Origin of the sequence: uncultured Microbulbifer sp., from assembly GCF_913055755.1 — a bacterium.
In the GTDB taxonomy this organism is placed as follows: Bacteria; Pseudomonadota; Gammaproteobacteria; order Pseudomonadales; family Cellvibrionaceae; genus Microbulbifer.
The window spans coordinates 1-53,165 of the sequence record NZ_CAJXKH010000010.1; the positions used below are offsets into that span (position 1 = coordinate 1).

The following is a 53,165-nucleotide window of genomic DNA, read 5'->3' on the forward strand; positions in this document are numbered from 1 at the left end:
GGCGATGAACGGCCTCAAGCTGGGGCTGGACTTTACCGGCGGTACCCAGATTGAGGTCGGCTACCAGCAGGGGCCGGCCCTGGAAGATGTGCGCTCGCAGCTGGATGCCGCGGGCTTCGAGGGTGCCTCGGTGGTGCGCTTCGGCTCCGACAACGAGTTGCTAATCAAGCTGCCGCCGGAAGTAGCCAAAGCCATGAGCGAGCGCAGTGCGGGGGATGAAGAGGCTTCCCAGTCGATTGGCGACAATGTTGTCGGTGTGCTGCGGGAGCACGCCAATGGCAGCGTGGATCTGCGCCGGGTAGAGATGGTCGGTCCGCAGGTGGGTGAAGAGCTGCGCGACGACGGTGGTCTCGGCATGCTGTTCGCGCTGGCGGTGGTGATGGCCTACGTAGCCCTGCGCTTCCAGTGGAAGTTCTCGCTGGGTGCGGTGGTGGCCCTGATCCACGACGTGATCATCGTGCTGGGCTTCTTTGCCATCTTCCAGTTGGACTTCGATCTGACGGTGCTCGCCGCGGTACTGGCGGTGATCGGTTACTCGATCAACGACACCATCGTGGTATACGACCGGGTGCGGGAGAATTTCCGCCGGGTGCGCAAGGCGGAGCCGGAGGAGGTCATGAATATTTCCCTGAGCCAGACTCTCGGCCGGACCTTCATGACCTCGTTCACCACCTTGCTGGTGTTGTGGGCGCTGCAGTTCTTCGGTGGCGAGCTGATCCACAACTTCTCCCTGGCGTTGATCGTCGGTGTGGTCGTGGGTACCTATTCTTCGGTGTATGTGGCGGTCAACGCGCTGATGATGCTGAAGGTGACCAAAGAGGACCTGATGCCGCCGGTGAAGGAAGGGGCGGAATTGGACGATATGCCCTGACCGGTAGCGGTCGACGGTACAAAAAAGGCGGGTGTTACCCGCCTTTTTTTATGTCGGCGGAAACCGGGCAGAAGGCTGCTATTGGATTACGGGTACGGATAGGTGTGAAGCGACAGGGGAGGATACGCGGCAATACCGGATTGCCCGCAACACGGGCTGGTGCGGTGCGTGCGGCACAACATTGCGCCGGGGGCTGGAGCTGTGGTCTGGATATGGGAGCTTGCTTTCAGTACCGACAGGGCAAGCCCGCAAACTCAGCTGCGGGGTTTTTTGCCCAGGGTAATATGGCGGGGGCCGGAGGTGTTGGTCTGGCCGCTGACACCCTTGGGTACCTGCTCGATCTTGCCACCATTGGCGAGGAAGGCCTGCACCTGAGCCTCGATGGATTCGCGGGATTCCGGAGCGGCGGTATCCTTGGCGCGCTTGGAAGCGCTGGAAGCTTTCTTAGCCACAATAATGTCCAATATTTAGCGTGAATTGCGCATTCTACAACAATCTGTGCAAAAAATCACCCGCTGTTTTGCCGGGGCTATTGCGCTGCAGTATGTGATTGCCTGATCCGCGGGGTGCGGACAATAAAAAAGCCGGATCGAGAGGATCGATCCGGCTCGCATCGGACACCCGTCTTTCAGATCAGGGGCAGGTGCCTTGCTGGTAGTAATTGGTTCCGGTCTCCGCCAGGGTAGTGGTGACAAAGATGTTGTACAGGCCCAGGTTGTCGCCGGAGCCCAGCGCATAGGCGTAACCGCCGCTGGTGGTTGCGCGCCCCGCGCTCACATGGCTGTAGTTGCTCGCGGTGTACTCGGAACAGGTCACTTCGCCGTCCGGGGTACTGTCACAGGCGTTGCCGATGCCATCGCCGTCATTGTCTTGCTGGCCGGCGTTGGCGACGTTTGGACAGTTGTCCACTGCGTCTTCGACGCCGTCACTATCGCTGTCTGTCGGATCTTCCCTGTCATCGTTTGCACAAGCCTGCACCGGGCCGGCGCAGCTGCTGTCGCCGTCAGCCACCCACTGGCACTGTCCTCCCGCTGCAGTTTCGCGCATGGTGAAATCGGCGGTGCCGAACGCGAGGTAGCAGGCGGAGTAACCCTCACCCCAGGTGATATGTCCCCGGTTGATGTGGAAGTTGTAATCCCCGGTCTGGCCGGCATCGATATTGAAGCTCACGCTGTCCTGGCTCGACAGTTCTGTGGTGTCGGTGGCGGTGACGGTGACCGTGTTTTTATCACCCGGCAGATCGCAGCCCTCTGCGGAGTAACTGTTGCCGGTGACCGTTGCGGTGACATCGCCGCTGGCAAATGCCACCACCACGCTATCCAGGTTCTGGTTCGCATCCATCACGGTACCGCTCACCGTGGCGCACTGGCCGCTGACACTGGCTGCCGTATCACTCAGCACCGGCGCGACCGCCGGCGGCTCCGGGCCAACGCGACTGGTAACGCTGACCGGATCCCCTGGCACACCTTCGTTGTCGGTGGCAATCGCCTCTACCTGATACAGGCCATCGGCAAGAGAGGATGTGTTGGCACTGAAGTAGCCATCCGCAGGCGAGGCCTGCACGCTCAGGGTTTCCACCAATTGCGGCGTGCTCGTGTCGATGTTGCTCACGGTGATGTCGACGCTGGCCACACTGCCTTCGGCATCCAGCGCCGTACCGCTGATCGCCAGCAGGCCTGTGGCTTCGGCAGCTGAAAGATTGCTGATCTCGGGTCCGCTGTTGCGGTCGACACGCTGGTTGTTGTCGAGAAAATACTGGCCCAGATAGCGGGCGTAGTTGATTCCGTTGCCACTGATATAGCCACCGCTGGCCCCTTCGCCACCGGACCAGGAGTGGTCCACGTTGTTCAGCCACAGCATCGACACGCGGCCGTCCTGCCACAGGTGCTCGTCTGCGGTGCGGCTGCCTTCGGCAATCGGATTGGTGCCGGAAAGCGGGCTTACCCCGTACACGCCCGCCATACCGTTGGCATTCTGCTCGTTGTAACAAAGGTTCACTGTGGTGTCGTCGCGCCCGTGGGCGATGGAGGCGATCTGGGTATCGAAGTGGCTGGCATAACTCCCTGCATAGGTGTTGCAGCGGCTGGTGACATCGGCCTGTTCACAGGGGCCGAGGGCGCCGTTGGAGCTGGTGCCGATACTCGGACCCGCGCTGATGCCCATGCCTGCGAAGACATCGGGGGCGAGGCAGGCGGTGGTATTGGCAAAGCTGGCACCGGAGGACAGCCCGGCGATATACACCTGGTCGGGGTCAATACCGCGGCCGCTGTCGGCGGACAGGGTATTGGCCAGGCTGATCAGGTTTTTGTAGTCGCCGGCGCTGCGGGACTTGGTGCCCTGCCAGTAGGACCAGCAGCTGAAGCCGGCCTTGTTTGTGGCATCGGGTACCGCCACCACCATGCCGTACTCTTCCGCTGCATCCTCCAGATTTGCGGTGAGGTAGTTGTTGATGGGTTGCGAGCAGCCGTGCAACACGATCAGCAGGGCCTTGCCATCGCCGATGGCAGATACGGTGTCGGGGGTGTAGATATTGACGTTACTGAAGCCGCCGGCGGATACGCCCTGTTGCCAGCTGCCGGCCTGGGCGGCTGCGGAGAGGCTGACGCCTACGGCGAGAGACAGGCAGCGGGCAGCGCCGCGCCAGAGATTACGGTTGATCATCGCTTTCACCAATTATTTTTATGTGGCTGCCACTCTTTGCTGCGGTGGCATCATCCAGATTAGGAGCCGCATGTCGGGTGGTGAATCAGACCAAGGTCGGAAGCCGGTGGGAAACGATGCCGAAATGTGAAGAAGTGCCGGGGTAGGGCGCCGGATGGCTCCTGATCGGCACCGGGCACCTGTCGGTGCCTGGTGCCGGAGGATCGGATGTCGTGGATCAGGTGTCGTGGTTGGCCGTGGTGCGGCGATTGTGTTGCCGGAAGAATTGCGCCAGCTGGCGGGCCAGGTTGACGCCGGCATCGTCGATATGCTGCCCGGTGGCGCCGGTTCCGCCGGACCAGCTGTGGCCGACTCCATTGAGTGTCAGCATGCCGACACGGCCCTGTTGCCAGGTGACCAGTTCGGCACTGGCGTCGCCTTCCCGCAGGGTATCGCTGCCGGGGAGGCGCGCAACACCGTAGAGCTCCGCCATGCCTTCGGCATTTTGCTCCAGGTAACACGGGTCTACCACGGTATCTTCACTGCCGTGGGCCACCGCGAAGACCTGGGTGCTGAAGTGCTCCTTGTAGCTGCCCGCGTAGTCGGCGCAGCGGCGCGCGACGTCGGCGACTTCGCAGTTGCCGAGGGCGCCAGCGGGGCTGGTGCCGATACTGGGCCCGGCACTCACTGCGACCCCGGCGAATACATCCGGTGCAAGACAGCCGGCGGTGTGCGCAAAGGTGGCCCCGGAAGAGAGGCCGGCAATATAGATCTGGGCCGGGTCGATGTCCCGCGCCTCTTCGGCCGCCAGCGCCTGTGCGAGCTGGATCAGCAGGCGGTAGTCGCCATTTTCCCGGTCGCGGTTGTCTTCCCAGTAGGCCCAGCAGTTGTAGCCGGCCTTGTGTTCAGCGTCGGGTACCGCAATGACCATGCCGAATTCATTAGCCGCGGCTTCAAGATTGGCGTTGAGGTAGTTGTCGATAGGTTGCACACAACCGTGCAGCAGGATAAGTAGCGCGCGACCGTCGCCAATGGCGGAGCGGCTGTCCGGGGTGTAAATGTGGACCTTGCTGAAGCCGCCGCTGGCGACATTTTCTTGCCAGCTGCCGGCCTCGGCGCTGGCGCAAAGGCTTGTGCTGATCAGGGCTGCGCCGAGCAACCCGTTGAGGAGGGGGCGGAAGATGCTTGCGATCCGGTGTGGGCTTGTCATCGCGTATACAACCAAACTTTTGTTATTGGGAATTCTGCAGACTAGAAGCCCCGACCGGCGCATGGAATCAGACTTTGGTCGTAGAAAATTGCACCGCTGGCGTCAGGCGTTTATGTCTGCATCTGTGTCTGTGTCTGTATCAACGGCGGGCAGCGGCCAGCCGCCAAGTTCGCGCCAGCGGTTGACGATGCCGCAGAACAGCTCCGCGGTTTTCTCCGCGTCGTACTCGGCGGAGTGGGCGGCGCTGTTATCAAACGGGATGCCGGCCACCTGGCAGGCCTTGGCGAGCACCGTCTGTCCGTAGGCGAGACCGGCCAGGGTTGCGGTGTCGAAGCAGGAGAACGGGTGGAATGGGTTGCGCTTGATGCCGCAGCGTTCTACCGCCGCATTGACGAAGCCGAGGTCGAAGTGGGCGTTGTGAGCGACCATCACCGCGCGGGTACAGCTGTGGGCCTTGATGGCCTTGCGGATCTTGCGGAACATCTCCGGCAGGGCGATTTCTTCCGGCCAGGCGTCCCGCTCGGGGGACTCCAGGTCGATGCCGATAAAGTCCAGCGCAGACTGTTCGACGTTGGCCCCTTCGAACGGTTCAATATGGAAACTGTGGGTTTCTTGCGGGTACAGGACCCCGTTGTCATCCATGTCCAGGATAACCGCAGACACTTCCAGTAGCGCGTCGGTGCGGGCGTTGAAGCCGCCGCTCTCGAGGTCGAGGACAACCGGCAGGAAGCCGCGAAAGCGCTGCGCCAGTAAACTCTTCGGGCCTGTGGGTTCTTCTGCGGGCGTCACGTAATATCCTTGGTCGAATTCAACTGCTTAATGTTCGATGCCGGTTATCCCGGTTTGGGTCTCGGCTCAGGCCGTCTGCAGGCGCCACTTCAGGGGTTCGCCGGCGGCCAGCGGGATCAGGGATTCCTTGCCCATGGGCAGACCGGAGGGCAGGGTCCAGGGTTCGCGCACCAGGGTTATCTGGTCGCTGTTGCGCGGCAGGCCGTAGAAGTCCGGGCCAAATTCGCTGGCGAAGCCTTCCAGGCGCTCCAGTTTGCCGGCCCGTTCAAAAGCCTCGGCATAGAGTTCGATGGCACTGTAGGCGGTATAGCAGCCAGCGCAACCGCAGGCGGCTTCCTTCTTGCCCTGGGCATGGGGTGCAGAATCTGTGCCGAGGAAAAACCGGGGGCTGCCGCTGGTGGCCGCTTCAATCAGCGCGGTTTGGTGGTCGCCGCGCTTGAGGATGGGCAGGCAGTAGTAGTGCGGCCGGATCCCGCCCACCAGCATGTGGTTGCGGTTATACAGCAGGTGGTGTGCGGTGATGGTGGCGGCGACGCCTTCCCGCGCGTTGGCAACGAATTCGGCGGCGTGTGCGGTGGTGATATGTTCCAGCACCACTTTCAGGTTCGGGAAGTCTCCCACCACCCGGCCGAGAATATTGTCGATGAAGGCCTTCTCGCGGTCGAAAATGTCGATATCGGCGCTGGTCACTTCACCGTGCAGCAACAGTTTCATGCCGCATTCCTGCATGGCTTCCAGTGCCGGATAGATGTTGGCGATATCGGTAACGCCTGATGCCGAGTTGGTCGTGGCGCCGGCGGGGTAGAGCTTGGCCGCGACGACACCGGCTGCATGGGCCTGGCGCACGATTTCCGGAGAGGTCTTGTCCGTCAGGTAAATCACCATCAGCGGGGTAAAATCGGCGCTGGCGGGGACCTGTCCTTCGATGCGCCCTTTATAGGCTAGCGCGTCTTCGGCGTTGACCACCGGCGGCACCAGATTCGGCATCACGATGGCGCGGCGGAACTGTCGCGCGGCGTCACCAACGGTGCGCGCGAGGGCCTCGCCGTCACGCAGGTGGATATGCCAGTCGTCGGGGGCGCGGAGAGTGATTTGCTGCATAGGGATTACCAACTATCGTCAGGCGGCTTGATCGCGGCGCCGATGCTACCCGAAGCGCCAATAAATTGCGAAAACTGCGGTGAATGCCTCATTGGTCAACAGTTTGAATATAAAGTAACCAGGTGTGCCGATTACTTTTTAGACTGACACGGTGGTGCTAGTCGTACGCGTTTCGAGGCGCTACAATCGCGCCCCGAAAAAGGCGGGGTAGCCGCCTTCGTGGGTACTCTTCCAATAATAATCTCCCCCGCATCGAGCCTCGATGGTAGCGCCACCGGCGCGAAAACCCTGTGTTTTCCGCGGTATGTTGCTGCCCGGGTAACGGCTTACTCCCTATATACAGAGGACGGCAATGAGCAAGATCGAAAAGGTGGTACTGGCGTATTCCGGTGGACTGGACACATCCGTGATTGTGCGCTGGCTGCAGGATACCTACAACTGCGAGGTGGTGACTTTTACTGCCGATATCGGTCAGGGTGAGGAAGTCGAGCCGGCCCGCGCCAAGGCGGAAGCACTGGGGGTGAAGGAAATTTATATCGACGATCTGCGCGAAGAATTCGTGCGCGACTTCGTCTTCCCCATGTTCCGCGCCAACACTATCTACGAGGGCGAGTACCTGCTGGGTACCTCCATTGCCCGCCCGCTGATTGCCAAGCGCCTGATCGAGATTGCGAATGAGACCGGCGCCGATGCCATTTCCCACGGCGCGACCGGCAAGGGCAATGACCAGGTGCGCTTCGAGCTCGGCGCTTACGCGCTGAAGCCGGGTATCCAGGTGATCGCACCCTGGCGCGAGTGGGACCTCAATTCCCGCGAAAAGCTGATGCAGTACTGTGAACAGCACAAGATTCCGGTGGACTTTTCCAACAAGAAGAAAAAGTCCCCTTACTCCATGGACGCCAACCTGCTGCACATCTCCTACGAGGGCGGCATCCTGGAAGAGCCGTGGGCGGAAGCGGAAGAGGATATGTGGCGCTGGAGTGTCAGCCCGGAAGCTGCACCCGACAAGCCCACCTATATCACCCTGCAGTTTGAGAAGGGCGACCCGGTCGCCATCGACGGCGAGCGCATGAGCCCGGCGACCTTGCTGGAAAAACTGAACAAGCTGGGGGGCGCCAACGGCATCGGCCGCCTGGACATCGTCGAGAACCGCTACGTGGGCATGAAGTCCCGCGGCTGCTACGAGACTCCCGGCGGCACCATCCTGTTGAAGGCCCACCGCGCCATCGAGTCCATTACTCTCGACCGCGAAGTGGCACACCTGAAAGACGAGCTGATGCCGCGCTACGCGAAGCTGATTTACAACGGTTACTGGTGGGCTCCGGAGCGCCAGATGCTGCAGGCGGCAATCGACGAATCCCAATCCGTGGTCAACGGTGAAGTGCGCCTGAAGCTCTATAAGGGCAGCGTGACCGCGGTTGGTCGCCGCTCTGATGACAGCCTGTTCGACGAGCGCATCGCCACATTTGAGGATGACGCGGGTGCGTACGACCAGAAAGATGCCGAGGGCTTCATCAAATTGAACGCCTTGCGCCTGCGTATTGCGGCAGGTAAAGGTCGCGACTTGATCTAAATCAGTTTCGAACGGCGATTGGTGCGTTTAAATCGTCGCTTCGAGACCCATCCCGTCTACGGTGAAGGGGATAACCGCTATTTTATTGGCGGGTTCTTGCGTGTGTGACGGAAACGAATCTTAAAAAGCAACGGAAGTAACACAATGACGACAACGGTGGCAGAGACCGGCAAGTTGCCGGACTATGACTACAACATCGTGCGCCAGTTCACCATCATGTCGGTGGTCTGGGGCATTGTTGGCATGGGTGTCGGCGTGCTGATCGCCGCGCAGCTGGCATGGCCGGCGCTGAACGACATCTGGCAGCCCTTTACGCACTTTGGTCGTCTGCGACCCCTGCACACCAACGCGGTGATTTTTGCGTTTGGCGGCAGCGTGCTGTTTGCGACTTCCTACTACGTGGTGCAGCGTACCTGTCAGACGCGCCTGTTCGGCGGCTGGCTGATACCCTTCACCTTCTGGGGCTGGCAGCTGGTCATTGTCGGCGCCGCTATTACCCTGCCGATGGGGCTGACTTCCACCAAGGAATACGCCGAGCTCGAGTGGCCGCTGGATATCCTGATCGCGCTGATCTGGGTTGCCTATGCGATCGTGTTCTTTGGCACCATCGTCAAGCGCCGCACTTCACATATCTATGTAGCCAACTGGTTCTTTGGTGCTTACATCATCACCATTGCCTTTTTGCACATTATCAACAACCTGGAAGTGCCGGTCAGTGCCTGGAAGTCCTACTCACTGTTCTCCGGCACCACCGACGCGATGATCCAGTGGTGGTACGGCCATAACGCGGTGGGCTTCTTCCTGACCGCGGCGTTCCTCGGCATCATGTACTACTTCGTGCCGAAGCAGGCCGGTCGCCCGGTGTACTCCTACCAGCTGTCCATCGTGCACTTCTGGGCGCTGATCTCCATCTACGTATGGGCCGGCGGTCACCACCTGCATTATTCCGCGCTGCCTGACTGGACCCAGAGCCTGGCGATGATCATGTCCGTGATTCTGCTGGCACCTTCCTGGGGCGGCATGATCAACGGCATCATGACCCTGTCCGGTGCCTGGCACAAACTGCGCACCGACCCGACCCTGCGCTTCCTGGTGGTGTCCCTGTCCTTCTATGGCATGTCCACCTTCGAAGGTCCGATGATGTCCATCAAGACCGTCAATGCGCTGTCACACAATACCGACTGGACCGTCGGCCACGTGCACTCCGGTGCTCTCGGCTGGGTGGCGATGATTTCCATTGGTGCCCTGTATCACCTGGTGCCGGTGCTGTGGCAGCGCAAGCAGATGTTCAGCGTCAAGCTGATCAATGCACACTTCTGGCTCGCCACCGTGGGTACCGTGCTGTACATCGCTTCCATGTGGGTGAACGGTATTACCCAGGGCCTGATGTGGCGCGCGTTCAACGCCGACGGCACCCTGACCTACAGCTTCGTGGAAAGCGTGATTGCGAGCCACCCGGGTTACGTGGTGCGCTGGCTGGGCGGGGCAATGTTCCTGACCGGTATGTTGCTGATGGCATACAACGTATTCCGCACCATCACTGACGAGCCTGAGGAAGATGAGGTGCGTCACGACGAACATCTGCCCGCAGCGAAGTCGGCATAAGGGGAACGAATCGTGAAGAATCATGACATCGTAGAGAAGAACATCGGTTTGATGATGGTGTTCATTGTGATCGCCATCAGCTTTGGTGCCCTGGTGGAAATCGTTCCCCAGTTTTTTACCAAAGACAACAATGTGCCCATTGCCGGGCTTAAGCCCTTCAGCCCGATCGTGCTGGAAGGGCGCGACATCTACATCCGCGAAGGCTGCCATGTGTGCCACACGCAGATGGTTCGCCCCCTGCGCGCGGAAGTGGAGCGCTATGGCCACTACTCCATGGCTCAGGAATTCGTGTACGAGCACCCCTTCCTGTGGGGCTCCAAGCGCACCGGTCCGGACCTGGCCCGCGTGGGTGGACGCTATTCCGACGAATGGCATCGCGCGCACCTGTACAACCCGCGGGTCGTGGTGCCGGAATCCATCATGCCGTCTTACCCGTGGCTGTTCGACAATGTGGTCACCGGCGAGCACACCGCCGCCAAGATGCGGGCGATGCGAATCGCGGGCGTGCCCTATACCGATGAAGATATCGCCAATGCCAGCAAGCCGTTTGTCGGTGGTCGGGTAACCGAAATCGACGCACTGGTGGCCTACCTGCAGCAGCTGGGCACCCTGGTGCAGCAGAAGCGTTAATCGCGGGGTATCGAGTGGATATCAATATATTGCGGCAGATTGGCGTGGTGCTGGGCGCATTGGCGTTCCTAGCCATTTGCTGGTGGGCTTTCTCACCCAAGCGCAAAAAGCGCTTTGAAGAAGACGCCAAGCTGCCATTTGCCGACGAACCGGAATCAATCGAAGAGGACGCCGAAAAAGGCGACTCCCGCTCCGGAGATAAAGACGGAGCCAAACAGGAACAGGGGCACGAAAAATGAGTACATTCTGGAGTGTTTGGGTAATTGTGCTCACCCTCACGAATCTCGTACTGGTGACCTGGGTGCTTTTCGCCAACCGCAAGGTGGCGGTAGACGACCAGGAAGATCCGGAAAACCGCACTACCGGCCACATCTATGATGGCATCGAGGAGTACGACAACCCGCTGCCCAAGTGGTGGTTCCTGTTATTCGTCCTCACGCTGGTATTCTCTGCTGCCTACCTGGTGATCTACCCGGGTATGGGCAACTTCAAGGGTATTGCTGGCTGGACCTCTGTCGGTGCGCTGAAGTCGGATCAGGCCAAGGCGCAGGCGGAGTTCAAGGAAACCTTCGGCCAGTACGTAGACATGCCGATCGAACAAGTGGCCGAGAGTCGTGAGGCGCTGAAAATGGGCCAGCGGATTTTTGCCAACAACTGTGCGGTGTGCCACGGCGCTGACGGCGGCGGCAACTACGGTTTCCCGAACCTGACCGACAGCGACTGGCTGTACGGCGGTACCCCGGAAAAAATCCTCGAAACCCTGCACCAGGGGCGTCAGGGCCTGATGCCACCACAGGGTCCGGTGATCGGTGAAGAAGGGGTCAAGAACGCGGCCGAATATGTTCTGAGCATGAATGGGCTCGAGCACGATGCCGCTATGGCTGCCGAAGGCAAGAAGGTGTTCGGTACCGTATGCATGGCCTGTCACGGAATGGACGGCAAGGGCAACCAGGCCCTGGGTGCCCCCAACCTGACCGACAACATCTGGCTCTATGGCGGCAGCCGCGAAGAAATCCGCCACACCATCCGTGGTGGTCGCAGTAACCAGATGCCTGCGCAGAAGGAAAAGCTGCGGGAAGACAAGATTCGCCTGGTTGCGGCCTATGTCTACAGTCTGTCCCGCCAGGAAGAAGTTCAGCAGTAAGCTGGCTGATAAAAGGATGAGTGGCGGCCTGGCCGTCACTCATTTCGCCGGGAAGGGCACCGCAGGGAAGAATAACAAGCCTCATTGCAACGACTGCAGTTACCGTCCCGATCATTATTTCGGGTAAGTGAGGTTTTGTGAGCGATAGAATTCCAACTCGGGAAGAGCAGGATGGTGATGGCGAAGTCCGCTATCGCATGCTCTATGAGTCCGACGACAAGGTCTACATCCGTCATATCCGCGGCGTCTACACCCGCATCCGCAAGTACACGGGCCTGCCCCTGTTGCTGGCGTTCTTTTTCATCCCCTGGCTGAACATCGATGGCCACCAGGCGGTGCATTTCGATTTGCCGGCGCGCAAATTCCATATCTTGTGGGCTACCTTCGGCCCCCAGGACGGCTTCCTGCTCGCCTGGCTCCTGATTATTGCCGCTTTTGCCCTGTTTGCCATTACCACCTGGCTGGGACGGGTGTGGTGCGGTTTTACCTGCCCGCAGACGGTGTGGACCCTGATGTTCATCTGGGCGGAGCGGGTGTGTGAGGGCGATCGCGCCAAGCGCATGAAGCTGGATGCGGCGCCGTGGAGCGCGGAGAAGGTCCTGCGCAAGGGGGGCACTCACTCAATCTGGCTGTTCATCGCGTTGGCGACGGCACTGGCATTTGTGGGGTATTTCTACGGTATTCGCGACCTGGTGGTGGATCTGGCCTCTTTCAATGCCCATCCGCAGGCGGTCTTCTGGGTAGGGTTCTTCACCTTCGCTACCTATATAAATGCCGGTTTCCTGCGCGAGCAGGTGTGCAAGTACATGTGCCCCTACGCGCGCTTCCAGTCGGTGATGTACGACAAGGATACCCTTGCGGTGTACTATGACGCCCGCCGCGGCGAGGCCCGCGGCCCGCGCAAGAAGGGTGCGGATTACAAGGCCCAGGGCATGGGCGACTGTATCGACTGCTACTGGTGTGTGCAGGTGTGCCCGGTGGATATCGATATCCGCGATGGCATGCAGTACGAGTGCATCAACTGCGGTCTGTGCGTGGATGCGTGCAACAGCGTCATGGACAAGATGCAGTATCCCCGCGGCCTGATCCGGTTTACTTCGGAAGACGAGCTGGAAACCGGCAAGACCCAGTATGTGCGTCCGCGCCTGTTCGGCTATGCGCTCGTGCTGCTGCTGATGACCGGCCTGCTGGTGCAGCAGGTGGTGAGCCGCTCGCCGGTGCAGGCCGAAGTGCTGCGGGACCGCGGCACGCGCATGTACCGCCTGTCCCAGGGTCTGGTGCAGAACGTGTACACGGTCAAGATCAACAATATGGACCAGAAGCCCCACGAGTTCGAGGTGCGGATCGAAGGCAAAGAGGGGTACGATTACTCCCTGCGAATGCAGCGCGGCGTGCGCGTCATCCCGGGAGAGGTTTACTCGGTGCCGATCCGGGTCAGCGTGCCCAAGGCGCAGCTGCAGGAAGCGAAGCACGATATTGATATCGTCATTCGCGCCAAGGATGCACCGGAGCTCGAAGACCGGCACCGCACCGTATTTATCGGGCCCAAGTAAGCAGTATCAGGTGGTTAACAGAACATGGTGAATGTGCAGGTGAGTCAGCAGCCGGACAACAATCAAGCCCCGCGCCCCTGGTACCGGGAGATCTGGTTCTGGCTGGTGATGGCGCCGCTGGTACTGGTGGTGATCATGTCCGCCATCATGGTATCCGTCGCCGTGCGGTACGGTGACGATACCGTGAGTGACACCTACTACAAAGACAGCCGCATGTACCACTATATGGCGCACCAGGACCAGCGTGCGGCGGAGCTGGACATGGCCGGGTTGTTGCAGTTCGACCCCGGCGAGCGCACGGTTTCCCTGCAGCTGAAAGGGAATATCGATTATCCCGAGCAATTGCTACTTACCCTGAGTCACCCGGTGGAGGCAGATCTGGACGCCCATATCGTGCTCGATATGCTGGCGCCCGGCCGCTACCGCGGCACCCTGGAGCAGGCGCTGCAGCACCGCTGGTACCTGCAGCTGTCTCCGGAACTCGACCCCGCCCAGCACGAGAAAGCCGAGTGGCGCCTTAAGGGTGAAATCAACTTCAATCTCGGCAATGGAGCGCCGCTGAACCCCGCCGTCCAATGAGCGACTTTCCGGGAAACCCTCCGCAGGCGGAGACCTCTGCCTGCGACTGCTTTCACTGCGGCCTGCCGGTTGCCGAAGGCAGCCGCTATTCCGTCCGCATCAACGGCGTCGATCGCCCCATGTGCTGCCCCGGTTGTGAGGCAGTGGCGGGAGCCATCGTCGCCGGTGGCCTGGATAACTTCTACCGCTACCGCGAACGCAGCAACGAAAGGCCCGATAGCGACAGCGCGGACGGGCGCTGGGCGGCTTACGACCTGGCAGATGTCCAGAGCGGCTTTGTGCGCGACGCGGAAACCCCGGGCGAGTCTGGTCAGCGCCGAATTGCCAGCCTGCTGGTGGGCGGCATTACCTGCGCTGCCTGTGTGTGGCTGATCGAAAAGCACCTGGGGCAGATCCCCGGGGTGGAAAAGGTTTCGGTCAATGCCAGCACCCAGCGCGCGCAGATCCTGTTCGCGGCCGATCGGGTGCCGGTGAGCCGGCTGTTTGCCGCACTGGCCGAGATCGGCTACAGACCGGCAGCGCCCCCGGCGTCCAACAGCGAGCAACTGATTCAGAATGAGCGGCGGGCAGCCATGCGTCGCCTGGGGGTCGCAGGGCTCGGCACCATGCAGGTGATGATGTTTGCCATCGCGCTCTACTTTGGTGCCAGCGAGGGGATCGAACAGCAGTTCGAGCAGTTTTTCCGCTGGGTGTCGCTGGTGGTGGCGACACCGGTGGTGTGTTACGCAGCGCAGCCATTCTTTGCCGCGGCCTGGCGGGCGCTGGGCACCCGGCACCTGACCATGGACGTCCCTGTCTCGCTGGCCATCGGCCTGGCCTACGGCGCCAGCGTCTACGCCACGGTATTCGGGACCGGTGAGGTGTATTTCGAATCCGTTTCCATGTTCACGTTTTTTCTGTTGCTGGGGCGCTCGGTAGAGATGCGCGCGCGACACCGCGCCGGTCTCGCCAGTGGTGGCCTGGCACAGCTGCTGCCGCTGGCGGCGCTGCGATTGCCCCCGCACGCGGGCTCGGATGGCGGCCTCGCGGAGGCAGATTTCGAGTCGGTGCCCACCGCCGCGTTGAAGGTGGGCGATCACATATTGCTGCGGCCCGGCGACACCATTGCCGCCGATGGCGAAGTGACCGAAGGGGAGAGCGGTGTCGACGAATCCCTGTTGAGTGGCGAGGCCGCACTGCAGCAGAAAGCCGTCGGCAGCCCGGTGTTTGCCGGTAGCGTCAATGGCGATTCTTCCCTGGTTGTGCGGGTCACCGCCGCCGGCGCCGGCACCCGGTTGTCGGCGATCGAGCGCCTGGTGGAGTCCGCGCAGCTGGAAAAACCCGCGCAGGTTGCGCTGGCGGACCGGATTGCCGGGCGTTTTGTCGCTGCGGTATTGCTGATCTCGGTGGCGGCGTTCGTATTCTGGTGGCAGCGGGCGCCGGAGGATGCGTTCTGGATTGCGTTGTCGGTGCTGGTGGTGACCTGTCCCTGCGCACTGTCGCTGGCGACACCGGCGGCACTGGCGGCGGCGACACTGCGCTTGCAGGAACTGGGGCTGCTGGTAGCGCGCGGCCATGTGCTGGAAGCGCTGCCGGGGATTCCCCGGGTAGTATTCGACAAGACCGGCACCCTCACCGAGGGCGAACCCCGCCTGTCGCATATTCAGGTACTGCGCGACAGTGTGACCGAGGAGCGCGCCCGGGATATCGCGGCGGCGCTGGAGTCCCGCAACAATCACCCCCTGGCGCGGGCTTTCCGCCCCTGGTCCGGCAAACTGCGCGCCAGCGGACTGCAGTCGCTCACCGGTCGCGGGGTACAGGGCGAGATTGACGGCACCCGTTTCCGCCTGGGACGCGCGGATTTTGCCTGCGAGGGGACACAATGCCCGCAGCCCGTATCCCACCCATCACGGCAGGGGCAGTGGCTGATGCTGGCGGATGAACAGGGGCCACTTGCCTGGTTCGGGCTCGGCGATGCGGTGCGCCCGTCCGCGGTGCCTGCAGTGGCGCAGTTGCAGGGCGAAGGGCTGAGCACCACACTGCTGAGCGGGGACCAGTCTGCAGAAGTCGCGCGGTTGGCAAAGCTGACCGGCATGGCCGACTTCACCGCTGGTGCCGCGCCGGAAGAGAAGCTGTCTCAGGTTCAGCGCGCCCAGGCACAGGGGGAGCGCCTGCTGATGGTGGGCGACGGTATCAATGATGTACCGGTGCTGTCTGGCGCCGATGTGTCGGTGGCGATGATGTCCGCCGCGGACCTGGCCCAGTCCCGCGCCGATGCGATTCTGTTGCAGGGCGACCTGCAGGCGCTGCCGCGGGCCTTTGCATTGGCGCGCAAGTGTCGCACAATTATTCGCCAGAATCTGGCGTGGGCAGTGCTCTATAACCTGCTGGCACTGCCGCTGGCCTTTATGGGCCTGGTGCCGCCCTGGGCGGCGGCGGTGGGTATGTCCCTGAGCTCCCTGATCGTGGTGCTCAACGCCCTGCGCCTGTCCCGCTGGCAGCCCGCCGTCGAGGTGCCGGCCGCAACCGGATCGGTTGCCACTGCCTGAAAATCTTGAGCACAACACTTCAAAGGTAAAACTGTGGACAGTATTTTTCTGCTGGTCCCCATCGTTATCGTTTTTATTGTCATCGCGGTAAAGCTGTTTTTCTGGGCCGTGAACAGCGGCCAGTACGATGACCTGGAGACCGAGGGGCGCCGCATCCTGTTTGATGATGACCTCCCCGAGGAGTCCCATCCGGAGGCCGATACCGGGTCGGCGGAAGACGACCAGCAACATCACCAACAACACCACCAGAACAACAAACCGTAGGCGGAGTCGCAATGGAGCAATGGGGATTTGTGGCCGCGGCACTGGCTATCGGTTTTTTTGGCAGTAGCCACTGTGTCGGCATGTGCGGTGGTATCTCCGGCGCGCTGGGTATGGCGGTGCCGGGGCAGAAACCCGCGTGGGCGCAATTGATCGGCTACTCCACCGGGCGGGTGGCCAGCTATACCCTGATGGGCCTGCTGGCGGGATTGCTGGGCGCCTATATCGCCACTGACCTGGCAGCCAGCCTGGCGCCATTGCGGGTGATCGCGGGCCTGATGCTGGTAGCAATGGCGCTGTATCTCGCCGACTGGTGGCGCGGCCTGGTGTGGCTGGAGCGCGGCGGGGCCTATCTCTGGCGCTATCTGCAGCCGCTCTCCCGCGGCCTGCTGCCGGTGCGTTCCGCGCCGCAGGCGGTAGCGTTAGGCGCACTCTGGGGCTGGCTGCCCTGCGGCCTGGTATACAGTGCGCTGACTTTCGCCCTGGCCCAGGGCAGTGCGCCGAATGCGGCACTGGCCATGCTGGCTTTTGGCCTGGGCACGGTGCCGGCGGTACTGGCAACTGGCGCCGCCGCAGCCAGACTGCGCAAGCTGGTGCAGAAGCCCGGTGTGCGCCTGCTGATGGCGCTGCTGGTGCTGTTGTTCGGCCTCTGGACCATCTGGGGGGGCAGCCAGCACGGGGCTCACGGGGCTCACGGTGCTCAAGGTACTCACAATACTCACAATAGCCACCAGCAGGGCGCGGCAGAGTCGGCGCAACCCGCGGAAACTGCGGATCCGCACTCCCATCATCACCGTCACTAGATGCCGGCGGAGGCCGGGGCATGGATGCGCGCGCCGCTAAGCGGTAAACTGGCAAGATCCTGAATTTTGGTCAGGCCGCTTTGCGGGCTGGCCAGTGTGCACACTGCTTGTCAGTTGGATCGACGATGAAGAAAAATAAAAAAAACACCGGGAAGGGCCGTCGCTCTCCCGGTAATCCGGACAGCGCAACTACCAGCGCGACACCTACCAGCGCGACAACCACCTCGAGCGGGTCGCCCGCGTTACCGCCACAGGCGCCAACCCGTATCTGGATCAACCTGATTGCCCTGGGTATCTCCCTGGCCGCGGTCTGGTGGCTGCGGGAGTACGGTCAGCACCTGGCGGTGCGCACCGAGGCGCTGGTGGTTGTTTCCCTGGCGCTGGCGCTGCCGATCATCCTGCTGGAGTGGTGGTTCCTGAAGCCGTACCGCAATGCCTCTGCCGGCCTCGACTTCCGGCGCCGCAACCACAGCCTGGCCCGCACCGCGGTCAAGTTGCTCGGGTTTTACCTCAGTGTGGGCTCGGTCGCATTCGTCTACTGGCTGTTCCCGGAATATCACGGGTCTTTTTACAACAACTACTTCGCCGTGGTGTGGGCGGTACTGCCCTGGTGGATGCTGCTGGCGGTGCCGTATTTTTACCTGGTGGACGGGGCCATGCAGAGCCCGAAAGATGCCTACTGGCAACTGGGTTCCTGGCTGTTGGGTTTGCTGCTGCCGGGGTCCCGCAGCGGTATTTCCGGGCGCGCCATCGGCCAGCTGTACCTGGGGTGGCTGGTCAAGCTGTTCTTCCTGCCGCTGATGTTTGTCTACATGGGCAACAACCTGAATACCCTGCTCAATTTTGATCTGACCCGGCTGGTGGGCAGTTTCAAGGCGGTGTTCGATTTCACCTTCAATTTCCTGTTCTACATCGACCTGCTATTCGTCACCGTGGGCTATGTGTGCACGCTGAGGTTGTTCGACTCCCACATCCGCACCGCGGAACCCAGCTTCCTGGGCTGGGGGGTGGCTCTGATCAGCTACCAGCCGTTCTGGAGCATGTTTTCCGGTAACTATCTCAAATACGATGAGGGTCCCGCGTGGGGTTACTGGTTCTGGAATACTCCGGCGATGTACGGGATCTGGGGCGGCATCATTCTGTTGCTGATCGGGATCTATGTGTGGGCGAGCATTCCCTTCGGTATCCGCTTCTCCAACCTGACCCATCGCGGCATCCTCACCAACGGCCCTTATCGCTACACCAAACACCCGGCGTATGTCAGCAAAAACCTCTCCTGGTGGATGATCTCCATGCCGTTCATGGTGAGCGCATCAGCGCCGGAAGCGCTGCGGCACTCGCTGCTGCTGTTGCTGGTGAATTTCGTGTACTTCATGCGCGCGCGCACCGAGGAGCGGCACCTGTCGTGGGACCCGGATTACGTGGCTTACGCCAACTATATTGGTGAGCGCGGGGTATTTGCGTTTTTGGGGCGCTGGCTCCCGGCACTGCAGTTTGCCCCGGGTCGGCTGTTCAATACTGCCGGGGCGGCCACTCACCCGGAAAGCCCGGTTGCCGACCCTAGGGGGCCGGAAGCCGCTTCCGCGACCTGATACCCAACCAGCTCCCGCCCGGGTTACCGCGGGCCACAGGGCGAGAATGACCATGCTGTTGAAAGTAACTCAAGATTTCTCTGCAGCGGCGCGGCTGCAGTCGCTGGCACTGCGGCTGGACCGGCGCACGCTGCTCTACGGACTGTGTTACCTGCTGATTGCGCTGGGTATCTGGCTGCGTATCGAGCACATATTTACCTACAACCCCATCGACCATATCTGGAGCGATACCCAGCGCCACTGGGAGCAGGGCACCGAAGCGCTGCGCCGGGACCCGATGTCGATGACCGACCCGGTGCTGTACCAGATCTATATCGGCATGCTCGGCAAGTTGACGCTGGGGGAGCCATTGCTGGTCGGCCTGTACACCGTGCTGCTGGCCTGTCTGACACCCTGGATCTGGTATCGCTTCGCCCGCGAGCTGCTGCCGCGGCGGCGCTTGCTGGCTACCGCTATCTGGGCGACGTTGTCGTTACTGCCTTCCTGGATCAGTATCTACGCCTACTTCATGCAGGAAACCCTGCTGTTGCCACTGCTGGGCGCTGCGCTTTACGCCAGCTGGCGCTGTCGCCGCAAACAGACCATGGCGAGTTTCCTGCTGATGGTACTGCTGTGGATTCTCGCCGGGCTGACCCGCGGCATCGCCATCCCACTGGCGGCAGTGGTGACGACGTGGCTGTGGCTGGCACAGCCGCAGAAACTGGCAAAGGCCGGCTACAGTCTCGCGTTGCTGACCTTGATGCTCGGGCCACTGGCCTACCGTAGCCATGTCACCATGCAGATGATTTCGCCTCACGGCATCGGCAAGCTGGTGGGCCTGTATATGCGCTCTGGCAAGCGCGAGATTCACATCCATTACAGCCACGCTGGTGCCAACTGGAATTACTGGTTTGGCTCGCCGTCGACCGGTGAGAAGCCCCTGGCACCGCTGTCGGACTGGACCACTGCGCGCAGCGGGCGGGTGAGCGCACGCATTCGTATCGAACAGGGCGCCGCCGATTGGGAGCGCGCCCAGGCCAACTATCCGCTGACATTGTCTCGTTACGCCTGGCTGACCGGGGAGAACCTGGTTTACCTGTTTTTTGGTTCTTCCTGGCCGGATAACAACCGCGCGCGCTGGCTGGAAAACCTGAACCACCACAGTCGCTGGCTGTGGGCCCCGCTAACCCTGGTGTTGCTGATTTGGACCGCAGTCTACTGGCGCCGCCTCAAAGGTCAGCGCATGCTGCCGAGCCTGTTGCTGACCTGGATACTGGTGCAGGGGCTGCTGCCAATTGCAGTCAATGAGGGGCGTTACCGCAAACCGGCGGAAGGGCTGATCCTGGTACAGGTGGCGCTGATGCTGGCGGTGCGCCGGCGCAGTGAAGCGGGCGAGAAAGGTACCAGTGCCGCGCGGGATTCTGAATTTGTGCCGCTGGATATACCGCCGATTACCATTGCCTCGGCGGCCGTTGCCGATGCCGGGGCAGGTTCCAATACACAACACGGGGTGAAGGGCGATGTCCCCGCCTGAGCGCGCTTCAAGGTTAGGCCAGACAACGCAGCGGGTGCTGCGGTTTCTCGCCGTAGGCGGGAGTGCAACGGCATTGCAGTACGGCTTGCTGGTGCTGCTGGTTGAAGCTGCGGGCAGTGAAAAACTGCTCGCCGCAGTTGCGGCCTATGCACTCGCCGCCCTGGCGAATTACGCACTCAATTACTACTTCACCTTCTCTGCCAGCGGGCGGGTGGGGCACAGCCAGGCGCTGCCGCGATTCGTGTTTGTCGCGCTTGTCGGGCTGGCTATCAATACCCTGTGCTTTTCCCTGCTGCTGCCATTTGCGCACTATCTGATAGCGCAGGTATGCGCGACGGCGGTGACATTGGCTTTCAATTTTCTCCTGCATCAATTCTGGATTTACGGGGTGCGCCCATGAGGCATATAGACTCGAACTCCACGGCGCCGGTAGCCATTCCCTCCCTGGCTATTGTAGTGCCCTGTTATAACGAGGAGGCGGTACTGGAATCCACCTGCGCGGAGCTGCTGGCAACGTTGGATGGTCTGCTGGCATCGGGCCGCATCCGGGCGGAATCGCGCATCTACTTTGTCGACGATGGCAGCCGGGACGGGACCTGGCCGATGTTGCAGCAGATGGCATCAAATGACGAAAGAATCGTGGCCCTGGCACTGTCGTGTAATCGCGGCCACCAGAACGCGCTGTACGCCGGACTCGCGCAGACGGTGGAAGAAGCAGTGGTGAGCATCGATGCGGACCTGCAGGACGGGCCGGAGCATATCGCGTCCATGCTCGACGCTTATCTGGCGGGCAACGAGGTGGTTTTTGGCGTGCGCAAGGAGCGCGACTCGGACACATTTTTCAAGCGCCTGAGCGCGGAGGGTTACTACCGCCTGATGCAGCGCCTGGGGGTGGATCTGGTATTCAATCACGCGGACTTCCGCCTGCTGTCGCGGCGCGCGGTGAACACGCTGCTGGAATACCCGGAAACCAACCTTTTCCTGCGCGGCATGGTGCGGGAAATCGGTTTCCGCTCGACCACGGTGGAGTATGCGCGGCGACCGCGGCTGGCAGGGGAGAGCAAATATCCCCTGCGGCGCATGCTGTCGCTGGCGTGGAAGGGGGTTACCGCGTTTTCCATTGCCCCGCTGCGTGCTATTACCCTGATGGGGTTGATTACCGGCGCACTGTCGCTGGTGCTGATCGGGTGGGTGCTGTCTGTGAAACTGTTTTCCGGCAGCGCAGTGCCCGGCTGGGCCTCGATCATGGTGCCGGTACTGTTTATCGGCAGTGTGCAACTGCTGTGCCTGGGGGTGATTGGAGAATACCTGGGCAAGATCTACGAAGAGGTAAAGCGGCGTCCGCGCTATCACCTGCGGGAAGTGGTCGCCGAGCAGCGGACACCGGTCACAACGCGGGCCGAAACCCGCGCAGAGCGCTCCGGCTGAGAGGGCCGGAGCAATCCAGCCGAAATTATTCGGAAACCAGGCGCAGGGACAGGTCGATGGCCCGCAGGTGTTTGGTCAGACTGCCGGAGGAAATGTAATCCACCGCCAGCGACGACAGCTGCTGCAGGCGTGCGGCATCGACACTGCCGGAAATTTCAATCTTTGCCTTGCCCTTTGCCAGTTCCAGTGCGCTTCTGGTGTCCGCATCACTGAATTCGTCCAGCATGATGACATCGGCACCGCTGTCCAGTGCCTGGCGCAGTTCCTCGAGGCTTTCCACCTCCACTTCCACCAGGGCGCCCGGTTTGATGGCGTGGGCCTGGGTGATGGCGTTGTGAATACCACCGGCAGCGGCAATGTGGTTTTCCTTGATCAGGAACGCATCGTAAAGCCCGATGCGATGGTTGTGGCAGCCGCCACAGAGCACCGCATACTTCTGCGCCGTGCGCAGCCCCGGGATGGTCTTGCGCGTGTCGAGGATTTTTACTTCCGTGCCCTGTGCCAGTGCCGCGTACTCGGCGGCTGCGGTGGCGGTACCGGACAGCGTCTGTACAAAATTCAGCGCGCAGCGTTCGCCGGTAAGTATCGTGCGGGCGTTGCCATCGAGTTCAAACAGGGTGCTGTCGGCGGCAACCCGATCGCCGTCGGCGACGTGCCAGGTAACCTTGAGTTCCGGGTCCAGTTGCCGAAACACTTCGTCCACCCAGGCCTGGCCACAGAACACACAATCCTCCCGGGTAATCACCCGCGCCCGCGCCTGGCGGGATGCCGGGATCAGCTGGGCGGTGATATCTCCATCGCCCAGGTCTTCGGCTAGAGCAAAGCGCACGGCGCGCTCCAGGTCGGCCTGGATATTGGGAATCTGGGTATCCTGTGGTTGCATGGCGAGAACCTCCGTTGCGAAGGCGCAAGTTTAGCAAAAAAGTCGCTGGTGAACTCCACTGGCCGCCGCGCGCCCTCCCGTCGAATGTCATACTCGGGTTGCGCTAGGGCTGTGCCGCGCGAATCCCCGGTGGCTGCCCGCCGGGAACTTCCACCAGTTGGCTGTGCAGGGGATTAACCGGAAGTTGACCTTCCGCCGCTACCCGACCACTGACGACATTCGCCACAGCCTCCAGGGTGGGGCTCTGGCGCAGGGCGCCCAGGTGGTAACTGACCTCGTTGAAAGTGAATATCTGGATGTCGGAAAGCCCGATAAAGTTGTCGATCGAGTATGGCGAACCCAGGCTGACATAGACCCGGGTCTTGCCCTTGTCTCCGGCGAGTTTCAGCAGGCGGGCCGCCCGGTCTGCTCGGTTCAGGGGCACCGCCGGGGCTGTGTCCCGATTGAGGGCAGGGCTGTTCAATTGCTGGTAATTGTTGCCCACGATCACAAGATCGGCTTGCGCTATGGCTGCTCCGCTGTAGGGGTTCTCACCACTGGTGGCGTTGCGCAAACTGTCGCTGGTTACCTGCCAGCGGGTTCGTTGAGCCAGCTGTTGCGCCAGATAGGCCGCATCTTCCTCGCGGGGAAATACCACGTGAACGCGGTTTACGCGGGAAAGATCCGGACGGTCCCCGCTGCTCCATTCCACTAGCGATGCCTGCGCCAGTGCCTGTTCGATTGCACGGTGTCCAGCGCTTGCCAGTATTTCTTCAGCGGATGCTAGCTTGCTATCAACGTCGGGGATGGACGACCGCAGCTGTTCTTTGACCGTTGCGATGCGCTGATAAGAGCGGGCAATCTGTGCGTATGCCTCGGGTTCTTCAATCATGCGTTTGCTCACATAGTCGAGCAGGTTGCGGAAGCTTTTTATGTCGGCGGGTTTGCGGATTTGTATCGGCATCAGGGCGATATCGGTACCGGCCTCGAAGGTATTGATCACCGCTTCGACCGGGGTAAAGAAGTTGGCGATTCCGTCCATATCCAGTGCGTCGCTGATGATCAGGCCCTCAAACCCCAGTTTGTTGCGCAGCACACCGGTAAGGATTTCCCTGGACAGGGTGGCGGGCCTGACTATGGCCTGTCCATACTTGTTGACCACAGTACTGCTGTCCAGTTGCGGAAACTGGATATGCGCGGTCATCACCATTTGCACATTCGTCTGTTGCAGAACCCGGCGGAAAGGCTCTATATCTGTCGACATGATGCGCGCTTTGTCATGTGTCACGACAGGTAATCCGGAGTGGCTGTCTACCCGGGTATCTCCATGGCCGGGAAAATGTTTGATGGTGCCGATGATGCCTTCCTGCTGCATCCCTTCCAGCATCGCAGCCCCCAGTTGGGCAACGGTTTCCGGGCGGTCGGAAAAGGCACGGACGTTTATGACCGGGTTATCGGGATTACTGTTTACATCCACACTGGGAGCGTGATTGACATTGATACCCAGCGTGCGCAGCTCACGTCCCAGGGTGCTCCCTACCAGACGGGCGAATTTGTCCCCATGCTGTGCATAGGTTGCGCCTACCGCCATATTGCCGCTGAATGTCGTACTGTACTCGTTGGGGAGTCGAACTACATTGCCTCCCTCCTGATCAATGGAAATAAACAGGGGCAGGCCGGAAGAAGAACCCCTGGCGGCCTGCTGGAGGTCGGTGGTCAGCCGAATTATCTGCCGGGGCGTCTCGAGGTTTTCGGCAAATAGAATGATGCCGCCGAGATTTGTGTCCCGAATGGTGTCAGCCAGAATGTCTGGCAGGTGGGTGACCGGAGTTTTACAGTCATCGCTATCGGCATCCTCATCCATATCCGGGCAGAAATAGCGGATATCCAGGATGATTTTTTGCCCGATTTGCTGCTTGAGAAGGTTGTCACTTTTCGGATAACCGAGCCAGGTGGCAACCATCAATGCCAACAGAGCGAGCGCGCCTATTTTCCTTTTCATCATTGGTAACTCATGATTTTGACAACAGGAAATATCGAAGTGCGCAGCGGATAATTTGACTATCCGCTGCGCCGTTGATTGAAACTGCAAGTCTATGCAGCGAGACCGGGGCAAGTCCCCGGTCGCATGCTCAGAACTTCCAGTTCAGGGACGCGAAATAGCGGCGTCCGGTTTCGTAAGTGTTGTGAGCGACCTTGCCGGCCCGGTCCGTATAGTACGGTTCCAGTCCCGCAGGCACGCCCCCTTCAGGTGCTTCGAGCTGATCGCGAAGCAGGTAGTAGTTTTTGTTTTCGTTGGTCAGGTTGTAAGCCGACAGCGCCGCTGTCAGGTTTTCCGTGATGCTGTAGGTCAACTTGAGGTCTACCTGTTCAGTATCATCAATCACCCGACTCGCTTGTGAGTCGATGGAATCGAAGTACATCGAGCGGTAGTTGTAGGACAGCCTGGCAGAGAACCTGTCGCTCTCGTAGTAGGCGGACAGGTTGATGGTGTCTTCGGAGTTTCCGGGGGTGCGCACCTCGTCAATCTCCGGATTGGTCGCTTCATAGCCGATAACGGTTGGCCGATCACTGCTGTCGACTACCACCCCGTTTGCATCCTGGAGCAGCTGGGCCTCAATGCTCTGGGTGGTGAATTCCTCCATCGGGATATTCACAAAGGTGTAGTTTGCCAACACGCCAAAGCCATTGTTGAAATCGTGCTGAAGCTGGATTTCATAGCCATTGATCGCCTGCTTACCCACGTTGTAGTAGGAAGTGATCGCGTATTCACCATCTACCGGGTTGCCGAAGGCGTCGGTGTAACCGCTGCCGGTAAGATCCTGAATACCCAGCTGCTTGCGAATCAAATTGCTGATGTCCTTGTAGAATGCGGTGATACCGACCATGGATGACTCGGTAAAGTACCACTCGGTGCCGATCTCGAACTGTTCGGCCTCGTAGGACTTGAGGTCCGGGTTGCCCTTGGCACCGGTGCGCTGTGCGCCCTCACCAAGCAGGGCGCCGGCAGCATCGTAGTTGCCAATGACACTGAAGCCGTCGCGGATCTGGTACAGCGCGGGGTGGGAGATCACCTTGGAGGCTGCGGTACGCAGCAGGAGGTCTTCGGTGAGGTCATAGGAGAAGTTCATGCTTGGCAGTACATCGGTGGTACTGCTGTCGGTAATGACATCCCGGTACAGAGTGTCGCCATTCTCGTCGACGCCATCTGCCTGGCGGGTGAGGGATTCGCGCTCTGTGTCCACCACGCGGACACCGATGTTGCCGCGGAAACGCTCGCCAGCGAAGTTCAGCATGGTGTAAAAGGCGTTGACCTGCTGTTCCTGGTCGTAAAACTGGCTTACGGTTTCCAGGTAGTCGGTGCGACAACCCTGGTAGTTTCCACCGGCTGTGGCGATCAGATCGTTACAGGCTCCAAGATCATCAACCAGCAGCAGCCCGTCATTCCAAAGTGCATCACGCTTGGCAGTGTCTACGTCAAAGTATGCGGTGGGCATGACGCCCAGGTCTTCGCGGATACCGCTGACGACGCCACCAGCCAGGTCTCCGGCCAGAACTTCAACGCCATCGGCGAGACGGGAACTGGCGGCGCTGCGGACGTTGGAGGCGGATATATCGCGGTGCTTGAGACCGAACTTGATCGATTCTACAAAGAACGTGGGTTCCTGCAGGGTCCACAGGGTATCCAGCTGCGCAAAGTTTTCGGTGTTTTCCCTGTCCTGTACGGTTTTGAAAATATCGCGCATGGACATCTCGGTGGTCGGATGCTTCAGCCACTCGCCGTCGCCGCTTACTCCCCAGCCGGCCAGGTTGGCGTCCGGGTCATAGTCGTAGTACATGCTTACGCCCGCGAGACCATTGTCCAATACCGGCATGTCCGGGTTGTCATCCACGTAGTCGATATTGAGACCAAAGTGGGTACCGAAATCGTCGATGTGAGATTTGCCGGTAGACCGCCCCAGCTGGGCTTTGACTTCAAATGACTCATTGCTCCAGTTGGTGGTGAAGTTCAGCATATCGCTGGTCTTTTCACTGCCGTCCCGGTCCTGGAACTCCATATTGATCAGATTGGTGGGGGTTCCCCAGTAGCGGATACCGGCGGAATTCACGTTTTGGACGTCATAGATGTCCTGTTCAGCATGCAACAGCAGGTCGGCGACACGATCGACCTCATAACCTGGCTCGGGTTCTCCCCCGGTACTGTAGGCAGAGCGGGCAAGTTTGTACGCACGCGCGTATAGATTGTGGCTGGAGTTCGGGTCATCCGTATGGTTGCGGGTATACTCCAGGTTGAAGTCGAGATTGTCGGACGGGCGGTATTGAAAAGAAACGGTACCGCCCATTCGCTTGCGATCACGCTCAAAACGGGCGGAGCCGGGAATACCCCACATCGCCCCCGAGCGCTCGTAGCCATCCAGAGTTCGGGTGTGGTAAATGGCGGTATCATCAATGGAATTGACCACCTGGGTAGGTACGCCATCCAGGTAATAGTCCCACCAGCCGGCAATGGCCTCGTTGCCATCTCTCTGCAGGTTCAGTTCCTGATAGCTGATATTCGCAGATGCGCCGAATTTGTTGTCGTCGGTCTTCCAGTTATACAGCGCGCCCATCTGCGGCGAGTTTTGTCCGGAGCCGTCGTTGTAGCTATTTTCAAATTTCAGGTAGCCGTCGCCGGAAGGACGATCCAGCGGCTTTTTGGTTTTCAGGATAACGGTGCCACCGATACCACCCGCGTCGAGATCCGCCTGCGGAGACTTGTAGACTTCAATTTGCGAAACCTGCTCCGCCGCTACGGACGAAAAATCAAACGCATTCATCTCATCCCGCAAGGGCAGAGACTGGGCCGATTTCATGCTCTGGCCGTTGAGCAGGGTATTGGTAAAGTTTACGTTGGTGCCGCGAATGGAGATGGTCGCCCCCTCACCAAAGTCGCGGGTAATCTGTACCCCGGAAATGCGCTGTAGCGCTTCCGCCAGGTTCTTATCCGGGTTTTTATCAATATCCTCGGTATTGAGTGCGTCCTTGATCGCATTGGAGTAGCGCTTGTTGTTGAGGTTGTCTTGCAGGGAGCCGCGAATACCCAGCACCTCCACCGTCTCCATGGCCTCGCTGTTTTCTTTTTCAGTCCCCTTGGCCGGTTTGGGGCTTACCTCAGTCTGTTCAAGGTTCTGGTCGTTGTCGGCAGCTTGCTGCTGCCCCCACACCGGCGTGGTTCCCAGTGTCAACATCAATGCTGCATTGACGGCCACAGCCAGCTTTTTCTTTTTCATATCGTGCATTTACGAATGTCCCCCGGTCATGTCAGGTAGCGTTGTCAGAACGCCTGTCTTTCAAAGTTGAATGGCAAAAGAGATTGCACGCTTACTATGAAAATCGAATGTGCCGCACTCGTGGCCAATATTTGATGTTTTCGGGGAGGATTTGTGCAGAAAATTTGCAAGCGGGTGTGATGGCTTCCGGTCTTTGGACCCACTGAAGGCTACATGCAGAAAATTTTCATGGGTTTTGCACAACTTCTGCATATTTAAGGCGGATAGTGTTTCTGCTTATTTCGCAGATTGGACGGTAACTTCCGAGTGAATGTGTAGCTGAGTTACCGGGCATTTCAACATTTCGTAACTGTTAATAATGCTGGTAGATTCAAAAGCATGAAGCAAATCACACAAACATTACTCTGCATCCTGTTGGGGGTGTTTGTCAGCGTTACAGCCTTGTGCAGTACCGTGAGTGACCAGCAGTGGCAGGATATTACTGATCGGCTGCGAGCCCTGGAGCATTGCCAGGACACCAATAGTTGCCCGCAGGACCCGAGCAGTCCGCGGAATAGCTTTTATCTGCTGGGAGAGGAGATCAATCAGGAACTTGATCGTGTGGCTCAGTGGCAGCGTGATTTTGGCAGCAATGCGGAGAGCCGTGCACTGTTGCATCATTTCTTGAAATACCAGAATGAGTTTGTGCAGGAGAAGGTGCTGACTATTCTGCGAGAGATGCCGGCGGACGACGATACCGTCGCGGAATTGCTGGCGTTACTGCCTGATGTCAGGGACAAGCGGGTACTGATACCGCTTTTGATACAACTGCAGCGCTACCCGAAAATGCAGTCGCAAGTGGATAAGGCCTTTGCGCAAGTTCTTGAACGAGGTAGTTTCGAGGCGGGCAAAGTGCTTGCCCAGCATATTCAGCCATTCCTGGGCGCAGAAAATCTGGCGTTTTATCAGCAGTTGCATAGCCAGCTTCCGCCGCAGAGCGCCAAGGCCCGTGCCCTTGCAAAAGCCATAGCGCGGGAAAAGTCCAAGCAGGCGAGGAGAGAAGGGTGAAATACTTATACAGTTTGATTGTAGTCGTGGTATTCGCGTCCATATTCTGGGGTATGCGTTCTGAAGTCCCTGCAGTGTCTGAAGCGGTCGAAAAGAAATCAGTTCTGTCGTCAACAGGGGGGAGCCCTTCACTGCAAGAGCCGTCCGCGGCGGATCTGGAGCTGGATAGGGCGGTGACACGCCAACAGCAGCTCACCAAGGGCGAACTGCAGGCAAGGGAACTACTGGCGAGAGGCATTTCAGATCTGGCCAATTGCCATCAAACCTACAGTTGTCCGCAGGACTTCAGTGATCCCAGGGCGTCGGATATCAAGCAGGGAAGAATGCTGGCGGACAAGCTTGAAGAATATGCAGACTTTCACCGGCAGCGTGATTATTTCGATGAGGAAAGCGCTGAAGTTGCGCGTACTTTCCTTGATCACCCGGATGGGTTCGTGCAGGAGGCGGCGATCGATCTGGTGAGCATGCAAGCGCCCAGCGAAGCCAATGGCCACGCTCTGATCAATGCCTTGAAGGACGGTTACGATGCAAAGGTAATGGAGCAGGCCATGAAAGAGCTGCAGCGCTACCCGGGGCTTCAACCGGAAATTGACCAACTGCTGGCCGAGTCTCTGCAAACTGGTAGCTTCTATGTAGCACAGGAAGTGGCGCTGAACATTTTGCCCCACCTGAACGCGGAGAATGTGCAGATGTTTGAACAAGTGGTGTCGGGGCTGCCCCAGCATTCCGTGCGGGCCAAGGCGCTGAAGTCCAATATTCGGGAGTTTAGACTGCGCCAGTCTGGCGGTTAGAAATTATTGAAATGGGGTCCCGATCCTTCGATCTGGATCCCCACGCACTTATCTCCCCTGCTGTTATTTCTTCACTCCATACTCTTCTGGTTTTCCCATTATTTTTCATTTTCGGAACCGCATGAACAGTAGGCGGCAATACGTTTTTTTCGAAAAAATTTGACAGAGTTCATAGTCGTGGGAAATCCATAAAAAATGCATGGCTTCTGCACAATTTCTGCATTTGGATCCAACATAGTAAAGCGGCACTTATCCGACTCGGATTTGGGGAGGCTCATTCATCGCGAGTTTGTGTGAAGTGCTTGTCGTTTCCGTTAGAAGTGATGTCCAGGCTGAAAATCAATCAACTGAAGAATCAGAATACTATGAAAATACTGAGTAAAAACGCTCGTGGAGTGGTGCTTCTCATTTTGGGGCTTGTGGGGGTTCATGGGACCAGCAGTGTCGCAGCACCCTATGAAACACCGGATTACTACCTTTGTTACAACCGGGTGGGCGGTGAGTGGAACTTTGGGCGTGTTCCTTCCGCTTGTGATGTGACCCCGTGGGGTGATCCGGCCTATGTGGAAGAAAATTTTGCCCCGGTAATCTTTAATGATAATACGGAGCGGGGAGCCGAGCGGCAGCGGTATATGCAGGAAGTACACGCCATGTTGCGGGAGTCCGTTGCTTACTATTTGCTCGCGCGCAAGCCCGACGCCAGCGAGGCCGAGGTTCTGGCCTGGCAGCGGGCAAACTTCGCCAAGGCTCATCAGGAAACTTTCTGGACCCACTACCGGGATGCCACTGATGGCAATCTCAAAATGGTTCGCGGTGACTATGGCCACGGCCACGGAATGGTTCAGATAGACGATCGCTGGCATTTCCCCAAGCTGGAGGAGGGGAAAGGATGGCATATCTTCGAGAACATTATTTATGGCATGGAGCTGTTTTACGATGCGTGGGAAGACGCCGTATCTGCGAGCTGTGTGAGCAGCGCGGACAACTGGCGCGATCGCGCGCGCAGCGCTTACTCGGTATATAACGGTGGCGCCAGCAAAATTTGCCGCTGGACCGATCCCAATGATGTTTGGGCAGGTAACGATATCGGCTTTGCCGACAAGTATGACAGCCAGACATGGCTGAATTATGTGGTCGATCCCCTTTTCCCCACCAGCCTGGATGTGGCCTGCTTTATGGAGGGTAATCCTGGTTGTAGTGCGGTGGCTCCGGTTGACGCTGACGATCCCGCTAACTGGCCAGGTCGGCAGGTTTATCTTACCTCTGGCGAGTCCTGCCGCTTTGAGGGGGGCGCTTTCGAGTGTGTCGACAATCCTGCGGATATGATGTGCTTGAGCATCGTGTATGGCGCACCAACCGGTACTTCTATCTCCCCTACTGCGGAGGCGACCGCAGCTTATACAAAAAACGTATATGACAGGCACTCGTGCTTCGGCGCCGCTGTAACTGGCCTTTCCACTGTGGGCCAGACCATTCGCTCAGAGATTGCGATTAACGTACGGGCGACCCCCGGCGGGTCTGCCATGGGTTTCGCTTCCCAGGCCGGCAAGGTATATCAGGTGCTCGACTTTGTTGTCAGTGATATCAATTCCCAGTATCGCTATTACATGATTCGGGAAAACAATCGTCTCGGGTATATCTATGCCGGTAAGGTCAGCGATTTTGGCAACTGGACGAGCCCCGCCCCATACAGCGAGCTGGAAGATGTTCTAATTCCCCAGGTTGAAGACAAGATTCGCGTAGTTCCCGAATCCGGTATCAACCTTCGCAGTGCGCCCGACGGGGCACTGGTTGCGAATGTACCTGCGGGAGCCAAGTTGAAAGTGGATTCGGTCGTTGTTCGGGGTGTTGACAACAGTGTCTACTACGGGGTCCAGTTCCAGAACAATGCAGGATATCTGTACGGTGGTAAGGTTCTCAACGGCATGACCCTGAAAGACTGGATCATGCTGGATGGGGAAGAGCCGGGCAAAGACCATGCGGAAGCCGGAGATATTATCCAGTTGGCAACCGGTATCAACCTGCGGGATGTGCCGGGTGGCAGCTGGTTGGTGACTGTTCCACGGGGAAGCCTGTTATACGTGCACTCAATCGTGATACAGGGAACCAACGACTACCTGTACTACGAAGTTACCTACAACGGTCATCGCGGTTTCCTCTATGGTGGCCAGCTTGAAGGAACTCGTACAATCGATAATTGGGCTGTGCTGGCATCGCTGACCCTGGCGGACTCCGGCGACAAGCTGTTATTGCGGCAAGATGTAGAGCAACGCGTGGCGCCGGCGGGGGATTTGATTCAGGTAATTCCCGAAGGTACCAAGGTCAAGGTGATCACCAGTGTGGTGATGGGTGACAATAACGATGTCTACTACCAGGTGAAATACGAGGGGCAAACCGGTTTCATCTTCGCTGGTCACCTGACGCCAGCCAGTACCCTGGGGGACTGGTCAGAAACCGTTAAGGAAAAATAACTTCGGACTGAGAAGCTAACACCCGGAAAATACGGGTTAGTGTATGACTGCCCGCCCTGTGTCTGACGCAGGGCGGGTTTTTTATTTCAGGTGGGGGAAGGTGAGCTCGAAGCGGCATCCCCGCTCGGACGGCAGTAACCGGATACTTCCGTGGTGTGCGCTCATCAGGGTGGAAAGTATCGCCAGGCCGAGCCCGGTGCCACCCCGTTTTCTGGCGGTTGTGAAAAAAGGCTCGAATATCCGCTTTGCATTGGCCGCGGAAATGCCGGGGCCGTTGTCAGAAAAGATCAGTTTTGTCTGATTTGAATACCTGCCGAGTTTGATTTTGATAGCATCTCCACCGTGGTGGTACACATTTTCAAACAGGTTCTGCAGTATGCTCGCGAGCAGCTCTCGGTTCATGTAAACCGGATGTTCATCTTGTGCCCCGCTGATCGACAGGTGCCGGAAACGGGGTTGGTAGTGTTTGGCCTGTTGTTTCAGAACTTTCACCAGATCTACAGGTTCCCTGGGGATGGGTGTGGTGTCCGCCTTGGCCAGCTCCGTGAGCTGACTCATAAGCAGCTGCATTCTCTGCGAGGAGTGGGCGATATTGTCGAGAAACTGCCGCTTTTCCTCATCGGGCATTTCGCCCAGGTTCTCCTGGAGGATTTCTACCGCCCCGTTGATGGAGGTGATCGGTGTTTTGAATTCATGGGATACGTACGAAGCAAAGTTTTCAATCTGCTCCGCCCGCTGTACCTGGCGGTCCGCCATGGTGGCGAGGGAGTGGGACAACTCCTCCAGTTCGATGGCGATGGGGTTTTCCAGGGGCTCAAGCCGGCTTCTGCGATCTGAAGTGACCTGACGGGCCTGGCGGACCAGGGCGCGGATAGGGCGATTGATGGCGTAGCTTGTAAACAGGGAGAGCATCACGGTGATCGTTACGATCAACAGGCCGTAGTAAATGAAAATATCGCTCTGCTTGTACAGTGACTGGTAGAGGTTGGGAGGCGTCCGCACCAGATGGATTGCCCCCAGGATTCGCTTGTCGAGCACGATAGGGTGTGTGACATAGACGCGAATTCGGGTACTGCGGCTGATCGGTGAAAAGAAGCTGCCGGCGGTGTCTTCCTCCCGGTGCCGCATGGCCCGTTCGGTATTCCCCTCAAGTGCGCGCGCAACGTCGCTCCGGTTGCTCAGGGAATGTCCCCGCAGCCAACCAGTGGTGGCGACGATGATCCCGTTCATGTCCAGGATTCTCATGCCTGCGAGGGTGGTGAGCTGGGTTTCGCGCAGGAGGTCTTCCAGTTGTTGCCCGATATGCCAGGCGGTCGGGTCGGGTTCCTGGCGGGTTTGCTCAGGGTTTTCTGCCCGTGGAAGGAGAGGCTGGTCGCGCAGGTCCAGCACTGCCGGAATAGGGCGCCATTTTCCCAGTACCGGGTCTTCCTTATACCAGTTCTCTTGTGGCAGGGCGCGGCCATAATTTTGTAGGTCGAGCTCCGGGTACTCTGCGCGCAGCGCTCGCTTGTAAACATTGGAGAGCATGACCGCCTGGGTGATCAGGGCGTTCTCCGTTTGCCGGATCAGAAGGCTGTCGTAGAGTTTCAGCAGGGCGATGGCGGCTACCGGCAACAGCAGTATGAGCGAATTGATCAGCAGGAACAGGGTGCTGAGGCGCAGCCGCAATTTCATGGGGTCAAGTGGCTAGTGCAATCATTGATTTTATAGCCGACGCCATGCACGGTTTCGATGGGGTAGCCGTTGGCGGCCTTGAATTTTTGACGGATCCTGCGCAGGTGGCTGTCAACGGTTCGATCGCACACGATCACCTGGTGTCGATAGCTGCTGTTTATCAGGGCGTCGCGACTGAATACATGACCGGGATGCTTCAGCATGGTATGCAGCATTTCGAACTCGGTTGCGGTCAATTCAATTTCTTCTGCACCCCACCAGGTCTGGTGGGTATCCGCATTGAGCTTCAGGTGGCCGTGGAAAATCGCTCCTTCCTGGGGGGCGGTGTCGTGCGTGAGATTGGTGCGCCTGAGCAACGCTTTGGTGCGCGCGACCAGTTCACGATTACTGAACGGCTTGGGGATGTAATCATCCGCACCCAGTTCGAGCCCCAGTACCCGGTCAAATTCATCGTCACGGGCTGACAGCATAATGATGGGAACCTGCGAGGTTTGGCGGATCTGACGGCATACATCCGTGCCCTCCAGTTCGGGCATCCCTATATCGAGGATGAGTAAGTGGGGATTCTCCCTTTTAACCAGCTCCAGCGCTTGCAGGCCGTCGCTGGCTTCAATAACCGCGTAGCTGGCGGCACTCAGAACATAGTTGAGTACCTGCCGGATATTATCGTCATCGTCGACGATCAGGATTTTTTCTTTCATATGGAACTGGTTGCTTTATTTTTGTCCTGCGCGCTGCAGAGTCCATGCCCCGGGTACACTTCTAATTAGCACAAAAGTACAGGTTGAAACAAGCGCTAAGCAGGATCCGGGCCGTGTTCCATATCTTCTGGTGGTAATAGCGGGAAGCTGCAACAGCACGCGGCAGTAACTGTATGCAGGTGATGGGGATAGAAACGGCAAATCCGGAATCAGGCTGTGAATTTGGTCGCAAAAACAAAAGCGCCACTTGTCATACCAGTTGTTATGGCGATACGGGACTCCGTAGAATCCTGTACTGACCAGTCTGGTGTGCAATCTCACATGACATGCTGATGCGCCTGCGATGTGACGCGGGCTGGAATCGATAGCGCCAGAATCGATAACGATTGCATAAATAGAGGGCAGCGGGCATTTCAGTGCCGGCTGCAAAATCAGATCCCGGTGGTGTTTCGCCCCGGGGGCCCGTTACAGGCAGTATGGGAATGAAAGAAACCAACAACGTGGTATCCCTCTCCGGTTTGCAGCCGCAAACCCGGCGAAGCCAGAGCCGGCGAACTGATTTGCCGGTAGCGGTGGAGGCGGTGAGGGCGCGCGCAGTGGCCTATCTTGCCGAGCAGACCAAGCAGGTTTTTGCCAAGGTCGATGATTCCCTGTTTTCCATGGCGGAAAAGGCCCACGGGCAGGGCGAGCAGGACGGACTGTTCCAGGCCCTGCGCCTGCTGCGGGTCGAGCGACGCAACCTGGTGGAGCGGTTCTCGGAGAATGTTTCCCTGGCATTTCAGGATATCCGCCGCAACACGGATCAGTCAGAAGACCTGTATTCTGCAGACAGCCTGTCCCTGGTACACAACGACGACCTCGAACAGCTGGTCGCGGTGGACACCATGGTAGCGGCGGCCAGGCGCAATTTTGCCGAGCCCCTGACTGAAATCTCCCTGCGTCTGAATACACTGCTGCCGGTCAAGATTTACGACAAGAACAACCCTCTGGGTCCCGACGCCATCTGCGATGCTTTCGTAGAGGCGGTGCGGAACCTGGATCTGCACATCCGGGCGCGCCTGACCCTGTTGAAGAAGTTTGAACAACAGGTGATGGTGAATCTGAATGCGCTGTACGACCAGTGCAACGAGCTGTTTGTGGAGCAGGGAGTGTTGCCGTCACTGCGGCAGCAGCGCCGCGCCGCCAGACAGGCCCAACCCCAGTCGCGCCCGCAAACATCTCCCCAGCCCGCTCCCCAGGGACAACAGGGTGCACAAGCTCCGGTGACGCATTCTGGCGCCGCTGCAACCGGTGCGCCGGTACAGGGGGGATATGCGGCCCAGGGCGGGCATGGCCTGCTACCTCTGTCCGCCGGCATGATGCCGATGCCCTCCCAGGACCTGCTGGGCCATCTCGCGGCACTGCAAGCCCACCTGCCACAGGAGTATGCCGAGAGCGGGGTGCAGCTGCTGAACGTCAACAGCCTGTTGCAGGATCGCCTGGTAGAAGCGCGTGAGTCTGCGGCACTCGCCAAAGTGGACAGCGATATTATCAAGCTGGTGGAAATGCTGTTCACCTTTATCCTGGAGGACCGCAATCTCGCCGACCCGATCAAGTCCGAACTCGGCCGCCTGCAGTTGCCACTGCTGAAGGTCGCCATCGCCGACAAATCGTTTTTCAGCAAGGGTGGCCACCCGGCGCGCAAACTGCTGAACGAACTTGCCGATGCGAGCACTGGCTGGCAGGCGAAGGAAAATTACCGGGCAGACCCGCTGTACAAGCAGGTATGCGAGGTGGTCGCCCGCGTGCTGGCGGAATTCGAGCAGGACATCAGTATTTTCTCCATGCTGCTGGAGTCCTTCCGTGGATTTATCCAGCGCGAACGCAAGCGCGCGCAAAAGCTGGAGCAGCGCATTGTCGACGAGGCCGATGGCAAGGCCAAAACCCAGGCTGCACGGGCGCGGGTTGCCGCGGTCATGGACGCGCTGACCGCGGAGCGGGATCTGCCCCCGGTGGTCGCAGAATGGCTGGAGAAAGTCTGGAGCAGCCTGCTGTTCCTTACCTGCGTCAAAGAGGGCACCGAAAGCGAGAGCTGGAGCGGGAACGTGCGTACCGCGCGGGACCTGGTGTGGAGTGTGCAGGCGCCGATGCCGGAAAGTCGACAGCAACTGCTCGGGCTGCTGCCGGCCTTGCAGCAGCGCCTGAGAGAAGGTGTGGAAGCGGTGTCTTTGAACAGTTTTGAAGCCAAGCGCATGTTCGCCGGGCTCAAGGACGTCTACCGCGAGCGCTTCGCACTGGCGCAACAACTTGCCGCCGAACGCAGTCGCAAGGCCAAGGAAGAGGTGCGGGAGGAAGCCCGCCGCGAACTCCAGGCCGAGATGGAGGCCGCCGCCGCACAGGAAGAGGCGGTCGAGCTACCGCAAATGGAGGAGCTGGAGCAGGTGGTTGCCGAGGTGGAAACCGATGCGCTGCAAAAGGCGGGCGTCGAGGTATTGCCCGAGTCGGACTCGTACTGGCAGCAGACCTTCCGGCTTGCCCAGGGCAGCTGGTTTGAACTCAAGCGCAGTGATGAAGAACAGTTCCGCTGCCGTCTCGCGGCGGTGATCAAGGACATCGACCAGTTTATCTTTGTCAATCGCAACGGCGCCAAGGTTGCGGAGTTTACCCGCCTGGAACTGGCTCACGCATTGCGTGCAGCGGAACTGATGCCGCTGGATGATGGCATGCTGTTCGAGCGGGCGCTGCAGTCGGTGATTGGCAATGTGCGCAAGACCCGCGGGGAAATGCACTGATCGAGCACGCTGGCGTCGGCTGTACCGGCGCCGGCGATGTCACAGCAAATGCTTGCTGCATGCACATTAGAGGCAGCTTTTGGTTGTAAAATGCTCACCCGCGCCGCTGAGCTAATACATAGCGATGTTCCAGTTGGCCAGAAAATAACCATGAAATTCCCGCCAGGCTGATGACTTTCCTGTCAGGTCGCCATATCACTACTATTATCGCTAAATAATCCGGAAATTAGTCCTTTCGAGCCATTGCGCCCCGCCTATCCTTGCTAGATATTTGCGCCATAGTGCCAATAAAATTTTGATGCGTGTGGCAAAAGCGGTGCGAGTATCATCGCGAGTTTGCTCGCAATGACGCATGAATCCTTTTAGGGCGGTCAGCCTGGAAAAATCCCTTTGAAGTTCTGGAGGTCGGGCGAGGTTCCCGGACTCCGGCAATTGGCTGGTCAGGCCATTCATTCAGTACCAGGAGGGTATTGGGAGTGAGCATAGAAGAGATGGAAATCGAAAAGAAAGAATTTGTTGTTATCCCCGGTAGCAAGGGCCCCAGGGGGCGCCGCCCGGGCAGCCGGCGGCTGTCCGCTACGGTCAAGCTCGTCAACCAGAAAGCCATACAGTGGCTGCAGGCGCGGATCGAGGAAGTCTTTGCGCACGTAGATGACTCGCTCTTTTCCATGGCGGAAAAAGTGCATCAGCAGGGGGAGCAGGACGCTTTGTTCCAGGCCATACGCCTGCTGCGGGTAGAGCAGAACGGGCTGATTGACAGCCTGTGTGACGGGGTTGAGGAGCGTTTCCACGAGCCGCGAAACGATACCCCCGGAGAAGAGAGTGCGCCGAAGGAGGTGACCTCGTTCAAGTCCCTTTCCCTGGTCAGGGACGACGAGCTCGAGCAGCTGGTTGTTATCCGCACCATGATCACCAACGTCAAGCGCGATCACGCCGAGTCCATCGCCGCGCTTTCCCTGCGCCTGGATACCCTGCATCCGCAGAAAATCTATGACGAAAATATGCCGCTGGGCCCCGCGAGTATCTGCGCTGCATTTACCGAAGGGCTGGACGAGCTGGATATTTCCCTGCGCGCGCGGATGACGGTACTGAAGAAATTCGAATCGCACCTGGTCAACCGGCTGGGTGAGCTTTACGAAGCCTGTAATGCGCTGATGATCGAAAAGAAGGTGCTTCCGACCCTGGATGACCCCCTTCGCCATCGCAGCCGTATCGCCACCCGTCCCGGTGCCGGGCAGTCCGGCGTACAGCGGCCGCAGGCGGGCGTCGCAGCGCAGCAAGAAGCTTCTGTTGCTGGCCCGCAGGCCGATCAGGTGCCCCAGGGCGGTTTTGCCGGCCAGCCGGGTATGGCGATGCCGGGAATGCCCGCGCAGCCCCAGGGCGGTACTCCGGTTGCAGGAGGGACTATTGCAGGAGGAGCTGTTGCCGGAGGAGCCGCTTCCGGCAATGCGGGCAGTGGCCAATTTGCTCCCGGCCTGATTCCCTCGGGAATGGGTGCGTCGCCAATGGCGACACCCATGCTACTGGACCACCTCGGCCAGTTGCAGACCAGTATCCCCCTGCAGACGGGGGCCACCGGCCACCTGGTCGACGTGCAGGCAATGCTGCAGGAGCGGCTGGTATCAGCGCGCCAGAGTGCCTCCCTGCACGAGCTGGACAGCGAAGTGATTCGCCTGGTGGACATGCTGTTCACCTTTATGCTGGAAGATCGCAACCTGGCAGAGCCGATCAAGGCGCAATTGATTCGCCTGCAGCTGCCGATGCTGAAACTGGCGGTAGCGGACAAGGCATTTTTCAGCAAGGGCGGCCACCCGGCGCGGCGGCTGCTGAACGAACTGGCCGATGCGGCGATTGGCTGGCAGCCGGGGGAAAATTATAAAGAGGAGTCGCTCTACCTGCAGATCTGCCAGGTGGTCGAGGGCGTGCTCAAGGATTTCGACCGGGACGAGCAGGTGTTCGAGCGTTTCCTGGATTCGTTCCGGGAGTACTCCACCCGCGAGCGCAAGCGCGCTGCGGTGATGGAGCGCCGGACCGTCGATGAGGCTCAGGGTTCTGCCCGGGTCGAGGCCGCCAAGGCGCGCGTGGCAGCGGTATTCGAGGCGTTGGTCACCGAGCGCAAACTTCCGCGGATCGTGCACGAATGGCTCAACCGGGTGTGGAACAGCGTACTGTTTCGCACCTGCCTGAAGGAAGGGACCGACAGCGGTGCCTGGCGTCAGCACGTACTGACCGCGCGCGACCTGGTATGGAGCGTGGTCACGCCGATGCCCGAAAGCAGTGCCCGTATGAAGCGGCTGTTGCCGGACCTGCGCAAGCGGCTCGATGCGGGGGCGCAGTCTCTTTCCTTGAGCGCGGGTGACCGCCAGCGTCTGATGAATGGCCTGGACGTGCTCTATCGGGAGCGGCTGAATCTTGCCGAACGGGTAGAGTCCGAGCGCGAGCGCCGCACCCGCGAACGCCTGGTGCAGGAGCTGCGGCGCGAGGCCGACAGTATTGTTGCCATTCCTGATATGGAACCAGAAGTCGCGCCGGTAGCGGAATCCGTGGCGCTGCCGGAGGACGCCCGGGAGCTGCCGGAAAACCAGCCGGCACTGCCGGATGTGGAATCCCTGCAAAAAGTGGTCAGCAATGCGGCCGTTGAACGCAAGGAGTCGCTGGCGCCGATGCCCAATAGCGATGAGCACTGGCAGCAGACCTACCACCTCAAGGACAGCTGGTTCCTGTTGCGGACCCCGGACAAGTTGCCGGTACGCTGCAGGCTAGCCGCGATCATCAAGGACCTCGACCAGTTTATGTTCGTCAATCGCTCCGGGGCCAAGGTTGCGGTCATGTCCCGCCTGGAGCTGGCGCACGCCTTGCGGGAAGAGTCGCTGTTGCCGCTGGAGCAGGGCCCCCTGTTCGAGCGCGCACTGCAGTACGTGGTGGGCAATATCGGGGAAAGTCAGATCGCGATCACCGTCTGACCGCCGTTAATATCCCATCACACCGTTAAAGAAACCGGGCCTGGCCCGGTTTTTTTATGGCTGGCGGCTGGTGCTAGCAGTGGCAGTTGCTTCCTCCCTTCCATAGAATATCCTTTGGCTCAATGTTGCCGGGAGAACGCTTCGTGAAATATCAGGTCCAGTCAGGCTGGTTGTCGGGTGTCCGCAGGGTGCCCAGCCCCCATTGCAATAGCCGGCCGGGCGGAGCGGAGATCGACCTGCTGGTGGTTCACAGTATCAGCCTGCCGCCGGGGCAGTATGGCGGTTCCTATATCGATGAGTTTTTCCTCGGGCACCTGGATATCGACGCGCACCCGTACTTTTCAGAGATCGGCTCCCTGCAGGTTTCCGCACACGTTTTGATCGACCGCGACGGTGGCGTTACCCAGTACGTACCGTTTCACCAGCGGGCGTGGCACGCGGGGCAGTCGTCTTTCTGCGGGCGGGAAAACTGCAATGATTTTTCGATCGGTATTGAGCTCGAAGGCCTGGATACCGATACTTTTACCGAGGCGCAGTACAGATCGCTGGCGGACGTGACGGTGGCGATCATGGAGGCCTACCCGGCCATCGACAAAAGCCGGATTACCGGTCATTCGGATATCGCACCGGGACGCAAGCTGGACCCCGGCCCCGGTTTTGACTGGAAGCACTTTTTTATCAAGTTGGACGATCTCACCGGCGATACCCCCGCGGCCTGATTCCCACAGCCGCGGCGAGCAAATGACGAGAATAACCATCGTGGGATCTTTTAACGTATTTATTTATCGGGGGGCGCCATGGCGCTTTTGATCGTTCTATTGGCTCTCGGGCTGGTGCAGATCTGGGGCTCCGGTGGCCCGCTGCACCGGGATGGCTGGTTTTTGCGCTGGCAGCAGGCGGTCGCCGGGCAGCAGTCTGTTGCGCAAAAGCCGGGGTTCGAATTCGGTGTGGTCATCCTGCTGCCGGTACTGTTGTCGGCAATCCTCCTGGTGATCGCGGAGTCGATACTGGGCGGCCTGGGTATATTACTGGTCAGTGTGCCGCTGCTGTTGTACAGCTTTGGCCGCGGCAATTTCAACGAATCCCTTTCCAGCTATCTGCGCGCCTGGTACCAGGGTGACCTGGAAGCTGCGTATATAGAAGCGGAGCCATTGCTGAAAGGGGTTCAGAGCGAGATTCCCAGCGATGCCCAGTCCCTGCACCGGATTGTGTTCCGGGCAGCGGCTTACCGGGCCTTCGAGCGATTGTTTGCGGTGCTGTTCTGGTTCCTGCTGTTGGGCGTTCCGGGGGCCGTGCTGTACCGGCTGAGCCAGCTATATGTGGGCAACTGCGACATTGCATCGGTCGCCGAGGCTGACGCCAAGAGCGCGGCAGCCACCGGTGACGGGCAACTGGCGCGCAAGTGGCTGTGGCTGCTGGAGTGGCTGCCGGTAAGGGTGCTGGGCTTTACCCTCGCGATTGTGGGCAATTTTGCCGGTTGTTACCGGGCCTGGCGGGAGCACCTCACCTGCAAGGAGAGCGGCTCCGCCGACGTGCTCGAATACTACCTCGAGGGTGCGCTGGGCGGGATCGACAGCAGCGAGTGCAGCGCCGGCGTAGCCGTCAGCGAAGGGCAGCGCCTGTGTGGCGCGGAACTCGAGGCACTGCAGGGCCTGTTGTCCCGGGCACTGCTGATGTGGCTGACGGTACTGGCACTGTATGTGATTTTTGTTAGCTGACCGCGGTATTCATCTTTCATGTCAGAATTTCCTGTTTCCGATTCAGGTGCCGCCGACTTGCCGGAAGCGGCAGAGGTTTTTGCCGCCGCCCAGCGTCTGGCGGGGAAAATCCACCGCACGCCGCTGCTGAGCAGTCGCGCGATCAACGCCGCGACCGGCGCCGAAATATTCTTCAAGTGCGAACACCTGCAGAAAGTGGGGGCGTTCAAGGCCCGTGGCGCTGCCAACGCGGTGCAACTGCTGCCCGGGGGAACACAGCGGGTGGCAACACACAGCTCTGGAAATCACGGTGCCGCACTGGCGTGGGCGGCAGCCGAGCGCGGACTTGCATGCACGGTAGTGATGCCGGAAAACGCGCCGCAGGCAAAGCAAGAGGCGGTGGCGGCCTACGGCGCGGATATTGTGCTGTGCGCGCCGACGCTGGCTGCCCGCGAGGAGACGCTGGCGCAGGTAGTGGCCCGAACCGGGGCCCATGAAGTCCCACCATTTGACGACCGGCGGATTATCGCCGGGCAGGGTACGGTGGCCCAGGAAGCCCTCGGCCAGTGCCGGGAGCAGGGGTTTGACCCCGACCTGCTGGTGACCCCGGTGGGTGGGGGTGGCCTGCTGGCCGGATGCGGACTGGCGATGTCCGCCCTGGCGCCGGACGTGAAGGTGCTCGGCGCCGAACCCGCCGGCGCCGATGACGCGCAACGCTCATTTCGCTCCGGTCAACGGGTGACGGAGCAGGTCGCGGACACCATTGCCGATGGCCTGCGCACCACTCTGGGGGAGAGAAATTTCACTCTGATCCGCCGCACGGTGAATGATGTGGTGACGGTAGAAGAAGACGAAATCGTTTCCGCGATGAAGCTGTTGTGGACTCGAACCAAGCAGCTGGTGGAGCCGTCCGCTGCGGTCAGCCTCGCGGCAGTTCTGGCGCATCCGGCGCGGTTCAAGGGCAAGCGGGTTGTACTGGTACTCACCGGTGGCAATATGGACCTGTCCAGCGTCAGCGACCTGCTGGGATAAAACAGCGTTTCAGGCAAAGGAGTTGCGATAGTATGAATGGAGATCTGCCGAGCCGTTTTCGGGACTCAAGTACCCGCCGCGCAATGGCTGCTAAACTGGTGGCAGCCCCAGGTCTACCTCGGCCGTTGGGTACTACATTAACGCCAACAAGCTGGCGCAAGCGCAGTTGGAAGTGGTCTACGGTCGTTAACTACGGGGCGGCGGTCCTGGTTCTGACGCTTTGGCAATAATAAGCAGTGATAATTTATGACTAGGGAAACGGTCCGCGAAGCCATATTCAACCGCCGCATGTTGATCTGTATCGGGACCGGCTTCGCCTCTGGCATGCCGCTCTATGTCCTGATCCAACTGGTGCCCGCCTGGCTGCGGTCGGAAAACGTGAGCCTTGCCACCATCGGGCTCTTCTCCCTGATCGGATTCCCATACACCTGGAAATTCCTCTGGGCCCCCTTGATGGAGCGTTACCGGTTACCGCTCCTGGGGCGCCGGCGGGGGTGGATGCTGGTGATGCAGGTCCTGCTGATGATTTCCATCGCCGCCGTGGGGATGTTCGACCCTGAATTCAACATCTGGACGATTGCGGTACTGTGTTTTGCTGTGGCGTTTTTCAGTGCAAGCCAGGATATCGTGCTGGACGCTTTTCGCCGGGAAATCCTGCCCGACCGGGAGCTTGGCCTGGGTAACTCTTTTCACGCCAACGCCTATCGGGTTTCCGGGCTGATCCCGGGCTCACTGAGCCTGATTCTTTCCGATCACCTGCCCTGGGACCAGGTGTTCCAAATTACCGCGGCATTTATGCTGGTCGGTATCCTGATGACCCTGCTGGTCAATGAGCCAAGGCATCCCGGCGAACGGCCCAAGACCCTCGGCGAGGCGATAGTGCTGCCGTTTGTGGAGTTCTTCAATCGCAACGGCGTCAACCATGCGCTGCTGGTGCTGGCGTTTATGTTCCTTTACAAACTGGGGGACAACATGGCCACGGCGCTGGCGACGCCTTACTACCTGGATATGGGGTACACCAATACCGATATCGGTATCGTGGCCAAGAATGCGGGCCTGTGGCCGGCGGTGATCGGCGGTTTCCTGGGGGGCATGCTGATGGTCCGGATAGGCATCAATAAATGCCTGTGGATCTTTGGTGTTATTCAGATCATTTCGATCTTCGGCTTCATGATTCTCTCGGAAGCGAATGGGGACAGGGTGGGGACCCCCGGCTTTGAGCCGAGTCTGTGGCTGCTGGCCATTGTGATTGCCTTCGAGTACCTGGGGGTCGGGTTGGGCACCGCGGCCTTCCTGGCATTTATCGCACGCACCACCAGCAAGCTGCACACCGCGACACAACTTGCGCTTTTCACCGCGCTGACTTCGTTGCCGCGCACCTTTGCCAACGCCTCGACCGGATACCTGGTGGAGGGGATGGGCTGGACCAATTTTTACCTGCTGTGTGCCGCTCTGGCGGTTCCGGGGATGCTGTTGTTGTTTGTCGTGGCGCCGTGGCACAAAAACCCGGAGCTCGAAACGGGTACCGATGCGTCCGAACACCCGGAGACCGGGGGCGTCGAAGCCAAAGCGGAATCAAAACCCCAGTCGCGCTAGCCGCGGGTCTCCAGCGCAGCGCGATTGATCAAGGGCGCCAGAGGTACTTTGCGAGGTCGATGCGCCCGCCTATCGCTATCACTCCCTCCTGCGCCAGACGCTCCCGCTGGCGCTGTGCTGCCGGCTCCGGCAGCGAAATCCTGCCCTGTGCGTTGATCACCCGGTGCCATGGCAACTTCGTGTCCCTGGGCAATTTGCGCAGGGTCTGGCCTACCAGGCGCGCCGCCCGTGGATATCCCGCAAGCATTGCCAGTTCGCCATAGGTGACCACCCGGCCAGCCGGCACCTGTGACAGTGCAAGGCAGATGCGAGTTGTGGCATCATTGCCGTCTTCCGACCTGGAGTTCGTCGGTTCTTTGGTGTTTCCCCTATTAACACTGCGCATTTCATAATCCTAAGCTATTGCAAGGTTGTTTCGTGCTCTCTGCTGTGCCCCGGCTATTGTCCACTTTCTCGCTGACCATCTTCACGTTTTTCTTCGCGCTTGTCCCGGTTGCCAGTGCCGGCGTACTGACGTTGACCAATGGTGACCGTGTTCACGGAGACCTGGTGGTGGTGGAGCGGGACCACGTGGTGTGGAAGTCCGAGACATTTGGCGATGTCACCGTCGAGAAAAGCAAAATTCTGTCACTGGAGACGGAAAAGGACCTGAAAATTGCCGGGCGCGACGAGCCCTGTGCCCTGGCCGGCCACCGCCGCCAGCAGTGGGAGCTGTACTGTGACGAGGGCGACGGCTGGGTGATGGACTTCCCCGCCATCGACCACGCGGAGCCCTACATCAACTTTGTCGGCAACCCGGTGGTGTTCCGCGGCAATGTATCTGCCGCGGGTGTGTTTGAAAACGGTAACCGCGAGCGGGAAGACTGGGACATCAATGCCAACTTTGACGTGCGCAACGGGGATTTCCATCACCTGGTGGGTACCCAGTACCAGAACCAGAACAATGTCGAAGTGGAAGGGCTGGAAAAGTACCGCCTCAATTACGACCTGCGCTGGATCTTTGCGGAGAAATGGTTTGCGGCCGGAAACAGCGCACTGTTGCACGAAGAGGCGCGTAACCTGGACCTGAGCACTACAGTGGGTCTGGGTCTCGGTTATCTGTTTTTCGACACCGATAAATCGGCGCTGTCGGTCCAGGGCGGTGTGAGCAGCCTGAAAGAGAGCTATATCGACCCCAGCCTGAGTGAGGAGCCCAGCAAGCGCTACGCCGCGGGCCGTACCGCGTGGGACTTCCGCTACAAGTTCGAAGTGGGCCCGGAGGTCTACTATAACCAGGAGATCCTGCAATCCCTCGACCGCGGTGAGGATTACCAGAGCAATGCGGAAGTGGGGGTGCGCACGCCGCTGGTGAAGGGCATCCTGATGGAAGTGAAATACGGCTGGCTGTTCGACAATACCCCGTCGCTGGAAAGCGAAAAAGAAGATACCAAACTGACCGTGGGCGTGGGCTACTCCTGGTAACCCCCGGCATTCCGGCCAAGAGCGTTGATACAAGAGTTTTGAGGTAGAAGATGCAGATTGCAAACAGTGTGATTGCCATTACCGGTGCCGGCCAGGGGCTGGGCCGCTCGATGGCGGTGTATCTGGCAGAGCGCGGCGCGCGCCTGGCGTTGCTGGATGTGAACGAACAGGGCCTGGAAGAAAGCGTGGCGGCATGTAAAGCCAAGGGGGCTGAAGCCCGCAGCTACGTGGTGAATGTGGCCTCGGAAGAGGAGGTCGACCAGGGCTTTGCCGCAATCGTGCAGGACTTCGGAGGCCTGAACGTACTGGTAAACAACGCCGGCATCATGCGCGATGGCATGCTGCTGAAAGTAAAAGACGGCAAAGTCGCCGAGCGCATGTCACTGGCCCAGTGGCAGTCGGTAATTGACGTGAACCTGACCGGGGTTTTCCTGTGTACCCGCGCCGCGGCTGCCGCCATGGCGGAATCCGGCAATGGCGGTGTCATCGTCAATATCTCCAGCGTTTCCCGCGCTGGCAATATGGGGCAGACCAATTACTCCGCGACCAAGGCCGGCGTGGCGACCATGACCGTGACCTGGGCGCGGGAACTGGCGCGCTACGGTGTGCGCGTCGCCGCCATTGCGCCGGGCTTCATCGGCACCGACATGGTGGCGCAGATGCGCCCGGAAATTCTCGAAGGATTGGTAAAGCAGGTGCCCCTGCGCCGGATCGGCGAGCCCGATGAAATTGCCAGTACCGTCGCCTTCATCATCGATAACGACTACGTCACCGGCCGGGTGATGGAAGTGGACGGCGGCGCGAGAATGTAAAGTTCCCAGCAGTGAATATACACAAAAAAGCGAGCCGTTTGGCTCGCCTTTTTTGTGTGAGGGGGAAGTTTGGCCTAAACCACGCGCTCCACACCACCTTCCAGTTTCCTGGAAAATATCCACTGCCACAGCTGGATATGCCGCGCGCGAAATGCGCCGGCGCAGGACAGCAGATAGTATCGCCACATACGGTAAAACTGCTGGTCGAATTTATCCGCAAACTTTTCCCAGCTGTGCTCGAAGTTCCGGTGCCAGGCCATCAGGGTCTTGTCGTAGTCACTGCCGAAATTGTGCAGGTCTTCCTCGATCAGCAGATTCTCTGCACTGTCGCAAATCTGGCCAGTGGAGGGCAGGTCGCCATTGGGGAAAATATATTTTTCGATCCAGGCATCAGTGGTGGAGCGCCGCTGAGTCTTGCCGATGGTGTGCAGCAGTAACAGGCCGTCCTTTGTCAGGCAGCGCCGCGCAACCTGCATAAAGGTGCGGTGGTTCTTGCGGCCCACGTGTTCGAACATACCGACGCTGGCAATGCGGTCAAAAGGCTGGTCGAGTGCGCGGTAATCCTGCAGGTGTACGGTAATGGGCAGCTGTGCATAGTGTTCGTCGATATAGCGGCACTGCTCGCGGGATACGCTCACCCCGACGCATTCCACGTCGTAATTTTCCGCCGCATAGCTCAACAGGCTGCCCCAGCCGCAGCCGATATCCAAAAGCCGCATACCGGGCTTTAGCCCCAGCTTGCGGCAGATAAGGTCGAGCTTGGCAGTCTGTGCCTGCTCCAGATCCTCCGCGTCTTTCCAGTAGCCGCAGCTGTAGGCCATGCGATGGTCGAGCATGGCGCGATAGAAATCATTGCCCAGGTCATAGTGCCGTTCGCCTACCTGGAAGGCGCGGCCACGGCTCTGCAGGTTGATCATGTGTGAACGGAGAATTCGCCAGAGATTGCGAAATGGCTTGAGCTTTTTGTGCAGGTCCGCGCGTAGCAGGCGATAGAAAAACTGGTCCAGCGCCGGCACCGACCAGTCGCCCCGCATGTAGGTTTCACCGAGGCCGAGGCTGTGCCTGGCGACAATCTCATCCAGTGCCCCGTTGCGGTGAAGCTGCATGTCCCAGGGACGATCCCCATTGATGCGTATGTCTGCGAGGGCGAGAAGCTCGTCCACCATATGTTGTGGTCTGGAAGTGGAGGCGCTAGTCATCGGACTGCTGTCGCTTTCCATAATTGGGCTCCCGAGTAGCTGACGGCGATTTGCGCGTCATGTTGGTGAATGGCTACACTGCGAACCTGAATCCTGCCCGCGGCAAAAACTGCTTCAGGCTTGCAACTACCGAGTTTCAACAACTTGTTTTCAACAGCACGTTCTCAAGCATAACGGAAAACCGTCTGTTTGCCGGACAATCCGGTATTCTGGCCTGCTCGCGAACCGCGGAGAAACCCACATGCGCCCATTGCTTATTCTGTTCATCGCCATGCCAATCCTGGAAATGTGGGTCCTGATCAGTGTCGGAAAGGAAATTGGCGCGCTGCCCACCATCGGACTGGTGCTGCTGACCGCGGTAGTTGGGCTGGCGCTCCTGCGCCGCCAGGGAATCTCCACCGTGATGCGGGCCCAGCAGAAGATGCAGACCGGCGAGATCCCCGCACGGGAGATGGCCGAGGGGATCTTCCTGGCGGTGGGCGGCGCGCTGCTGCTAACCCCGGGATTCATCACCGATGCCATCGGCTTCGCCTGCCTGATCCCCGGGTTGCGGCAACTGATCCTGGGGAAGCTGCTCAACCGGATCGTGGTGGTGCAGACCTCCAGCTACGGGCCATATTCCAAGCCGGGTTCGGGCCCGGAGCAGGGGCCGCAGAGGGGCGGGGAGCCCGGCAAGCACGATGTGATTGAGGGAGACTACGAGCGCGAAGACCCCAAGGACCGTGATTGATCTGCATTTTGCTCAATAATTGACCGATCTTGCCGGCGGAAGACCCCTGTCGCCGGCCCCCATCATTTTTTTTGCCTGCCCCTGTTGAAATCCATTTCCGCGCCCTCAGATAGGGAGCACCCCAAGTTTTTGCCTTGCCTCCCACGGGAGGAGGGCAGGCTCCGGAGCCAGAGCGGCCCGGGCACTTGTTATTGCAACCCTAAATAACTCAATGGAGAGCAAATCCATGAAAATTCGTCCTTTACACGACCGCGTCGTAGTACGCCGTAAGGAAGAAGAAGAGAAAACTGCTGGTGGCATCGTGCTGCCGGGCGCTGCGAAAGAAAAGCCGAATCAGGGCGAAGTGGTTGCCGTGGGCGAAGGCAAGTTGCTGGATAACGGCGACGTGCGTGCGCTGTCTGTGAAAGTAGGTGACACCGTGGTCTTCGGCCGTTATGCCGACAGCAACACCCTCAAGGTGGACGGCGAAGAGCTGATCATCATGAGCGAAAACGACATCTACGGTGTTCTGGAAGGCTGATTCGCCCTTCCCGAGCGACCACACACAGAATTGAGGAAATAAGATCATGGCAGCAAAAGACGTAAAATTTGGTGATGACGCCCGCCAGAAAATGCTGAACGGCGTAAACATCCTGGCTGACGCAGTAAAAACCACCCTGGGTCCGAAAGGCCGCAACGTGGTACTGGACAAGTCCTTCGGCGCCCCCACCGTGACCAAAGACGGTGTATCCGTAGCCAAGGAAATCGAACTGAAAGACAAGTTCGAAAACATGGGTGCGCAGATGGTCAAGGAAGTGGCTTCCAAGGCTTCCGACACCGCCGGTGACGGCACCACCACCGCTACCGTTCTGGCCCAGGCAATCGTGACCGAAGGCCTCAAGTCCGTAGCGGCAGGCTTCAACCCGATGGACCTGAAGCGCGGTATCGACAAAGCCGTTGCTGCGGCCGTTGACCACATTGCTGGCCTGGCTACCCCGTGTGCCGACAGCAAGTCCATCGCCCAGGTGGGCACCATCTCCGCCAACAGCGACGAAAACGTCGGCACCATCATCGCCGAAGCGATGGACAAGGTGGGCAAAGAAGGTGTGATCACCGTAGAGGAAGGCCAGTCCCTGGAAAACGAACTGGACGTGGTAGAAGGTATGCAGTTCGACCGCGGCTACCTGTCCCCGTACTTCGTGACCAACCAGGAAAACATGACTGCCGAGCTGGACAGCCCGTTCATCCTGCTGGTTGACAAGAAAATCTCCAACATCCGCGACCTGCTGCCGCTGCTGGAGCAGGTAGCCAAGGCCTCCAAGCCGCTGCTGATCATCGCTGAAGACGTAGAAGGCGAAGCGCTGGCCACCCTGGTTGTGAACAGCATGCGCGGTATCGTCAAGGTAGCTGCGGTCAAGGCACCGGGCTTCGGCGACCGCCGCAAGGCCATGCTGCAGGACATCGCGATCCTGACCGGCGGCACCGTGATTTCCGAAGAAGTGGGCCTGGAGCTGGAAGCGACTACCCTGGAGCACCTGGGTACCGCCAAGCGCATCACCCTGTCCAAGGAAAACACCGTAATCGTTGACGGCGCTGGCGACGTAGCCGACATCGAAGCGCGCGTTAAGCAGATCCGCGCCCAGATCGAAGAATCCTCTTCCGACTACGACAAAGAGAAACTGCAGGAGCGCGTAGCCAAGCTGGCCGGCGGTGTTGCGGTGATCAAGGTTGGCGCAGCCACCGAAGTCGAAATGAAAGAGAAGAAAGCCCGCGTTGAAGACGCACTGCACGCTACCCGCGCCGCAGTAGAAGAAGGCGTTGTTCCTGGCGGTGGTACCGCCCTGATCCGCGCAACTCAGGCGATCACCGTAAAAGGCGACAACGAAGACCAGAACCACGGTATTGCCGCAGCACTGCGTGCCATGGAAATGCCGCTGCGCCAGATCGTCACCAACGCCGGTGATGAAGCTTCCGTAGTCGTAGACAAGGTGAAGCAGGGCGAAGGCAACTTCGGCTACAACGCCGGCACCGGCGAGTACGGCGACATGCTAGAAATGGGTATCCTCGACCCGGCCAAGGTAACCCGCTCTGCGCTGCAGGCGGCTGCTTCCATCGCTGGCCTGATGATCACCACCGAAGCCATGGTTGCGGAAATCCCGGAAGACAAGCCCGCAATGCCTGACATGGGCGGCATGGGTGGAATGGGTGGCATGGGCGGCATGATGTAAGCCGGCCTTCCAGCCAAACGAAAAAAACCCCGCTTTTGCGGGGTTTTTTTATTTCAGTACTCAATACAGCTTGTCAAGCCGCTACGTGGTAGCGGGCCATCGGCTCATTTATCTGATTGCCGGGCGCCAGGCGGTCCATCGGGCTGAGCACTCCCTTGCTCCCCCGGTTTACCACATGGGTGTAAATCTCGGTGGTGCTGATATCAGAGTGTCCCAATAGCTCCTGGATTGTGCGCAGGTCATAGCCGGATTCCAGCAGGTGGGTGGCAAAACTGTGTCGAAAGGAGTGCGCTCTCGCTGGCTTATGGATACCCGCTGCCATTAGCGCTCGCCTGATCTGTTTGGCCAGGGCAGTAGGGTGCAGGTGGTGTCGGCGCAATTCGCCGGTGCGCGGGCAGGGGCCTACACAAGATGCTGGAAAAAGGTACTGCCAACCCAACTCCTTGGCCGCGCGCGGGTATTTACGTGCAAGCGCATCGGGCAGATATACGTCACCCACACCATCTGCCACGTCCTGATCATGGAGAATCCGCACCCGCTCTATTTGCCTGCGAATATCCGGTACCAGCCCCTGGGGCAAAATCGTCGTCCGGTCCTTATTGCCTTTGCCTCCACGTACAAAAATATTGCTGCTATCAAAATCAATGTCCTTGACCCGCAATGACAGCAGCTCTGCGGAGCGGAGTCCCGAGCCATACAGCAACTGAACCCGTAAACGTGAGGGGCCTTTCAGGTGAGAAAGGATTGCGGCTATCTCATTGCGGCTATACACCACCGGCAACCGCCGTGGGCGTTTGGCCTGGGTAAAGGAAAGCCCATCCAGCGTTTTGTCCAAAAAACGGGTATACAGATAGACCAGAGCATTCAGCACAATTCTCTGGGTGCCCACTGAGCAGTCTCGCTCTTCTGACAGATGGGTCAGAAAGTGCTCCACTTCTGGCGCTCCCATCTCCTGAGGGTGGCGCTTCCTGTGAAAAAGGATATAGCGCTTGATCCAGTGAACGTAAGTTCGTTCAGTCGTATAAGCCAGCCCTGCATCGCGCATATGCAATCTTAGTTTGTCTAAAAAACGAACGGGTTGCGTGGGAACCCGGCCCCGAATATCATCCATAACATCATCTCGAATACTGTTTATAAATACAGTATAAGTGATAGGCGGATTCGTCAATGCCGAATTCAGAAGCCAGTGGCTTGTGTGCACGGAATGGGATAGGCTAACTATCTGATTTATAAAGAGTTGGCCAAAACAATAATGCCGCTCGAAAAAGAAGAACAAAAGCCATCGGCTTCTTTCGCTAGGGGCTACAATGATTTTACATTGGTAAGTGTTTGATTTTTAAAAAAATATACCAGCTTGCGGATATGTGCGCCGATGAACACAAGCCCCAACAACACAAGCCCATGGCGTATGAATAAAACTGTTAAATGCCAATGAAAAGTTCACTCAAATTCGTCATCTTATGGAGTTTTATGGTGTCAGCAGCAAACGCAGAGAATTTGTATTTCACTGCTACCGGTGAGGAAGATGGTAAGCCGCTAATTTTCAGAAGTATTCAATCCGTCCCTGACGGAGTCAAAGAAACTGAGTATCCATTTCTAGTTTCTGTTTATTGGCCATACACATCAGAGAATGATGGTGGTATGCCAGATGCAGCAACAAACGAAGCTCAAGTAGATTTTGAAGATGCTCTAGAAAATCTAGATGGTCCAGGAATAAGTCATTTGATGCTGGTTGTCACGGGTAATGGACGGAAAGAGTGGCACTGGTATGTCAAGAACGTTGAAGATTGGATGCAGCAGCTAAATAGTGCTCTGGCAGGAAAGCCGGTATTTCCCATTCAAATTGAGAATTCGCACCAGCCGGCATGGTCGCTTTACCACGGCTTTATTTCCGGAGTACAGGGCATTTAACAATCACAGGCAGTAAGCTACGGCCCTTCGGGCCTCCGCGGGACGTCTTACCTTGTGCACGTTTTGCGCGGGTCGCTACGCTCCCATTTTCGCGCAAAACGCGCACAAGGTAAGCCGCCCCTGCTGTGGGCGTTATATTCCCTCGAGAGG

General features: G+C 59.2%; 43 protein-coding genes. 30 read left to right on the forward strand and 13 right to left on the reverse strand.

Annotated elements, in window-relative coordinates:
* Window positions 1-871: protein translocase subunit SecF (secF, locus tag QZ511_RS03560; RefSeq protein ID WP_295799049.1), on the forward strand; the 871-nt coding region annotated here is incomplete at its 5' end.
* 254 nt (window positions 872-1,125) lie between these two features.
* Here secF and QZ511_RS03565 read toward each other — a convergent pair.
* The 5 genes from QZ511_RS03565 to pyrC all read right to left on the reverse strand — a co-directional run bounded on the left by QZ511_RS03565 (window position 1,126) and on the right by pyrC (window position 6,611).
* Window positions 1,126-1,323: a hypothetical protein gene (locus tag QZ511_RS03565; protein WP_295799051.1), complete on the reverse strand. Its 198-nt coding sequence runs from the start codon at window positions 1,321-1,323 to the stop codon at window positions 1,126-1,128.
* Between the two features lie 181 nt (window positions 1,324-1,504).
* On the reverse strand, window positions 1,505-3,532 hold the full coding sequence (locus QZ511_RS03570) for a PHB depolymerase family esterase (protein ID WP_295799054.1): 2,028 nt from the start codon (window positions 3,530-3,532) through the stop codon (window positions 1,505-1,507).
* A gap of 217 nt (window positions 3,533-3,749) precedes the next feature.
* Entirely contained in the window at window positions 3,750-4,721 is a 972-nt protein-coding gene (locus QZ511_RS03575) for a PHB depolymerase family esterase (RefSeq protein WP_295799056.1), read from the reverse strand.
* A gap of 102 nt (window positions 4,722-4,823) precedes the next feature.
* A complete protein-coding gene (gene rnt, locus QZ511_RS03580; protein WP_295799058.1) occupies window positions 4,824-5,510 on the reverse strand; it encodes a ribonuclease T in 687 nt (228 codons plus the stop codon).
* Between the two features lie 66 nt (window positions 5,511-5,576).
* Entirely contained in the window at window positions 5,577-6,611 is a 1,035-nt protein-coding gene (gene pyrC, locus QZ511_RS03585; protein WP_295799060.1) for a dihydroorotase, read from the reverse strand.
* 352 nt (window positions 6,612-6,963) lie between these two features.
* Here pyrC and QZ511_RS03590 point away from each other — a divergent pair, with 352 nt between their 5' ends.
* The 14 genes from QZ511_RS03590 (at window position 6,964) to QZ511_RS03655 (ending at window position 21,820) form a co-directional block, all read left to right on the forward strand.
* Complete coding sequence (locus QZ511_RS03590; RefSeq protein WP_295799063.1) at window positions 6,964-8,184, forward strand: argininosuccinate synthase; 1,221 nt, start codon at window positions 6,964-6,966, stop codon at window positions 8,182-8,184.
* A 144-nt stretch (window positions 8,185-8,328) separates the two neighbouring features.
* The gene (gene ccoN / locus QZ511_RS03595; protein WP_295799065.1) at window positions 8,329-9,789 is read left to right on the forward strand and encodes a cytochrome-c oxidase, cbb3-type subunit I; all 1,461 of its coding nucleotides are present in this window, start codon (window positions 8,329-8,331) and stop codon (window positions 9,787-9,789) included.
* A gap of 12 nt (window positions 9,790-9,801) precedes the next feature.
* The gene (gene ccoO / locus QZ511_RS03600) at window positions 9,802-10,419 is read left to right on the forward strand and encodes a cytochrome-c oxidase, cbb3-type subunit II (RefSeq protein WP_295799067.1); all 618 of its coding nucleotides are present in this window, start codon (window positions 9,802-9,804) and stop codon (window positions 10,417-10,419) included.
* Window positions 10,420-10,433: 14 nt separating this feature from the next.
* Window positions 10,434-10,658: a cbb3-type cytochrome c oxidase subunit 3 gene (locus QZ511_RS03605; RefSeq protein WP_295799070.1), complete on the forward strand. Its 225-nt coding sequence runs from the start codon at window positions 10,434-10,436 to the stop codon at window positions 10,656-10,658.
* Entirely contained in the window at window positions 10,655-11,563 is a 909-nt protein-coding gene (gene ccoP, locus QZ511_RS03610) for a cytochrome-c oxidase, cbb3-type subunit III (RefSeq protein ID WP_295799074.1), read from the forward strand. Before QZ511_RS03605 ends, ccoP begins: the two co-directional genes overlap by 4 nt.
* A 137-nt stretch (window positions 11,564-11,700) precedes the next feature.
* Window positions 11,701-13,116 (forward strand): cytochrome c oxidase accessory protein CcoG, encoded by a 1,416-nt coding sequence (gene ccoG, locus QZ511_RS03615; protein ID WP_295799077.1) that lies wholly within the window; start codon window positions 11,701-11,703, stop codon window positions 13,114-13,116.
* Between the two features lie 24 nt (window positions 13,117-13,140).
* Window positions 13,141-13,695 carry a FixH family protein gene (locus QZ511_RS03620; protein WP_295799080.1) on the forward strand — a complete coding sequence of 185 codons (555 nt, stop codon included), beginning with the start codon at window positions 13,141-13,143 and terminating at the stop codon, window positions 13,693-13,695.
* On the forward strand, window positions 13,692-16,223 hold the full coding sequence (locus QZ511_RS03625; RefSeq protein WP_295799083.1) for a heavy metal translocating P-type ATPase: 2,532 nt from the start codon (window positions 13,692-13,694) through the stop codon (window positions 16,221-16,223). Before QZ511_RS03620 ends, QZ511_RS03625 begins: the two co-directional genes overlap by 4 nt.
* 33 nt (window positions 16,224-16,256) lie before the next feature.
* Complete coding sequence (ccoS, locus tag QZ511_RS03630) at window positions 16,257-16,487, forward strand: cbb3-type cytochrome oxidase assembly protein CcoS (protein ID WP_295799088.1); 231 nt, start codon at window positions 16,257-16,259, stop codon at window positions 16,485-16,487.
* Between the two features lie 11 nt (window positions 16,488-16,498).
* The gene (locus QZ511_RS03635; protein ID WP_295799091.1) at window positions 16,499-17,287 is read left to right on the forward strand and encodes a sulfite exporter TauE/SafE family protein; all 789 of its coding nucleotides are present in this window, start codon (window positions 16,499-16,501) and stop codon (window positions 17,285-17,287) included.
* A gap of 125 nt (window positions 17,288-17,412) precedes the next feature.
* Complete coding sequence (locus tag QZ511_RS03640) at window positions 17,413-18,879, forward strand: isoprenylcysteine carboxylmethyltransferase family protein (protein WP_295799094.1); 1,467 nt, start codon at window positions 17,413-17,415, stop codon at window positions 18,877-18,879.
* Window positions 18,880-18,931: 52 nt separating this feature from the next.
* Window positions 18,932-20,392: a hypothetical protein gene (locus QZ511_RS03645; protein WP_295799096.1), complete on the forward strand. Its 1,461-nt coding sequence runs from the start codon at window positions 18,932-18,934 to the stop codon at window positions 20,390-20,392.
* Complete coding sequence (locus QZ511_RS03650) at window positions 20,379-20,792, forward strand: GtrA family protein (RefSeq protein WP_295799099.1); 414 nt, start codon at window positions 20,379-20,381, stop codon at window positions 20,790-20,792. Before QZ511_RS03645 ends, QZ511_RS03650 begins: the two co-directional genes overlap by 14 nt.
* A complete protein-coding gene (locus tag QZ511_RS03655) occupies window positions 20,789-21,820 on the forward strand; it encodes a glycosyltransferase family 2 protein (protein ID WP_295799101.1) in 1,032 nt (343 codons plus the stop codon). Before QZ511_RS03650 ends, QZ511_RS03655 begins: the two co-directional genes overlap by 4 nt.
* 25 nt (window positions 21,821-21,845) lie before the next feature.
* Here QZ511_RS03655 and nadC read toward each other — a convergent pair whose 3' ends face one another.
* The 3 genes from nadC to QZ511_RS03670 all read right to left on the reverse strand — a co-directional run bounded on the left by nadC (window position 21,846) and on the right by QZ511_RS03670 (window position 27,961).
* Complete coding sequence (gene nadC, locus QZ511_RS03660) at window positions 21,846-22,703, reverse strand: carboxylating nicotinate-nucleotide diphosphorylase (protein ID WP_295799104.1); 858 nt, start codon at window positions 22,701-22,703, stop codon at window positions 21,846-21,848.
* Between the two features lie 103 nt (window positions 22,704-22,806).
* A complete protein-coding gene (locus QZ511_RS03665) occupies window positions 22,807-24,684 on the reverse strand; it encodes a glycoside hydrolase family 3 protein (RefSeq protein WP_295799107.1) in 1,878 nt (625 codons plus the stop codon).
* Between the two features lie 130 nt (window positions 24,685-24,814).
* The gene (locus tag QZ511_RS03670; protein WP_295799111.1) at window positions 24,815-27,961 is read right to left on the reverse strand and encodes a TonB-dependent receptor; all 3,147 of its coding nucleotides are present in this window, start codon (window positions 27,959-27,961) and stop codon (window positions 24,815-24,817) included.
* A 369-nt stretch (window positions 27,962-28,330) separates the two neighbouring features.
* On the opposite strand from QZ511_RS03670, the gene QZ511_RS03675 reads away from it, so the two are divergent.
* The 3 genes from QZ511_RS03675 to QZ511_RS03685 all read left to right on the forward strand — a co-directional run bounded on the left by QZ511_RS03675 (window position 28,331) and on the right by QZ511_RS03685 (window position 32,261).
* Complete coding sequence (locus tag QZ511_RS03675; protein ID WP_295799114.1) at window positions 28,331-28,999, forward strand: hypothetical protein; 669 nt, start codon at window positions 28,331-28,333, stop codon at window positions 28,997-28,999.
* Window positions 28,996-29,790 carry a hypothetical protein gene (locus tag QZ511_RS03680; RefSeq protein WP_295799116.1) on the forward strand — a complete coding sequence of 265 codons (795 nt, stop codon included), beginning with the start codon at window positions 28,996-28,998 and terminating at the stop codon, window positions 29,788-29,790. Before QZ511_RS03675 ends, QZ511_RS03680 begins: the two co-directional genes overlap by 4 nt.
* A 323-nt stretch (window positions 29,791-30,113) precedes the next feature.
* Complete coding sequence (locus QZ511_RS03685; RefSeq protein WP_295799119.1) at window positions 30,114-32,261, forward strand: hypothetical protein; 2,148 nt, start codon at window positions 30,114-30,116, stop codon at window positions 32,259-32,261.
* Between the two features lie 81 nt (window positions 32,262-32,342).
* Here the strand turns inward: QZ511_RS03685 and QZ511_RS03690 are convergent, their stop codons facing one another.
* Window positions 32,343-33,935 (reverse strand): ATP-binding protein, encoded by a 1,593-nt coding sequence (locus tag QZ511_RS03690; protein WP_295799122.1) that lies wholly within the window; start codon window positions 33,933-33,935, stop codon window positions 32,343-32,345.
* On the reverse strand, window positions 33,932-34,636 hold the full coding sequence (locus tag QZ511_RS03695; protein WP_295799126.1) for a response regulator transcription factor: 705 nt from the start codon (window positions 34,634-34,636) through the stop codon (window positions 33,932-33,934). The genes QZ511_RS03690 and QZ511_RS03695 overlap by 4 nt, the downstream gene beginning before the upstream one ends.
* 482 nt (window positions 34,637-35,118) lie before the next feature.
* On the opposite strand from QZ511_RS03695, the gene QZ511_RS03700 reads away from it, so the two are divergent.
* The 6 genes from QZ511_RS03700 (at window position 35,119) to QZ511_RS03725 (ending at window position 44,695) form a co-directional block, all read left to right on the forward strand.
* Entirely contained in the window at window positions 35,119-37,407 is a 2,289-nt protein-coding gene (locus QZ511_RS03700; RefSeq protein ID WP_295799129.1) for a DUF1631 domain-containing protein, read from the forward strand.
* 476 nt (window positions 37,408-37,883) lie between these two features.
* Window positions 37,884-40,370 (forward strand): DUF1631 domain-containing protein, encoded by a 2,487-nt coding sequence (locus QZ511_RS03705; protein ID WP_295799132.1) that lies wholly within the window; start codon window positions 37,884-37,886, stop codon window positions 40,368-40,370.
* A 122-nt stretch (window positions 40,371-40,492) separates the two neighbouring features.
* Complete coding sequence (gene ampD / locus QZ511_RS03710) at window positions 40,493-41,089, forward strand: 1,6-anhydro-N-acetylmuramyl-L-alanine amidase AmpD (RefSeq protein ID WP_295799135.1); 597 nt, start codon at window positions 40,493-40,495, stop codon at window positions 41,087-41,089.
* 78 nt (window positions 41,090-41,167) lie between these two features.
* Window positions 41,168-42,088: a regulatory signaling modulator protein AmpE gene (gene ampE / locus QZ511_RS03715; protein ID WP_295799137.1), complete on the forward strand. Its 921-nt coding sequence runs from the start codon at window positions 41,168-41,170 to the stop codon at window positions 42,086-42,088.
* Window positions 42,089-42,106: 18 nt separating this feature from the next.
* Window positions 42,107-43,099, forward strand: a complete 993-nt coding sequence (locus QZ511_RS03720) for a threonine/serine dehydratase (protein ID WP_295799140.1) — start codon at window positions 42,107-42,109, stop codon at window positions 43,097-43,099.
* A gap of 246 nt (window positions 43,100-43,345) precedes the next feature.
* Window positions 43,346-44,695: an AmpG family muropeptide MFS transporter gene (locus QZ511_RS03725; RefSeq protein WP_295799142.1), complete on the forward strand. Its 1,350-nt coding sequence runs from the start codon at window positions 43,346-43,348 to the stop codon at window positions 44,693-44,695.
* A 28-nt stretch (window positions 44,696-44,723) separates the two neighbouring features.
* On the opposite strand, the gene QZ511_RS03730 is transcribed toward QZ511_RS03725, so the two are convergent.
* On the reverse strand, window positions 44,724-45,080 hold the full coding sequence (locus QZ511_RS03730; protein WP_295799145.1) for an MGMT family protein: 357 nt from the start codon (window positions 45,078-45,080) through the stop codon (window positions 44,724-44,726).
* A gap of 32 nt (window positions 45,081-45,112) precedes the next feature.
* Here QZ511_RS03730 and QZ511_RS03735 point away from each other — a divergent pair, with 32 nt between their 5' ends.
* Window positions 45,113-46,156: a DUF481 domain-containing protein gene (locus tag QZ511_RS03735; RefSeq protein ID WP_295799147.1), complete on the forward strand. Its 1,044-nt coding sequence runs from the start codon at window positions 45,113-45,115 to the stop codon at window positions 46,154-46,156.
* A 50-nt stretch (window positions 46,157-46,206) separates the two neighbouring features.
* On the forward strand, window positions 46,207-46,968 hold the full coding sequence (locus QZ511_RS03740; protein WP_295799150.1) for an SDR family oxidoreductase: 762 nt from the start codon (window positions 46,207-46,209) through the stop codon (window positions 46,966-46,968).
* Window positions 46,969-47,042: 74 nt separating this feature from the next.
* On the opposite strand, the gene cfa is transcribed toward QZ511_RS03740, so the two are convergent.
* A complete protein-coding gene (gene cfa / locus QZ511_RS03745; RefSeq protein WP_295799153.1) occupies window positions 47,043-48,188 on the reverse strand; it encodes a cyclopropane fatty acyl phospholipid synthase in 1,146 nt (381 codons plus the stop codon).
* A 220-nt stretch (window positions 48,189-48,408) separates the two neighbouring features.
* Here cfa and QZ511_RS03750 point away from each other — a divergent pair, with 220 nt between their 5' ends.
* The 3 genes from QZ511_RS03750 (at window position 48,409) to groL (ending at window position 51,104) form a co-directional block, all read left to right on the forward strand.
* Complete coding sequence (locus tag QZ511_RS03750) at window positions 48,409-48,897, forward strand: FxsA family protein (RefSeq protein ID WP_295799155.1); 489 nt, start codon at window positions 48,409-48,411, stop codon at window positions 48,895-48,897.
* A gap of 226 nt (window positions 48,898-49,123) precedes the next feature.
* The gene (locus QZ511_RS03755; protein WP_295799158.1) at window positions 49,124-49,417 is read left to right on the forward strand and encodes a co-chaperone GroES; all 294 of its coding nucleotides are present in this window, start codon (window positions 49,124-49,126) and stop codon (window positions 49,415-49,417) included.
* Window positions 49,418-49,463: 46 nt separating this feature from the next.
* On the forward strand, window positions 49,464-51,104 hold the full coding sequence (gene groL / locus QZ511_RS03760) for a chaperonin GroEL (protein WP_295799161.1): 1,641 nt from the start codon (window positions 49,464-49,466) through the stop codon (window positions 51,102-51,104).
* Window positions 51,105-51,177: 73 nt separating this feature from the next.
* Here the strand turns inward: groL and QZ511_RS03765 are convergent, their stop codons facing one another.
* Window positions 51,178-52,215 (reverse strand): integron integrase, encoded by a 1,038-nt coding sequence (locus QZ511_RS03765; protein ID WP_295799163.1) that lies wholly within the window; start codon window positions 52,213-52,215, stop codon window positions 51,178-51,180.
* 320 nt (window positions 52,216-52,535) lie between these two features.
* On the opposite strand from QZ511_RS03765, the gene QZ511_RS03770 reads away from it, so the two are divergent.
* Window positions 52,536-53,015, forward strand: a complete 480-nt coding sequence (locus QZ511_RS03770) for a DUF695 domain-containing protein (RefSeq protein WP_295799165.1) — start codon at window positions 52,536-52,538, stop codon at window positions 53,013-53,015.
* Window positions 53,016-53,165 lie beyond the last annotated feature (150 nt).

What these genes read in the sequence shown, in the direction of transcription:
- QZ511_RS03570 (WP_295799054.1), bottom strand. Translation starts at nt 3,532, where the DNA reads ATGATCAACCGTAATCTCTGGCGCGGCGCTGCCCGCTGCCTGTCTCTC.
- QZ511_RS03575 (WP_295799056.1), bottom strand. Translation starts at nt 4,721, where the DNA reads ATGACAAGCCCACACCGGATCGCAAGCATCTTCCGCCCCCTCCTCAAC.
- pyrC (WP_295799060.1), bottom strand. Translation starts at nt 6,611, where the DNA reads ATGCAGCAAATCACTCTCCGCGCCCCCGACGACTGGCATATCCACCTG.
- QZ511_RS03590 (WP_295799063.1), top strand. Translation starts at nt 6,964, where the DNA reads ATGAGCAAGATCGAAAAGGTGGTACTGGCGTATTCCGGTGGACTGGAC.
- ccoN (WP_295799065.1), top strand. Translation starts at nt 8,329, where the DNA reads ATGACGACAACGGTGGCAGAGACCGGCAAGTTGCCGGACTATGACTAC.
- ccoP (WP_295799074.1), top strand. Translation starts at nt 10,655, where the DNA reads ATGAGTACATTCTGGAGTGTTTGGGTAATTGTGCTCACCCTCACGAAT.
- QZ511_RS03620 (WP_295799080.1), top strand. Translation starts at nt 13,141, where the DNA reads ATGGTGAATGTGCAGGTGAGTCAGCAGCCGGACAACAATCAAGCCCCG.
- QZ511_RS03625 (WP_295799083.1), top strand. Translation starts at nt 13,692, where the DNA reads ATGAGCGACTTTCCGGGAAACCCTCCGCAGGCGGAGACCTCTGCCTGC.
- QZ511_RS03635 (WP_295799091.1), top strand. Translation starts at nt 16,499, where the DNA reads ATGGAGCAATGGGGATTTGTGGCCGCGGCACTGGCTATCGGTTTTTTT.
- QZ511_RS03640 (WP_295799094.1), top strand. Translation starts at nt 17,413, where the DNA reads ATGAAGAAAAATAAAAAAAACACCGGGAAGGGCCGTCGCTCTCCCGGT.
- QZ511_RS03645 (WP_295799096.1), top strand. Translation starts at nt 18,932, where the DNA reads ATGCTGTTGAAAGTAACTCAAGATTTCTCTGCAGCGGCGCGGCTGCAG.
- QZ511_RS03650 (WP_295799099.1), top strand. Translation starts at nt 20,379, where the DNA reads ATGTCCCCGCCTGAGCGCGCTTCAAGGTTAGGCCAGACAACGCAGCGG.
- QZ511_RS03655 (WP_295799101.1), top strand. Translation starts at nt 20,789, where the DNA reads ATGAGGCATATAGACTCGAACTCCACGGCGCCGGTAGCCATTCCCTCC.
- nadC (WP_295799104.1), bottom strand. Translation starts at nt 22,703, where the DNA reads ATGCAACCACAGGATACCCAGATTCCCAATATCCAGGCCGACCTGGAG.
- QZ511_RS03665 (WP_295799107.1), bottom strand. Translation starts at nt 24,684, where the DNA reads ATGAAAAGGAAAATAGGCGCGCTCGCTCTGTTGGCATTGATGGTTGCC.
- QZ511_RS03670 (WP_295799111.1), bottom strand. Translation starts at nt 27,961, where the DNA reads ATGCACGATATGAAAAAGAAAAAGCTGGCTGTGGCCGTCAATGCAGCA.
- QZ511_RS03675 (WP_295799114.1), top strand. Translation starts at nt 28,331, where the DNA reads ATGAAGCAAATCACACAAACATTACTCTGCATCCTGTTGGGGGTGTTT.
- QZ511_RS03685 (WP_295799119.1), top strand. Translation starts at nt 30,114, where the DNA reads ATGTCCAGGCTGAAAATCAATCAACTGAAGAATCAGAATACTATGAAA.
- QZ511_RS03690 (WP_295799122.1), bottom strand. Translation starts at nt 33,935, where the DNA reads ATGAAATTGCGGCTGCGCCTCAGCACCCTGTTCCTGCTGATCAATTCG.
- QZ511_RS03695 (WP_295799126.1), bottom strand. Translation starts at nt 34,636, where the DNA reads ATGAAAGAAAAAATCCTGATCGTCGACGATGACGATAATATCCGGCAG.
- QZ511_RS03700 (WP_295799129.1), top strand. Translation starts at nt 35,119, where the DNA reads ATGAAAGAAACCAACAACGTGGTATCCCTCTCCGGTTTGCAGCCGCAA.
- ampD (WP_295799135.1), top strand. Translation starts at nt 40,493, where the DNA reads ATGTTGCCGGGAGAACGCTTCGTGAAATATCAGGTCCAGTCAGGCTGG.
- ampE (WP_295799137.1), top strand. Translation starts at nt 41,168, where the DNA reads ATGGCGCTTTTGATCGTTCTATTGGCTCTCGGGCTGGTGCAGATCTGG.
- QZ511_RS03720 (WP_295799140.1), top strand. Translation starts at nt 42,107, where the DNA reads ATGTCAGAATTTCCTGTTTCCGATTCAGGTGCCGCCGACTTGCCGGAA.
- QZ511_RS03725 (WP_295799142.1), top strand. Translation starts at nt 43,346, where the DNA reads ATGACTAGGGAAACGGTCCGCGAAGCCATATTCAACCGCCGCATGTTG.
- QZ511_RS03730 (WP_295799145.1), bottom strand. Translation starts at nt 45,080, where the DNA reads ATGCGCAGTGTTAATAGGGGAAACACCAAAGAACCGACGAACTCCAGG.
- QZ511_RS03740 (WP_295799150.1), top strand. Translation starts at nt 46,207, where the DNA reads ATGCAGATTGCAAACAGTGTGATTGCCATTACCGGTGCCGGCCAGGGG.
- cfa (WP_295799153.1), bottom strand. Translation starts at nt 48,188, where the DNA reads ATGGAAAGCGACAGCAGTCCGATGACTAGCGCCTCCACTTCCAGACCA.
- QZ511_RS03750 (WP_295799155.1), top strand. Translation starts at nt 48,409, where the DNA reads ATGCGCCCATTGCTTATTCTGTTCATCGCCATGCCAATCCTGGAAATG.
- QZ511_RS03755 (WP_295799158.1), top strand. Translation starts at nt 49,124, where the DNA reads ATGAAAATTCGTCCTTTACACGACCGCGTCGTAGTACGCCGTAAGGAA.
- groL (WP_295799161.1), top strand. Translation starts at nt 49,464, where the DNA reads ATGGCAGCAAAAGACGTAAAATTTGGTGATGACGCCCGCCAGAAAATG.
- QZ511_RS03765 (WP_295799163.1), bottom strand. Translation starts at nt 52,215, where the DNA reads ATGGATGATATTCGGGGCCGGGTTCCCACGCAACCCGTTCGTTTTTTA.
- QZ511_RS03770 (WP_295799165.1), top strand. Translation starts at nt 52,536, where the DNA reads ATGAAAAGTTCACTCAAATTCGTCATCTTATGGAGTTTTATGGTGTCA.